The sequence below is a fragment of the Sporosarcina sp. P34 genome (assembly GCF_002743375.1).
Lineage (GTDB): Bacteria > Bacillota > Bacilli > Bacillales_A > Planococcaceae > Sporosarcina.
In genome coordinates this window covers 173,014-228,148 of sequence record NZ_PDZC01000002.1, presented here as the reverse complement: position 1 = coordinate 228,148, position 55,135 = coordinate 173,014, and the positions used below count along the sequence as shown (strand labels likewise).

70 protein-coding genes, 5 tRNA genes and 2 riboswitches (2 of these 77 running past the window's edge) are annotated in these 55,135 nt (G+C 41.3%); of the genes, 71 read left to right on the top strand and 4 right to left on the bottom strand.

Annotated elements, in window-relative coordinates:
• From rplP to CSV63_RS04760, 59 genes are all read left to right on the top strand, one after another.
• Positions 1-294: the 3' portion of a 50S ribosomal protein L16 gene (rplP, locus tag CSV63_RS05050; RefSeq protein ID WP_029053270.1), read on the top strand. 141 nt of this gene lie to the left of the window's left edge; the window shows 294 of its 435 coding nt (coding positions 142-435); its start codon lies beyond the left edge, outside the window; the stop codon is at positions 292-294.
• A complete protein-coding gene (rpmC, locus tag CSV63_RS05045; protein WP_025783856.1) occupies positions 284-484 on the top strand; it encodes a 50S ribosomal protein L29 in 201 nt (66 codons plus the stop codon). Before rplP ends, rpmC begins: the two co-directional genes overlap by 11 nt.
• 17 nt (positions 485-501) lie before the next feature.
• Positions 502-765 (top strand): 30S ribosomal protein S17, encoded by a 264-nt coding sequence (rpsQ, locus tag CSV63_RS05040; RefSeq protein WP_099630541.1) that lies wholly within the window; start codon positions 502-504, stop codon positions 763-765.
• Positions 766-803: 38 nt separating this feature from the next.
• Positions 804-1,172, top strand: coding sequence for a 50S ribosomal protein L14 (rplN, locus tag CSV63_RS05035; RefSeq protein WP_081243203.1), 369 nt, complete (start codon positions 804-806; stop codon positions 1,170-1,172).
• Positions 1,173-1,207: 35 nt separating this feature from the next.
• A complete protein-coding gene (gene rplX / locus CSV63_RS05030) occupies positions 1,208-1,519 on the top strand; it encodes a 50S ribosomal protein L24 (protein WP_029053267.1) in 312 nt (103 codons plus the stop codon).
• 26 nt (positions 1,520-1,545) lie between these two features.
• Positions 1,546-2,085 (top strand): 50S ribosomal protein L5, encoded by a 540-nt coding sequence (gene rplE / locus CSV63_RS05025; protein ID WP_085132008.1) that lies wholly within the window; start codon positions 1,546-1,548, stop codon positions 2,083-2,085.
• 20 nt (positions 2,086-2,105) lie between these two features.
• Positions 2,106-2,291 carry a type Z 30S ribosomal protein S14 gene (locus CSV63_RS05020; protein ID WP_008298870.1) on the top strand — a complete coding sequence of 62 codons (186 nt, stop codon included), beginning with the start codon at positions 2,106-2,108 and terminating at the stop codon, positions 2,289-2,291.
• Positions 2,292-2,321: 30 nt separating this feature from the next.
• Entirely contained in the window at positions 2,322-2,720 is a 399-nt protein-coding gene (gene rpsH / locus CSV63_RS05015) for a 30S ribosomal protein S8 (RefSeq protein WP_029053265.1), read from the top strand.
• A 30-nt stretch (positions 2,721-2,750) separates the two neighbouring features.
• Complete coding sequence (gene rplF, locus CSV63_RS05010) at positions 2,751-3,290, top strand: 50S ribosomal protein L6 (RefSeq protein ID WP_099630542.1); 540 nt, start codon at positions 2,751-2,753, stop codon at positions 3,288-3,290.
• Between the two features lie 33 nt (positions 3,291-3,323).
• Positions 3,324-3,686: a 50S ribosomal protein L18 gene (gene rplR, locus CSV63_RS05005; RefSeq protein ID WP_099694828.1), complete on the top strand. Its 363-nt coding sequence runs from the start codon at positions 3,324-3,326 to the stop codon at positions 3,684-3,686.
• 22 nt (positions 3,687-3,708) lie between these two features.
• Positions 3,709-4,209, top strand: a complete 501-nt coding sequence (gene rpsE / locus CSV63_RS05000) for a 30S ribosomal protein S5 (protein WP_099694827.1) — start codon at positions 3,709-3,711, stop codon at positions 4,207-4,209.
• A 13-nt stretch (positions 4,210-4,222) separates the two neighbouring features.
• Positions 4,223-4,405: a 50S ribosomal protein L30 gene (rpmD, locus tag CSV63_RS04995; RefSeq protein WP_099635777.1), complete on the top strand. Its 183-nt coding sequence runs from the start codon at positions 4,223-4,225 to the stop codon at positions 4,403-4,405.
• A gap of 32 nt (positions 4,406-4,437) precedes the next feature.
• A complete protein-coding gene (gene rplO, locus CSV63_RS04990; RefSeq protein WP_029053260.1) occupies positions 4,438-4,878 on the top strand; it encodes a 50S ribosomal protein L15 in 441 nt (146 codons plus the stop codon).
• On the top strand, positions 4,878-6,170 hold the full coding sequence (gene secY, locus CSV63_RS04985) for a preprotein translocase subunit SecY (RefSeq protein ID WP_099630544.1): 1,293 nt from the start codon (positions 4,878-4,880) through the stop codon (positions 6,168-6,170). The genes rplO and secY overlap by 1 nt, the downstream gene beginning before the upstream one ends.
• Positions 6,171-6,216: 46 nt before the next feature.
• On the top strand, positions 6,217-6,870 hold the full coding sequence (locus tag CSV63_RS04980) for an adenylate kinase (RefSeq protein ID WP_099694826.1): 654 nt from the start codon (positions 6,217-6,219) through the stop codon (positions 6,868-6,870).
• A gap of 345 nt (positions 6,871-7,215) precedes the next feature.
• The gene (gene infA, locus CSV63_RS04975) at positions 7,216-7,434 is read left to right on the top strand and encodes a translation initiation factor IF-1 (protein WP_029053257.1); all 219 of its coding nucleotides are present in this window, start codon (positions 7,216-7,218) and stop codon (positions 7,432-7,434) included.
• Positions 7,435-7,473: 39 nt separating this feature from the next.
• On the top strand, positions 7,474-7,587 hold the full coding sequence (gene rpmJ, locus CSV63_RS04970; protein WP_076758849.1) for a 50S ribosomal protein L36: 114 nt from the start codon (positions 7,474-7,476) through the stop codon (positions 7,585-7,587).
• Positions 7,588-7,611: 24 nt separating this feature from the next.
• A complete protein-coding gene (gene rpsM / locus CSV63_RS04965; RefSeq protein ID WP_085132003.1) occupies positions 7,612-7,977 on the top strand; it encodes a 30S ribosomal protein S13 in 366 nt (121 codons plus the stop codon).
• Positions 7,978-8,002: 25 nt separating this feature from the next.
• Positions 8,003-8,392 (top strand): 30S ribosomal protein S11, encoded by a 390-nt coding sequence (gene rpsK, locus CSV63_RS04960; RefSeq protein WP_009499031.1) that lies wholly within the window; start codon positions 8,003-8,005, stop codon positions 8,390-8,392.
• 123 nt (positions 8,393-8,515) lie between these two features.
• Positions 8,516-9,460 (top strand): DNA-directed RNA polymerase subunit alpha, encoded by a 945-nt coding sequence (locus CSV63_RS04955; protein ID WP_029053255.1) that lies wholly within the window; start codon positions 8,516-8,518, stop codon positions 9,458-9,460.
• A 30-nt stretch (positions 9,461-9,490) separates the two neighbouring features.
• Positions 9,491-9,871 carry a 50S ribosomal protein L17 gene (gene rplQ / locus CSV63_RS04950; protein ID WP_099630546.1) on the top strand — a complete coding sequence of 127 codons (381 nt, stop codon included), beginning with the start codon at positions 9,491-9,493 and terminating at the stop codon, positions 9,869-9,871.
• 276 nt (positions 9,872-10,147) lie between these two features.
• Positions 10,148-11,002: an energy-coupling factor ABC transporter ATP-binding protein gene (locus tag CSV63_RS04945; RefSeq protein WP_099694825.1), complete on the top strand. Its 855-nt coding sequence runs from the start codon at positions 10,148-10,150 to the stop codon at positions 11,000-11,002.
• Positions 10,978-11,853 carry an energy-coupling factor ABC transporter ATP-binding protein gene (locus tag CSV63_RS04940; protein ID WP_099694824.1) on the top strand — a complete coding sequence of 292 codons (876 nt, stop codon included), beginning with the start codon at positions 10,978-10,980 and terminating at the stop codon, positions 11,851-11,853. Before CSV63_RS04945 ends, CSV63_RS04940 begins: the two co-directional genes overlap by 25 nt.
• The gene (locus tag CSV63_RS04935) at positions 11,847-12,644 is read left to right on the top strand and encodes an energy-coupling factor transporter transmembrane component T family protein (RefSeq protein ID WP_099694823.1); all 798 of its coding nucleotides are present in this window, start codon (positions 11,847-11,849) and stop codon (positions 12,642-12,644) included. The genes CSV63_RS04940 and CSV63_RS04935 overlap by 7 nt, the downstream gene beginning before the upstream one ends.
• A gap of 5 nt (positions 12,645-12,649) precedes the next feature.
• Positions 12,650-13,387: a tRNA pseudouridine(38-40) synthase TruA gene (gene truA, locus CSV63_RS04930; RefSeq protein WP_099695007.1), complete on the top strand. Its 738-nt coding sequence runs from the start codon at positions 12,650-12,652 to the stop codon at positions 13,385-13,387.
• Positions 13,388-13,561: 174 nt separating this feature from the next.
• The gene (rplM, locus tag CSV63_RS04925) at positions 13,562-13,999 is read left to right on the top strand and encodes a 50S ribosomal protein L13 (RefSeq protein ID WP_099694822.1); all 438 of its coding nucleotides are present in this window, start codon (positions 13,562-13,564) and stop codon (positions 13,997-13,999) included.
• 19 nt (positions 14,000-14,018) lie between these two features.
• Entirely contained in the window at positions 14,019-14,411 is a 393-nt protein-coding gene (rpsI, locus tag CSV63_RS04920) for a 30S ribosomal protein S9 (protein WP_029053248.1), read from the top strand.
• 379 nt (positions 14,412-14,790) lie between these two features.
• Positions 14,791-14,967, top strand: a riboswitch (cobalamin riboswitch).
• Positions 14,968-15,099: 132 nt separating this feature from the next.
• Complete coding sequence (cobJ, locus tag CSV63_RS04915) at positions 15,100-16,752, top strand: precorrin-3B C(17)-methyltransferase (protein ID WP_099694821.1); 1,653 nt, start codon at positions 15,100-15,102, stop codon at positions 16,750-16,752.
• Between the two features lie 9 nt (positions 16,753-16,761).
• On the top strand, positions 16,762-17,544 hold the full coding sequence (gene cobK / locus CSV63_RS04910) for a precorrin-6A reductase (RefSeq protein WP_099694820.1): 783 nt from the start codon (positions 16,762-16,764) through the stop codon (positions 17,542-17,544).
• Complete coding sequence (locus CSV63_RS04905) at positions 17,534-18,199, top strand: precorrin-8X methylmutase (protein ID WP_099695006.1); 666 nt, start codon at positions 17,534-17,536, stop codon at positions 18,197-18,199. Before cobK ends, CSV63_RS04905 begins: the two co-directional genes overlap by 11 nt.
• 16 nt (positions 18,200-18,215) lie before the next feature.
• Positions 18,216-19,310 (top strand): cobalt-precorrin-5B (C(1))-methyltransferase, encoded by a 1,095-nt coding sequence (locus CSV63_RS04900; protein ID WP_369823799.1) that lies wholly within the window; start codon positions 18,216-18,218, stop codon positions 19,308-19,310.
• Positions 19,285-20,481 (top strand): precorrin-6y C5,15-methyltransferase (decarboxylating) subunit CbiE, encoded by a 1,197-nt coding sequence (gene cbiE / locus CSV63_RS04895; protein ID WP_099695005.1) that lies wholly within the window; start codon positions 19,285-19,287, stop codon positions 20,479-20,481. The genes CSV63_RS04900 and cbiE overlap by 26 nt, the downstream gene beginning before the upstream one ends.
• Positions 20,478-21,182, top strand: coding sequence for a precorrin-2 C(20)-methyltransferase (gene cobI / locus CSV63_RS04890; RefSeq protein ID WP_099694819.1), 705 nt, complete (start codon positions 20,478-20,480; stop codon positions 21,180-21,182). Before cbiE ends, cobI begins: the two co-directional genes overlap by 4 nt.
• Positions 21,179-21,961, top strand: a complete 783-nt coding sequence (gene cobM, locus CSV63_RS04885; protein WP_099694818.1) for a precorrin-4 C(11)-methyltransferase — start codon at positions 21,179-21,181, stop codon at positions 21,959-21,961. Before cobI ends, cobM begins: the two co-directional genes overlap by 4 nt.
• Entirely contained in the window at positions 21,954-23,090 is a 1,137-nt protein-coding gene (locus CSV63_RS04880) for a cobalt-precorrin 5A hydrolase (RefSeq protein WP_099694817.1), read from the top strand. The genes cobM and CSV63_RS04880 overlap by 8 nt, the downstream gene beginning before the upstream one ends.
• Positions 23,087-24,445 (top strand): cobyrinic acid a,c-diamide synthase CobB, encoded by a 1,359-nt coding sequence (locus CSV63_RS04875; RefSeq protein WP_099694816.1) that lies wholly within the window; start codon positions 23,087-23,089, stop codon positions 24,443-24,445. Before CSV63_RS04880 ends, CSV63_RS04875 begins: the two co-directional genes overlap by 4 nt.
• A complete protein-coding gene (locus tag CSV63_RS04870; protein WP_099694815.1) occupies positions 24,442-25,071 on the top strand; it encodes a precorrin-2 dehydrogenase/sirohydrochlorin ferrochelatase family protein in 630 nt (209 codons plus the stop codon). Before CSV63_RS04875 ends, CSV63_RS04870 begins: the two co-directional genes overlap by 4 nt.
• A complete protein-coding gene (gene cobA, locus CSV63_RS04865) occupies positions 25,068-25,829 on the top strand; it encodes a uroporphyrinogen-III C-methyltransferase (RefSeq protein WP_099694814.1) in 762 nt (253 codons plus the stop codon). The genes CSV63_RS04870 and cobA overlap by 4 nt, the downstream gene beginning before the upstream one ends.
• Positions 25,823-26,377, top strand: coding sequence for a nitroreductase family protein (locus CSV63_RS04860; RefSeq protein ID WP_099694813.1), 555 nt, complete (start codon positions 25,823-25,825; stop codon positions 26,375-26,377). Before cobA ends, CSV63_RS04860 begins: the two co-directional genes overlap by 7 nt.
• A gap of 13 nt (positions 26,378-26,390) precedes the next feature.
• Positions 26,391-26,930 (top strand): cob(I)yrinic acid a,c-diamide adenosyltransferase, encoded by a 540-nt coding sequence (locus CSV63_RS04855; RefSeq protein WP_099694812.1) that lies wholly within the window; start codon positions 26,391-26,393, stop codon positions 26,928-26,930.
• Complete coding sequence (locus tag CSV63_RS04850; RefSeq protein ID WP_099694811.1) at positions 26,930-28,411, top strand: cobyric acid synthase; 1,482 nt, start codon at positions 26,930-26,932, stop codon at positions 28,409-28,411. The genes CSV63_RS04855 and CSV63_RS04850 overlap by 1 nt, the downstream gene beginning before the upstream one ends.
• Positions 28,412-28,446: 35 nt before the next feature.
• Positions 28,447-29,313 carry a class I SAM-dependent methyltransferase gene (locus CSV63_RS04845; protein ID WP_099694810.1) on the top strand — a complete coding sequence of 289 codons (867 nt, stop codon included), beginning with the start codon at positions 28,447-28,449 and terminating at the stop codon, positions 29,311-29,313.
• A complete protein-coding gene (locus CSV63_RS04840) occupies positions 29,306-29,695 on the top strand; it encodes an iron chelate uptake ABC transporter family permease subunit (protein ID WP_233191951.1) in 390 nt (129 codons plus the stop codon). The genes CSV63_RS04845 and CSV63_RS04840 overlap by 8 nt, the downstream gene beginning before the upstream one ends.
• Positions 29,679-29,891: an iron chelate uptake ABC transporter family permease subunit gene (locus CSV63_RS16730; RefSeq protein ID WP_369823784.1), complete on the top strand. Its 213-nt coding sequence runs from the start codon at positions 29,679-29,681 to the stop codon at positions 29,889-29,891. The genes CSV63_RS04840 and CSV63_RS16730 overlap by 17 nt, the downstream gene beginning before the upstream one ends.
• A 154-nt stretch (positions 29,892-30,045) precedes the next feature.
• Positions 30,046-31,242 (top strand): CbiX/SirB N-terminal domain-containing protein, encoded by a 1,197-nt coding sequence (locus CSV63_RS04830; protein WP_099694809.1) that lies wholly within the window; start codon positions 30,046-30,048, stop codon positions 31,240-31,242.
• Between the two features lie 114 nt (positions 31,243-31,356).
• The gene (locus CSV63_RS04825) at positions 31,357-32,430 is read left to right on the top strand and encodes a FecCD family ABC transporter permease (protein ID WP_369823798.1); all 1,074 of its coding nucleotides are present in this window, start codon (positions 31,357-31,359) and stop codon (positions 32,428-32,430) included.
• Positions 32,431-32,432: 2 nt separating this feature from the next.
• Positions 32,433-33,236, top strand: a complete 804-nt coding sequence (locus CSV63_RS04820) for an ABC transporter ATP-binding protein (RefSeq protein WP_099694808.1) — start codon at positions 32,433-32,435, stop codon at positions 33,234-33,236.
• On the top strand, positions 33,236-34,240 hold the full coding sequence (locus CSV63_RS04815; protein ID WP_099694807.1) for an ABC transporter substrate-binding protein: 1,005 nt from the start codon (positions 33,236-33,238) through the stop codon (positions 34,238-34,240). Before CSV63_RS04820 ends, CSV63_RS04815 begins: the two co-directional genes overlap by 1 nt.
• Before the next feature lie 165 nt (positions 34,241-34,405).
• Complete coding sequence (locus CSV63_RS04810) at positions 34,406-35,431, top strand: ABC transporter substrate-binding protein (protein WP_158233914.1); 1,026 nt, start codon at positions 34,406-34,408, stop codon at positions 35,429-35,431.
• A gap of 1,052 nt (positions 35,432-36,483) precedes the next feature.
• Positions 36,484-36,786, top strand: coding sequence for an urease subunit gamma (locus CSV63_RS04805; RefSeq protein WP_099694805.1), 303 nt, complete (start codon positions 36,484-36,486; stop codon positions 36,784-36,786).
• A gap of 30 nt (positions 36,787-36,816) precedes the next feature.
• Entirely contained in the window at positions 36,817-37,140 is a 324-nt protein-coding gene (locus tag CSV63_RS04800; protein WP_099694804.1) for an urease subunit beta, read from the top strand.
• Positions 37,137-38,855, top strand: a complete 1,719-nt coding sequence (ureC, locus tag CSV63_RS04795) for an urease subunit alpha (RefSeq protein WP_099694803.1) — start codon at positions 37,137-37,139, stop codon at positions 38,853-38,855. The genes CSV63_RS04800 and ureC overlap by 4 nt, the downstream gene beginning before the upstream one ends.
• Before the next feature lie 10 nt (positions 38,856-38,865).
• The gene (gene ureE / locus CSV63_RS04790) at positions 38,866-39,321 is read left to right on the top strand and encodes an urease accessory protein UreE (RefSeq protein ID WP_099694802.1); all 456 of its coding nucleotides are present in this window, start codon (positions 38,866-38,868) and stop codon (positions 39,319-39,321) included.
• Positions 39,314-40,000 (top strand): urease accessory protein UreF, encoded by a 687-nt coding sequence (locus CSV63_RS04785; RefSeq protein ID WP_099694801.1) that lies wholly within the window; start codon positions 39,314-39,316, stop codon positions 39,998-40,000. The genes ureE and CSV63_RS04785 overlap by 8 nt, the downstream gene beginning before the upstream one ends.
• Before the next feature lie 37 nt (positions 40,001-40,037).
• Positions 40,038-40,658 (top strand): urease accessory protein UreG, encoded by a 621-nt coding sequence (gene ureG, locus CSV63_RS04780; RefSeq protein WP_099694800.1) that lies wholly within the window; start codon positions 40,038-40,040, stop codon positions 40,656-40,658.
• On the top strand, positions 40,651-41,475 hold the full coding sequence (locus CSV63_RS04775) for an urease accessory protein UreD (protein WP_099694799.1): 825 nt from the start codon (positions 40,651-40,653) through the stop codon (positions 41,473-41,475). Before ureG ends, CSV63_RS04775 begins: the two co-directional genes overlap by 8 nt.
• A gap of 608 nt (positions 41,476-42,083) precedes the next feature.
• Positions 42,084-42,521: a YheE family protein gene (locus CSV63_RS04770; RefSeq protein WP_233191949.1), complete on the top strand. Its 438-nt coding sequence runs from the start codon at positions 42,084-42,086 to the stop codon at positions 42,519-42,521.
• 164 nt (positions 42,522-42,685) lie between these two features.
• Positions 42,686-42,787: riboswitch (TPP riboswitch) on the top strand.
• Between the two features lie 90 nt (positions 42,788-42,877).
• Positions 42,878-43,573: a thiaminase II gene (gene tenA, locus CSV63_RS04765; protein ID WP_099694797.1), complete on the top strand. Its 696-nt coding sequence runs from the start codon at positions 42,878-42,880 to the stop codon at positions 43,571-43,573.
• A 47-nt stretch (positions 43,574-43,620) separates the two neighbouring features.
• Entirely contained in the window at positions 43,621-44,004 is a 384-nt protein-coding gene (locus CSV63_RS04760; protein ID WP_233191948.1) for a DUF3889 domain-containing protein, read from the top strand.
• Between the two features lie 43 nt (positions 44,005-44,047).
• Here CSV63_RS04760 and CSV63_RS04755 read toward each other — a convergent pair whose 3' ends face one another.
• A complete protein-coding gene (locus CSV63_RS04755; protein WP_199203603.1) occupies positions 44,048-45,145 on the bottom strand; it encodes a nitric oxide synthase oxygenase in 1,098 nt (365 codons plus the stop codon).
• 82 nt (positions 45,146-45,227) lie between these two features.
• On the bottom strand, positions 45,228-46,667 hold the full coding sequence (gene hpaB, locus CSV63_RS04750; RefSeq protein ID WP_099694795.1) for a 4-hydroxyphenylacetate 3-monooxygenase, oxygenase component: 1,440 nt from the start codon (positions 46,665-46,667) through the stop codon (positions 45,228-45,230).
• Between the two features lie 155 nt (positions 46,668-46,822).
• On the opposite strand from hpaB, the gene CSV63_RS04745 reads away from it, so the two are divergent.
• The 4 genes from CSV63_RS04745 to CSV63_RS04730 all read left to right on the top strand — a co-directional run bounded on the left by CSV63_RS04745 (position 46,823) and on the right by CSV63_RS04730 (position 49,894).
• A complete protein-coding gene (locus CSV63_RS04745; protein WP_099694794.1) occupies positions 46,823-47,413 on the top strand; it encodes a hypothetical protein in 591 nt (196 codons plus the stop codon).
• Between the two features lie 78 nt (positions 47,414-47,491).
• Positions 47,492-47,794: a rhodanese-like domain-containing protein gene (locus CSV63_RS04740; RefSeq protein ID WP_099694793.1), complete on the top strand. Its 303-nt coding sequence runs from the start codon at positions 47,492-47,494 to the stop codon at positions 47,792-47,794.
• Between the two features lie 251 nt (positions 47,795-48,045).
• Positions 48,046-48,759 carry an N-acetylmuramoyl-L-alanine amidase gene (locus CSV63_RS04735; RefSeq protein WP_099694792.1) on the top strand — a complete coding sequence of 238 codons (714 nt, stop codon included), beginning with the start codon at positions 48,046-48,048 and terminating at the stop codon, positions 48,757-48,759.
• Positions 48,760-48,835: 76 nt separating this feature from the next.
• Entirely contained in the window at positions 48,836-49,894 is a 1,059-nt protein-coding gene (locus CSV63_RS04730; protein WP_099694791.1) for an Mrp/NBP35 family ATP-binding protein, read from the top strand.
• Between the two features lie 22 nt (positions 49,895-49,916).
• On the opposite strand, the gene gerD is transcribed toward CSV63_RS04730, so the two are convergent.
• Positions 49,917-50,504 (bottom strand): spore germination lipoprotein GerD, encoded by a 588-nt coding sequence (gene gerD, locus CSV63_RS04725; RefSeq protein WP_099694790.1) that lies wholly within the window; start codon positions 50,502-50,504, stop codon positions 49,917-49,919.
• A gap of 138 nt (positions 50,505-50,642) precedes the next feature.
• Between gerD and CSV63_RS04720 the strand changes: the two genes are divergently transcribed.
• Positions 50,643-51,332, top strand: a complete 690-nt coding sequence (locus CSV63_RS04720; protein WP_099694789.1) for a KinB-signaling pathway activation protein — start codon at positions 50,643-50,645, stop codon at positions 51,330-51,332.
• A gap of 25 nt (positions 51,333-51,357) precedes the next feature.
• Here CSV63_RS04720 and CSV63_RS04715 read toward each other — a convergent pair whose 3' ends face one another.
• Positions 51,358-52,023 carry a polysaccharide deacetylase family protein gene (locus CSV63_RS04715; RefSeq protein WP_099694788.1) on the bottom strand — a complete coding sequence of 222 codons (666 nt, stop codon included), beginning with the start codon at positions 52,021-52,023 and terminating at the stop codon, positions 51,358-51,360.
• Positions 52,024-52,193: 170 nt separating this feature from the next.
• Between CSV63_RS04715 and CSV63_RS04710 the strand changes: the two genes are divergently transcribed.
• The 7 genes from CSV63_RS04710 to rocF all read left to right on the top strand — a co-directional run.
• Positions 52,194-52,268 (top strand) — tRNA-Asn (locus tag CSV63_RS04710).
• Positions 52,269-52,276: 8 nt separating this feature from the next.
• Positions 52,277-52,352, top strand: a tRNA-Thr gene (locus CSV63_RS04705).
• Between the two features lie 13 nt (positions 52,353-52,365).
• Positions 52,366-52,440, top strand: a tRNA-Glu gene (locus CSV63_RS04700).
• Between the two features lie 44 nt (positions 52,441-52,484).
• A tRNA-Tyr gene (locus CSV63_RS04695) sits at positions 52,485-52,569 on the top strand.
• Between the two features lie 38 nt (positions 52,570-52,607).
• Positions 52,608-52,682 (top strand) — tRNA-Gln (locus tag CSV63_RS04690).
• A 201-nt stretch (positions 52,683-52,883) separates the two neighbouring features.
• On the top strand, positions 52,884-54,971 hold the full coding sequence (locus tag CSV63_RS04685; RefSeq protein WP_099694787.1) for a sensor domain-containing protein: 2,088 nt from the start codon (positions 52,884-52,886) through the stop codon (positions 54,969-54,971).
• 48 nt (positions 54,972-55,019) lie between these two features.
• Positions 55,020-55,135: the 5' end (the start) of an arginase gene (rocF, locus tag CSV63_RS04680; RefSeq protein WP_099694786.1), read on the top strand. The gene runs 790 nt beyond the window's last position; only the first 116 of its 906 coding nucleotides appear in the window; it begins with the start codon at positions 55,020-55,022; the stop codon falls past the right edge of the window.

Below are 55,135 nucleotides of genomic sequence, written 5' to 3'. Positions count from 1 at the left end.
GAATCTGCTCGTATTGCTATGACTCGTTACATGAAACGTGGCGGTAAAGTATGGATCAATATTTTCCCGCACAAACCATATACTAAAAAGCCTCTTGAAGTCCGGATGGGTTCCGGTAAAGGTGCTGTAGAAGGCTGGGTTGCAGTTGTGAAACCTGGTAGAGTAATGTTCGAAATTGCAGGTGTTTCAGAAGAGGTTGCTCGTGAGGCACTTAGACTTGCATCGCACAAACTTCCTGTAACAAGCAAGTTTGTAAAACGACAAGAAATTGGTGGTGAGTCTAATGAAAGCTAATGAAATTCGTGACTTAACAACTGCAGAGATCGAGCAAAAAGTGAAATCACTTAAAGAAGAGCTTTTCAACCTTCGCTTCCAGTTAGCGACAGGTCAATTAGAAAACACTGCACGCATCCGTGAAGTACGCAAATCGATTGCGCGCATGAAAACTGTAATACGACAAAGAGAAATCAGTGCAAATAACTGATGAAGGAGGTTGCAGCCATGACTGAGCGTAATCAGCGCAAAGTATACACAGGCCGTGTGGTTTCCGATAAAATGGATAAAACCGTTACGGTAATGGTAGAAACACACAAAAAACATTCTTTATACGGCAAGCGTGTAAAGTATTCTAAGAAACTTAAAGTTCATGATGAGCTAAATGAAGCGAAAATCGGCGATGTTGTTCGTATTATGGAAACACGTCCATTATCAGCAACTAAGCGTTTCCGTCTTCTAGAAGTCGTTGAAAAAGCGATCATCATCTAATAGGTTTTTAACTCAGATTTCGGAAGGAGGTAACCTCGATGATTCAACAGGAAAGTAGAATGAAAGTTGCTGACAACTCTGGCGCGCGCGAAGTGCTTACGATTAAAGTACTAGGCGGATCAGGTCGTAAAGTAGCTAACATCGGTGACGTAGTTGTTGTTACGGTCAAGAAGGCAACACCAGGTGGCGTTGTTAAGAAGGGTGACGTTGTTAAAGCGGTCATCGTTCGTACGAAAAGTGGAGTTCGTCGTAAAGACGGTTCATACATTACATTCGATGAGAATGCTTGCGTTATTATCCGTGATGATAAAGGGCCACGTGGAACACGTATTTTCGGACCAGTTGCTCGCGAACTACGCGACAATAACTTCATGAAAATCATTTCACTTGCTCCAGAAGTTCTTTAATTCTAATGACAGAGCCAGTCAAGGAGGTGCGATAAATGCACGTTAAAAAAGGCGACAAAGTAATGGTGATCTCTGGGAAAGATAAAGGTAAAACAGGTGTGATCCTAACTGCTTATCCGAAAAAAGACCGTGTGCTTGTTGAAGGTATTAATATCGTCAAGAAACACACAAAGCCGAACCAAGAGAACCCACAAGGCGGAATTGTAAGCCAAGAGTCTACAATACACGTCTCCAACGTGATGGTAATCGATCCTAAAACAGGCGAGCCGACTCGTGTAGGTTACAAAATGGAAGACGGTAAAAAAGTACGTATTGCAAAAAAATCCGGTGAATCATTGGATAAGTAAGTATTGCATGAAGGGAGGTCCGACTGATGAGTCGTTTGAAAGAGAAGTTTTCTAAAGAAATCACACCTGCTCTAATGAGCAAGTTTGAATATACATCTGTTATGCAAGTTCCTAAAGTAGACAAAATCGTTATCAACATGGGTGTTGGTGATGCTGTCCAAAATACAAAAGCACTTGATGCAGCTGTTGAGGATCTTGCAACTATTTCAGGTCAAAAACCAGTCATTACTAAAGCGAAAAAATCTATCGCAGGATTCCGTTTACGTGAAGGAATGCCGATCGGAGCTAAAGTAACGCTTCGCGGTGAGCGCATGTATGAGTTCCTCGATAAATTAGTTACAATCTCATTACCACGTGTACGTGACTTCCGTGGCGTTTCTAAAAAAGCGTTTGACGGTCGCGGTAACTATACTCTTGGTGTGAAAGAGCAACTTATTTTCCCTGAAATTGACTTCGATAAAGTATCAAAAGTACGAGGGATGGATATCGTCATCGTGACGACAGCTAACACTGATGAAGAAGCACGTGAATTGCTTGCACAGTGTGGCATGCCATTCCAAAAGTAAAATAATAGGGAGGCGAAAACGTGGCTAAGAAATCTATGATCGCTAAACAGAAACGTACGCCAAAGTATAAAGTACAAGAATACACACGCTGCGAACGTTGTGGCCGTCCACATTCAGTATATCGCAAATTTAAACTTTGCCGTATTTGTTTCCGCGAACTTGCATACAAGGGACAACTTCCTGGCGTCAAAAAAGCCAGCTGGTAAACCCCTAATTAGGGAAGGAGGTTAATTCAAATGACAATGAGTGATCCGATTGCAGATATGCTTACACGCATCCGTAATGCGAACATGGTTCGCCACGAGAAGCTTGAGGTACCTGCTTCAAACGTAAAGAAAGAAATCGCTGAGATCTTAAAACGAGAAGGTTTCGTTCGTGACGTGGAATACGTGGAAGATAACAAACAAGGCATCATCCGCATTTTCCTAAAATACGGTCAGGATAACGAACGCGTTATCAATGGCTTGAAACGTATTTCTAAACCAGGACTTCGTGTATATGCTAAATCTAATGAAGTTCCTAAAGTACTTAACGGCTTAGGTGTTGCACTTGTTTCTACATCAAACGGTGTATTAACAGACAAAGAAGCCCGCGCTAAACAAGTCGGCGGAGAAGTCGTCGCTTACGTTTGGTAATTAGCTACAATTGAATGGAGGTGCAATAGAATGTCCCGTATTGGTAATCGTCAGATCGAAGTTCCTGAAAACGTTACTGTAACAATTTCAGAGGAAAACTTCGCTACTGTTAAAGGTCCGAAAGGTGAACTTTCGAGACAATTAGATAAAGAAATCACGATCAATCACGAAGGCAACGTAATTACATTTACTCGTCCTTCTGAATCAAAAGCCCACCGTTCAATTCACGGTACTACACGCTCTGTACTTAATAACATGGTAGTGGGAGTATCTACAGGATTTGAACGCACACTTGAATTGGTTGGGGTTGGATATCGTGCTTCTATGCAAGGGAAAAAACTTGTATTGAACGTAGGTTACTCACACCCAGTTGAATTCACGCCAGAAGAAGGTGTAGAAGTTGAAGTTCCAGCGAACACGAAAATAATTGTTCGTGGATACAACAAAGAACACGTAGGTGCTCTTGCTTCTAACATCCGTCAAGTACGTCCACCAGAGCCATATAAAGGTAAAGGTATCCGTTATGAAGGCGAAATCGTTCGTCGTAAAGAAGGTAAAACAGGTAAATAATACCGCCTGAGGTATTTGGAAGGAGTGACTCCGATGATCACGAAACAAGATAAAAACGCTGTCCGTAAAAAGCGTCACGCACGTGTGCGTACGAAAATCAGCGGAACTGCAGAGCGTCCACGTCTAAACGTTTACCGTTCAAACAAGCACATCTATGCACAATTAATTGATGACTTGAATGGTGTAACAATCGTTAGCGCTTCTACAAGAGATAACGGTGTTGAGGCTGGTTCTACTGGCAACACTGAAGCCGCAGCTAAAGTTGGCGAGCTTATTGCAAAGAAAGCTGTTGAAAAAGACGTTAAAGCGGTTGTTTTTGACCGCGGCGGATATCTTTTCCACGGCCGTGTAAAAGCATTAGCTGACGCTGCACGCGAAAATGGTCTGGAATTTTAATTAAGAGGGAGGGACATATTTCATGCGTCGTAATGATCAGAACAAAAGTGAGTTTGAAGAACGCGTAGTAACGATCAACCGCGTTGCGAAAGTTGTAAAAGGTGGACGTCGTTTCCGCTTCACTGCACTTGTCGTAGTTGGTGATAAAAACGGTCGTGTCGGTTTTGGTACTGGTAAAGCACAAGAAGTTCCAGATGCAATCCGTAAAGCAATTGAAGATGCGAAGAAAAACTTGATTGTAGTGCCAATGGTCAAAGGTACAACTCCACATGAAGTAATCGGACGCTTTGGTGCAGGACAAATCCTCATCAAACCAGCTGCTCCGGGTACTGGTGTTATCGCAGGTGGACCTGTCCGTGCGGTACTTGAACTTGCAGGCATCACGGATATTCTTTCTAAATCTCTTGGTTCAAGCACACCGATTAACATGGTACGTGCAACAATCGAAGGGTTGCAGAATTTGAAACGCGCAGAAGAAATCGCTAAATTGCGTGGTAAATCCGTAGAAGAACTGTTAGGTTAAGGGGGGAAATACAATGACGAACAAACTTGAAGTCACCCTTACGAAAAGTGTTATTGGTTCAAAGCCGACACAGCGTAAAACAATTGAAGCACTAGGCCTTCGAAAGTTAAATCAAACAGTTGAGCATCAAAACAACGATGCCATCCGTGGTATGCTTACAAAAGTTAGCCACTTGGTAACCGTTAAAGAAATTTAAGTACTATTTTACAATAAGGAGGTGCCGATAAGATGAAATTACATGAGCTAAAACCAGCTGAAGGATCTCGTAAAAACCGCAAACGTGTTGGTCGTGGGATTGGATCTGGAACAGGTAAGACTTCTGGTAGAGGTCATGACGGTCAAAACGCTCGTTCAGGCGGCGGTGTACGTCTTGGTTTCGAAGGTGGACAAATTCCTCTTTTCCAACGACTTCCTAAGCGCGGGTTCACGAACATCAATCGTAAAGATTATGCCATCGTCAACCTCGATACATTAAATCGTTTCGAAGAAGGCACGGAAGTAACGCCGGAATTGCTAATTGAAACTGGTGTTGTAAGCAACGCTAAATCTGGTATCAAGATTCTGGGCAACGGAACACTTGATAAAAAGATTACAGTACGTGCTAACAAATTCTCCGCTTCTGCAAAAGAAGCAATTGAAAAAGCAGGCGGGCAAACAGAGGTGGTATAATGTTTCAGACAATCTCTAATTTCATGCGTGTGAAGGAGATCCGGTCTAAAATAATTTTCACCCTCCTAGTGCTCATCGTTTTTAGACTAGGGACATTTGTTCCGGTTCCAAACGTTGATGCAACTGCTTTACAACAATCAGATAACCAGTTTATCGGATTCTTGAACACATTCGGTGGTGGAGCATTATCCAACTTCTCGATCTTTGCAATGGGGATTATGCCGTATATCACGGCGTCCATCATTGTACAACTCTTGCAGATGGATGTTGTTCCGAAGTTTACTGAGTGGTCAAAACAAGGGGACGTCGGAAGACGAAAGCTTGCGCAATTTACAAGATATTTCACGATTGTTCTTGCCTTTATTCAAGCACTTGCCATGTCATTTGGTTTTAACCAAACATTTGGCGGTACACTGATTCAAGACAACAGCATATCCACCTATATCACAATTGCAATTGTATTGACTGCCGGTACAGCTTTCCTACTATGGCTTGGTGAACAAATTACTGCGAAAGGTGTTGGGAATGGTATTTCCATCATTATCTTTGCAGGGATTGTCGCCGGCATTCCAAATGCTGTTAACCAGTTGTATGTAACGCAAATTCAAGACGCTGGAGATGCACTATTTATTCGAATTGCAACGATGGTATTGTTACTGATCGTGATCGTGGCTATTGTAGTCGGGGTTATTTACTTCCAAGAAGCATTGCGGAAAATTCCGATTCAATATGCGAAGCGTGTCTCAGGACGTAATCAGTCTGTTGCAAGTCAACAAACACATTTACCTTTGAAATTGAATGCTGCAGGAGTTATCCCGGTAATCTTTGCGGTGGCATTCTTCATTACGCCACAACAAATTGCTCCGTTTTTCGGTGAGAACAGTGTAACTAAAACTATTATTCGGATCTTCGATTATACGAATCCGATCGGTATGATTTTGTATGTAACACTTATTATTGCGTTTACATATTTCTATGCATTCATTCAAGTGAATCCAGAAAATATGGCAGACAATCTGAAAAAGCAAGGTGCATATATTCCGGGAATACGCCCAGGAGCAAACACTCAAAAGTACTTAACAAGTACTCTGTATAGGTTGACGTTCGTCGGCTCAATTTTCCTGGCCGTCGTAGCAGTTATGCCAATCTTCTTCATCAACTTGGCGAATTTGCCTCAATCCGCTCAAATCGGTGGAACGAGCTTGCTCATCGTAGTAGGGGTTGCCCTCGAATCAATGAAGCAATTAGAATCACAATTAGTGAAGAGACATTACAGAGGCTTTATGAAATAAAGAGCAATAGCCTGACCTATTGTAAACAAATGGAGGGCAAGGACGTATGAATATCGTATTAATGGGTCTGCCTGGTGCTGGCAAAGGTACACAAGCAGACAAAATTGTCGAGAAGTACGGAATCCCTCATATTTCTACAGGCGATATGTTCCGTGCTGCCATCAAAGATGGCACGGAACTTGGAGTTAAAGCAAAATCGTTCATGGATCAAGGCGCATTAGTTCCTGATGAAGTTACCATTGGTATCGTGCGTGAGCGGTTAAGCAAAACGGATTGTGACAATGGATTCTTACTAGATGGTTTCCCTAGAACAGTACCTCAAGCTGAAGCACTAGATGCTTTACTTAAGGACCTAGGAAAAAGCATTGAGTACGTATTGGATATCGAAGTCGATACGGAAGAATTAGTCGCAAGATTATCTGGTCGTCGTATTTGTAAAGTGTGTGGTACATCGTATCACTTGATCTTCAACCCGCCAAAGGTAGAAGATGTGTGTGATAAAGATGGCGGCGAACTTTACCAGCGTGCAGATGACAATCCGGATACTGTCATGAATCGTCTGGAAGTAAATATGAATCAGACAGCTCCTTTACTCGACTTTTATGGCGAAAAAGGTGTACTGACTAAAATTAATGGCCAACAGGACATTAATCTTGTATTCAAGGACTTGGATGAAATTTTGCAACAACGTAATAAGTAATCAATCCTTTTCGGGCACATTTTCATCATGGTTCGGAAAGTAATGGATGAAAACGATCTGCAAAAGCTTTAAGTTCCTGTTATAAGATAAATGAGAGTTTATCATTAATTCCTTGGTAGTTCCGACATGCATTCTATTGTCAATGGCAGTATAATATATAATTGGCACTGCAACGAGGGCAATAAAGGATCTCATTCGCAATTTATGCGAAACAGCGAAATGTGGCAGACGTCTTTCGAACATCACTCATGCTAACTGGACATATGTTGAAGGAAGCCTTTTGAAGGCAACTGATGCCGCTCGATGGTGAAAGCCTTTATTGGATATAGAAGGGAGACAGGATTGATGGCGAAGGACGACGTAATTGAGGTAGAAGGAACTGTTCTTGAAACGTTGCCGAATGCGATGTTTAAAGTGGAGTTAGAAAACGGACATACTGTGCTTGCACACGTGTCAGGTAAAATTCGTATGCACTTTATTCGTATTCTGCCAGGCGACAAGGTGACATTGGAACTTTCACCTTACGATTTAACACGTGGTCGTATCACATACCGTTTCAAATAAACTTTTGCACTCCCGAAATATTGAAGGAGGTTGGGTAGGATGAAAGTAAGACCATCTGTAAAACCGATCTGCGAAAAATGTAAAGTTATTCGTAGACGCGGCCGAGTAATGGTAATCTGTGAAAATCCAAAGCACAAACAAAGACAAGGCTAAAACACAAGGAGGTGCACAACTTATATGGCACGTATTGCTGGTGTAGACGTTCCGCGCGATAAGCGCGTTGTCATTTCATTGACATATATATTCGGTATTGGTAAAACAACTGCACAATCAATTTTGACTGCAGCTGACGTTTCACAAGAAACTCGCGTTCGTGATTTAACTGACGCTGAGCTGGATAAGATTCGTGAACAAATTGACGGCTTGAAAGTAGAAGGAGATCTTCGTCGCGAAACTTCTCTAAATATCAAGCGTTTGATGGAAATCGGTAGTAACCGTGGAATCCGTCACCGTCGTGGATTGCCTGTTCGTGGACAAAACACGAAAAACAATGCACGTACGCGTAAGGGTCCTAAACGCACAATGGCTAACAAGAAAAAATAATAGGTAAAGGAGGGTTCTTTCCAACATGGCACGTAAACAACAAACTCGTAAACGTCGTGTAAAAAAGAATATTGAGACTGGTATTGCACATATCCGTTCAACGTTCAATAACACTATCGTAACTATCACGGATAGCCACGGTAATGCACTTTCATGGTCTAGCGCTGGTGCACTTGGCTTTAGAGGTTCCCGTAAATCTACTCCTTTTGCTGCACAAATGGCTGCTGAAACTGCAGCAAAAACAGCAATGGAACATGGTTTGAAATCATTGGAAGTAACAGTTAAAGGACCAGGTGCTGGTCGTGAAGCGGCTATCCGTTCACTACAGGCTGCAGGTCTTGAAGTTACTGCAATCAGAGACGTAACTCCGGTTCCGCACAATGGTTGTCGCCCGCCAAAACGTCGTCGCGTATAATCGGTTTGAATCTATTGGATTAAGAAAGACATTTTTTGTTAATACTGTTGAAATAGACTATCTATTATCAGTGAATTCAATAAGGTTAAACCAATATAGAGACGTTTTTAGGAGGGTAAATAAATGATCGAGATTGAGAAACCAAAGATTGAAACAGTAACGATCGGTGAAGATTCACAGTTCGGTAAGTTTATTATCGAACCTTTAGAGCGTGGATATGGAAATACCCTAGGGAATTCCTTGCGCCGCATTCTCTTGTCTTCATTACCAGGAGCTGCTGTGACATCTATTCAAATCGATGGTGTACTTCATGAATTCGCTACAATTGAAGGTGTCGTCGAAGACGTATCTACAGTTATTTTGAATGTGAAGAAACTAGCACTCAAAATTTACTCAGATGATGAGAAAGTTATTGAGATCGATGTGAAAGGTGAAGGCGTCGTGACGGCTGCAGACATCACACATGATAGTGATGTCGAAGTATTAAATCCAGATCTCCCGATTGCTACTCTCGGTAAAAATGGACATTTACGTATGCGTATGTATGCTGTACGTGGACGCGGATATGTTCCTTCCGATCAAAACAAACGTGAGGATCTAGCGATTGGTGTGATTCCAATTGACTCGATTTACACTCCTGTATCACGCGTTAACTTCCAAGTTGAAAACACTCGCGTCGGACAAAGTACCAACTTTGATAAGTTGACACTCGATGTTTGGACAGATGGAAGCATAGGTCCTAAAGAGGCGGTATCACTTGGAGCTAAAATTCTAACAGAGCATTTAAATATATTCGTTGGTATGACTGACGAAGCACAAACTGCAGAAATCATGGTAGAAAAAGAAGAAGACCAAAAAGAAAAGGTTCTGGAAATGACGATTGAAGAACTTGATCTTTCTGTCCGATCTTATAACTGCTTGAAGCGTGCAGGCATCAATACAGTTTTAGAACTTGCTAACAAGTCCGAAGACGAAATGATGAAAGTGCGTAACTTAGGCCGCAAATCACTTGAAGAAGTGAAGGCTAAATTGGATGAGCTAAACCTTGAGTTACGCTCTGAAGAATAACTGACATATATTGAAGGAGGGTAACTTCAAATGGGATACAGAAAACTTGGACGCACAAGTTCACAACGTAAAGCAATGCTTCGCGACTTAACGACAGATCTTATCATTCATGAGCGCATCCAAACAACTGAAACACGTGCGAAAGAATTACGTAAAGTAGTTGAAAAGATGATCACTCTTGGAAAACGTGGAGATCTTCACGCACGTCGTCAAGCGGCTGAATATATTCGTCGTGAAAAGGTAGCTGTTGAAAACGCAGAAGGCGAAGAAGCAACAGTGTTTGCACTTCAAAAGCTTTTTGATACAGTAGCACCACGTTATGCAGATCGCCAAGGCGGTTATACACGTATAATGAAAATGGGACCTCGCCGTGGCGATGGCGCACCAGTAGTTATTATCGAACTGGTGTAATTCCAACACTTCGAGGGTGTGTCTGTCACGCACAGCACACCCTTTTATTACACGTACGAGATTTATACGACATAAAAGCTGAGTGTTATGATCCGCGAGTAATCGACTGGTCTAGCTCTACGTACCTCATCTGAGATGTCGGCATGAGCACCCGGCATTTTCGTTTACAAAGGCGCATTCCTTAGATGAGGTACGCGCTTTTTTTTTATACATAAGAATAAGTAATTACATAAAAACTATATTAATTCATAACAACACCTAAGAGGGGGAGTCCAGATGAAGGAAATAGCGTCGATGCACCATGTTGACTTTTCTTACGACATAGAAGAGGAATCTTCGCTTATGTCACCTAAAGCATTACAGGATGTATCTTTCACTTTATATGAAGGAGAATGGCTGGCAGTTGTAGGACATAATGGTTCTGGTAAATCGACGCTAGCCAAGCTATTGATTGGCTTGATGTTTCCTTCGTCAGGTGAAGTACATCTCTTTTCGGAACGACTATCTGAAGAGAATCTTTGGGAAACACGTTCCCGTATGGGTATTGTCTTTCAAAACCCTGATAATCAGTTTGTCGGTTCGACCGTGCAGGATGATGTAGCGTTTGCACTCGAAAACAATGGGGTACCACACGACATCATGGTAAAACGTGTCCATGAGGCCCTGGAGCAGGTGAAGATGAAAGATTACATCAATCATGAACCACATCATCTCTCGGGGGGACAGAAGCAGCGTGTGGCGATTGCTGGTGCATTAGCTTTGCATCCCGAACTTCTTATACTAGATGAAGCTACTTCCATGTTGGATCCCCAGGGACGCGAAGAAGTAATCGAGATCGTTAAGAAGTTACGCTCAGAAATCGGGTTGACTGTATTATCTATTACGCATGACTTAGAAGAGGTATTATTGGCAGATCGTATATTGGTAATGAATGAAGGACAAGTATTGATGGTAGGCTCACCGCAAGAAATCTTTCAACAAGGTACTGAACTTGAACAGGTTGGGCTCGATCTGCCGTTTGCTTTACGTGTTTCGGAGTTATTGAGAATAGCTGGCGTAGAGCTGCTAGGCAATCATATGACAGAAGAAGAGTTGGTGAATGAATTGTGGACATTTCACTTCAGCAAGTAGGCTACTTATACGCTAAAGATTCGCCGTTTGAGAAACGTGCCCTACAGGACGTGACTGCTACGATTCCTTCAGGTTCTTATACATCCATCATTGGGCATACAGGGTCAGGGAAATCGACCTTATTGCTTCATTTAAATGGATTGCTCAAGCCATCTGAAGGTATTGTCAAAATAGGCGACACGGTAATTACTGCCCAGACTAAAGGTAAGCAGATGAAGGAAGTTCAACATCACGTAGGGATTGTATTTCAGTTTCCTGAATATCAGTTATTTGAAGAAACAGTTGAAAAAGATATTATGTTCGGCCCTATCAATTTTGGGGTGCCAAAAGAGGTAGCGAGGGCTCGTGCACATGAACTAGTGAAGCTTTTAGGGCTTCCTGAAGAGGTGTTGCAGAAGTCACCTTTTGAGCTATCAGGAGGGCAAATGCGGCGTGTTGCGATTGCAGGCATCCTCGCATTCAAACCTTCTATCTTGGTCCTTGACGAGCCAACAGCGGGGTTAGATCCTAAGGGCCGTAAAGAGATCATGGAGTTGTTCCATCACTTGCATAAGACAGAAAGTCTAACGACTATCCTTGTCACCCATAGTATGGAAGACGCTGCACGCTACAGTGATCGGATTTTGGTGATGCATGAGGGAACAGCTGTGATGCAAGGAACGCCTGAAGAAATATATAGTCAAGAAGAGGAACTTCATTCATATCGACTCAGCGTCCCTCGTTCCGTGCGTTTTCAGCGTGAGATGGAAAAGATGAGTGGACGACGTTTTGATCGTATTGCACTTACCGAAGACGTATTAGCACAAGAATTAGCAAAAGCTATTGCAAGGAAAGAGGAGCGGCCATGTTAGAAAAAATGATTATCGGTCGTTTTATTCCTGGTACTTCTATTGTGCACCGTATGGATCCGCGTTCCAAATTACTTTTTGTCTTTCTGTTTGTAATAGCAGTGTTCTTGGCAAATAACGTAATGTCTTATGCCGTTTTGCTTGGTTTCACAGCGTTTGTCATTGCACTTGCCAGAATCAGACCTTATTTTCTGATCAACGGATTAAAACCGGTCATCTTTTTGATCATTTTTACTCTTCTCTTACATATTTTCTTTACACGTGAAGGACCCCTTCTATTTGAATGGAAGTTTATTAAAGTTTATGAAGAAGGATTGCGCATGGGTATATTCATATCCATCCGATTTTTGGTGCTTGTTCTGATTACGACAGTATTGACGTTAACCACTTCACCGATCTCGATTACGGATGGGTTGGAAACGCTACTTAATCCGTTTAAAAAGCTGAAATTACCCGTACACGAATTAGCACTCATGATGTCCATTTCTCTACGTTTCATTCCAACTTTAATGGACGAAACAGATAAAATATTAAAGGCTCAACTAGCAAGAGGATCTGATTTAAGTACCGGTTCCATCAAAGAACGGATACAGGCAGTCATTCCTTTGCTTGTCCCGCTATTTGTCAGTGCATTTAAGCGCGCGGAAGATTTGGCGATTGCAATGGAAGTACGTGGGTACCGTGGCGGAGAAGGTCGCACAAGGTTCCGACAGCTGTCTTGGCAATTAAGGGATACTGTTGTCTTGATCGCTTTTGTGCTATTGGTAGGTGTATTGCTATGGGTGAGGAAGTGAATAGATTGAAACGAATGAAAGCGACTGTTTCGTATGATGGCACAGATTTTGCTGGCTATCAATCTCAACCAGGCATGCGGACAGTTCAAGCAGAGATTGATAAAGCGCTTGTGAAGCTGCATAAAGATTCGACATCCCACGCGGTAGCAAGCGGACGAACTGATGCTGGCGTTCATGCGCTAGGTCAGGTGATCCATTTTGACACACCTCTGGATTTAGGTGATCGCTGGCTGATGGCATTGAATGTGCTGCTACCTAAGGACGTACGCATAACTGCGATTGAACAGGTGTCTAAAGAATTTCATGCGCGTTACGGTGCAAAAGGTAAAACGTATCGATATAAATGGTCTTATGGAGAATTGCAAAGTCCATTTGAGCGTAATTTCGCAGTTCATTTAGGTAGATGGAATCCGGATGTGGAACGAATGAATGCAGGTGCTGCCTATTTAATCGGTACACATGATTTCACAAGTTTCTGTTCAGCGAAGACCGCTACTTCGAATAAAGTCCGCACAATCCGAAAACTAACACTTGAGCGACATCAGGAGGAACTGATTCTTGAAGTGGAAGGTGATGGATTTCTTTACAATATGGTTCGTACGATTGCCGGTGCTTTGCTGGCGGTTGGTATTGGCTGGGACGAGCCGGAAGATATCCAGAAGATTCTCGAGGCGAAAGATCGTCAAAGGGCTGGAAAGACAGCGGCAGCACACGGTTTGTACTTAATTGAAGTGACCTATTGAGCTCATGGCAACTAATCCTGGCGTTTTCATAAAAACGCTTGACTTTATTGACAATAAAGTATAACATGATAAATGGTATTTCAATAACCCCACAAACAAGCCCCGGAAGTTTATTTGTGTTTAGGGATAGAGAAAATATGGGAACAGATTTGATATTTTAGGAGGAAATACAATATGCGCACAACATTCATGGCTAAAGGTCACGAAGTCGAACGTAAATGGCTAGTTGTCGACGCTGAAGGACAAACGCTTGGTCGTCTTGCTTCAGAAGTTGCAGCTCTTTTACGCGGTAAACACAAACCAACGTTTACACCACATGTTGATACAGGCGATCACGTCATCATCATCAACGCTGAAAAAATCCATTTGACAGGTAATAAATTGAAAGACAAATTATACCACCGTCACTCTGGTTATACAGGTAGTCTTAAGTCACGTACTGCACTTGAGATGCGTACTAACTACCCTGTAAAAATGCTTGAACTAGCGATTAAAGGAATGCTTCCAAACGGTCCTCTAGGTCGTCAAACAATCAAGAAATTACACGTATACGCTGGTCCAGAGCATCAGCATATCGCACAAAAACCAGAAGCTTACGAGCTTCGCGGTTAATTAAGAGGAGGAAACCCACTTGGCACAAGTACAATATATCGGCACTGGCCGTCGTAAAAGTTCAGTAGCTCGTGTACGTCTAATTCCTGGCGAAGGTAAAATTGTCGTCAATAATCGTGATGTAGAGGACTACGTACCATTCGAAACACTTCGTGAAATCATTAAACAACCACTAGTAACAACGGAAACACTTGGAAGCTATGATATCCATGTTAACGTTCACGGTGGTGGTTACACAGGTCAAGCAGGCGCAATCCGTCACGGCGTTGCTCGTGCATTGCTTACTGTAGATCCTGATTTCCGTGCAGCACTTAAATCAGCAGGATTCCTAACACGTGATCCACGTATGAAAGAGCGTAAAAAATACGGTCTTCGCGGCGCGCGTCGTGCTCCACAGTTCTCAAAACGATAATATTGGTTTTATATCAACCTTTACAGCCTCATTCCAAGTTTATTGGAATGAGGCTTTTTACTATTTACAACCTTTATCTGTGGATGTGTAGTACCTAAAATGTATTCTTATTGTAGTAGTTCATACCCCACTCATTTTAGTAACGTATAATGTACAAAATATATAGTGGCATTTTACTTTGATTAATATCTTCTAACATGTAAAAAGGATTTACTGAATGGATCTACCTTACTATCGTGGTTGCGCTGGAAATCTGCTTTGTATAAGTATAGAAATTACAATGTTCCTTAACGGAGTAAAAATGCACCGTAAAGATTCAAAAAAATATTTAATGTAAGTTTGTAGATTGGTAGATTGTGTGTTATATTTATGAAAATTAAATAAACTAATTTAAATAAGTGCTCACATCGTGAGTTAAAAGGGAAACTAGTGAAAATCTAGTACAGCCCCCGCTACTGTAAAAGCTGATGAAATTACAATACCACTGAGAAATCGGGAAGGTGTAAGAGTAAAGTGAAGCTTGAGTCAGGAAACCTGCTTATTTAAACGACACATACTTTTCGGAGGGAAGAGTATAGGCGAGACAATAAATATAATTGTCTTATGTTTCAGTATGTTTTTTATAATACTATCACATGCCTACATTCCCTTGAAAAGGAGTGTAGGCATTTTTATTTGGAGGGAAATCATGAAAAAGGGAAAAATATTCGTTGTTGGATTCGGTCCCGGAGCTACTGAACATATTACAGGACGAGCATTAGAGGCACTGCAAGAAAGTAATTATATTATTGGTTATAAAACGTATGTAGAACTGATTAAACATTTAGTAACTGCAAAGTCCATTGTTAGCACAGGCATGACTGAAGAAGTGTCACGTGCACAAGATGCCGTTAAGAAAGCGGAGGCAGGTGGAATTGTTTCAGTGATCTCTAGCGGTGATTCGGGTGCGTATGGCATGGCAGGATTAGTATATGAGGTACTGATAGAAAAAGGTTGGACAGAAGCCGAAGGAATTGAAGTAGAAATAGTTCCAGGTATTTCAGCAATCAACTCATGTGCGAGTTTACTGGGTGCACCTGTCATGCATGATTCTTGTACGATCAGCTTAAGCGATCATCTCACGCCTTGGACTGTTATAGAAAAGCGGATTGAAGCGGCGGGTATGGCGGATTTTGTAATTGCTTTATACAATCCGAAGAGTGGACGTCGGACGCGCCAAATTGTAGAAGCCCAAAATATCTTACTGAAATATCGCTCTCCAGATACACCTGTAGGTCTAGTGAAAAGTGCTTATCGTGAAAATCAACATATTGTCCTCACAACGTTATCGGAAATGCTCGATCATGATATCGGGATGTTGACAACTGTCATTATTGGTAACTCTTCTACTTTCTTTTATGATAATAAAATTATCACGCCACGGGGTTATCAACGTAAATATACATTAGGAGAAGGTAAACAAAGTTTAAAACCGCATCAACGTTTAAAAAAGGAAGCAGAACCATGGGCGCTTGATCAAGAAACTGGAGAGGCTAAGTCAGGATATGAGGAAATTTTAAGGAAGGCACCCGAACAAGCTCCAGTGCAACAGCAAGAACAAAAAGTTCAGTCAATGGATATGGCCTTAAAAGCTCTATCTATGGTGTCAAAAGAAGAAGTGGAAAATCCATTTTTAGTGAGACAGCCGATAGAAAATATATTTGAGTTTTCCGTTTCGCCAGGTGTCGCTAATAAAATGATCACAGCAGAACAAATGCTTGTTTTAGCTGAAGTCGTGGGTGAGAAAGGCACATTGGAATATACACCCGATCATCATTTCATAGTAAAAGTTACAACTGATAATCCTGAAGCAATGGTTGTAAAGCTTGAAAAAGAGCATCTGACAGTCATGCCAACGGGGGAAGTCTTAAAAGTCAAAGCGTGTGATTTTTGTTACGGGGAAAAGGCGGACTCTATCCCATATGCAGAAGAAATCGCAGCGAAGTTTGAAGGGATGAAGCTTCCGAAGCAGCTACATGTTGGATTCAATGGTTGTGGGATGGCATGTTATCGCCCTGTGTTTGATGACATTGGGATTGTTTATCGGAAGAAAAAATTTGATTTATTTATTGGTGCAAAGCCAGTTGGTCGCACTGCACATGCTGGTCAACCTATCGCAGAGGGAATTGAGCCAGAAGATTTAATCCCATTAGTAACTAGAATCATAGAAGAATATGAACAAAATGCACATCCTAACGAACGTTTCTTTAAGTATTTCAAACGTGTTAAAAAAGTTTTGAACTATGACTATTACGATATGAGCTGCAAGATTGAAGTAGAGCCTGCACCTTGTGGGGATTAGGAGGAAACGATGATTTTATATTTAGCAGGTACTAGCGATGCTAGAGCTTTAGCCGTCCATCTGCAGGGTCTTGGCTACTCCCTGATTGCCACAGTAGTCACCGAATCTGCAGCAGAAAGTTTAAAAGCAAACCATATCAAATATCACGTAGGCAGACTAACAAAAGATGACATGGTGGCGCTAATCCAGAAGCATGAAATGACTTGTGTAGTGGATGCTAGTCATCCTTACGCCGAAGAAGCTTCAAAAACTGCTATGGAAGCAGCTAAAGCATGCGGGATTCCATATATTCGGTATGAACGTCCGAAAGAAAAGTTTGTTTCACCGTTAATTACAGAAGTTGAGAGTTATGAAGACGCGGCTCGGCTCGCCCAAACGCATAAAGGTACGATTATGTTAACTACGGGAAGTAAGACATTAGAAGTGTTTGCGAACTATTTATTGCGTGATGAAATTCGGCTTATTTGCAGAATGCTACCAAACGTAGGGAATATGGAAAAATGCGATAAGTTAGGGATCAAACAAAAAAATATTATTGCAATGCAAGGTCCATTTTCTGAATCACTCAATAAATCCTTATGCGAGCAATATGATGTGACGTTAATGATCACCAAGGAAAGCGGCCAAGTTGGATCTGTGGATGAGAAAATAACAGCTGCTTTGGAATTAAAGATACCTGTAATTTTGATTAAACGACCAAAGCTTCAATACGAAAATCTTTGTACGTCATTTGAAAAAGTTACTCAACTATTAGGAGGTTTTATCCGTGAAAAATCCAAACATGAACTTTAATACAACATTTACACCACTTACTGTAGATCCAGATAAAATTTATGAACACAGCTTCTCCATTATTAAAGAAGAAATGGGAGAACACCCATTTACAGATGAGCAGTGGATGGTTGTTCGTCGCGTTATTCATGCTTCAGCAGATTTCGAGTTAGGACGTAGCATGGTTTTCACACCGGATGCACTTGAAGCAGGAATTCAATCGATTTTGGCAGGCCGTCATGTACTAGTAGATGTGCAAATGATTGAGAGTGGTTCAGGTCGCAAGCGCTTCCAAAAGCATGGTAGTGACTTGCATTGTTACATTGCGGATGAGGATGTTGCAAAAGAAGCAAAGCTGCAAGGCACAACACGTGCGATCATATCGATGCAAAAAGCAACCCGTTTACATAAAGGTGGAATTTATGCTATTGGTAATGCGCCAACTGCATTGTTAGAGTTAATTCGTTTAATCAAGGAAGGTATCGCTAAACCGGATTTAATTATTGGAATGCCGGTTGGCTTTGTGTCAGCAGCGGAATCAAAAGAAGAGCTTGCTGTCCTTGAGGGAATTCCGTTTATCACTAACATAGGGAGAAAGGGTGGCAGTACAGTGACAGTAGCTGCACTGAATGCCATTTCGATTATGGCTGATGAGCGCGCAAAGCAAACCAACTAAAAAAGACCCCTCAAAAATGCGCCATGGGTACACTACAGGGTCGTGTGCAACAGCGATGACAAAAGCGGCATTGCAAGGGTTAGTAACGGGAGAAGTTCCGGAAGAAGTTACTATTTATTTACCGGTTGGCAAATACGCTACATTTAAAGTATCGGCATTTGAAGAAGTAGATGGCGGGATAATGTGTGAGACCATCAAAGATGCTGGCGATGATCCAGACGCTACACATAAAGCTCGTATCCAAAGTACCGTCTATTTTTCTAAAGAGGAAGGTATACATTTAGATGGTGGAATTGGCGTAGGGCGAGTTACAAAACCAGGACTTCCCGTACCAGTCGGTCAGGCCGCGATTAATCCAGTGCCGCGTAAAATGATACTCGGGGTTGCAAAAGAAGGACTCGATTATTACCAACTAAAAAACGGAATTGATATTGTAATTTCCGTACCTGACGGAGAAGAAATTGCTAAGAAAACGCTGAATGGACGTCTTGGTATTATTGGAGGGATTTCAATCTTAGGAACTCGTGGGACAGTTGTACCGTTTTCGAGTTCTGCCTTCATGGCAAGTATTGCCCAAGCGATTAGCGTGGCAAAAGAAGCAGGTTGTGATCATGTGGTTATCACAACAGGCGGTCGCAGTGAGAAGTTTGCTTTAAAACAATACCCACATTTACCAGAAGAAGCTTTCATAGAAATGGGTGACTTTATTGGATTTACGCTTAAAAACATTGCACGTAAGAAAATCCCTAAGGTATCTCTGGTAGGAATGATGGGGAAGTTTTCAAAACTGGCACAAGGTGTAATGATGGTTCATTCGAAAAGTGCGCCAATCAACTTTGAATTTTTAGCGGAAATGGCAAATAGAGTAGGTGTTGACAAAGAAACACAGCAGGAAATTCTGCAGGCCAATACGGCGTCACAAGTTGGCGAAATACTTCAAGGAAACGATGCATTCTTTGAAGCGCTTAGTAAAAACTGTTGTTACTATGCACTGAATCACTCGAATGCGGAACTGGAAGTGTCGACATCATTGTATGCCATGAATGGAGACTGTTTAGGAAAGGCTGAGAATATTGACAAATTGGATGAAAATGATTGGTATAGGGGATAATGGCGCGGCAGGTTTACTTCCTCAATACATAGAATGGATTAATGAATGTGATGTTCTTATAGGTGGAGATCGCCATCTTCAATTTTTTCCTTCATTTGAAAAAGAGAAAAAAGTAATTAAAGGTGGTTTATCAGCGCTAACGGCGGAATTACAGGAAGAAACACGTAATGCCGTTATATTAGTATCCGGAGATCCATTATTTTATGGACTGGGGGGCGTACTTGCGAAAAAACTTCCCCTAGAGATCTATCCATATACTAGTTCGGTCCAGCTGGCCTTTTCAAAAATGCAGGATAGTTGGCAAGATGCTTACATCATCAGCTTACATGGGCGTTCTATAAAGGGTTTTGCGCAGAAAATAGACGGGCGAAAAAAAATTGCGGTATTAACAGATCAAACGAACACTCCGCAAACCATTGCGACGTACTTAAAACGCTTCAACATGATAGAATACGATGCCTTCGTAGCGGAAAATTTAGAAGGTGAAAATGAACGTTGTCGTTTTCTATCATTAGATGAGATGGAACAAACCTCATTTTCCTCTTTGAATGTCGTAATTTTAAAACAACGCAAAATTGTGGATCGTGCTGCTTTTGGTATTCCGGATGATGAATTTCTACAACGAAAACCAGATAAAGGTTTAATTACAAAGAGGGAAATTCGAACACTTTGTCTGCATGAGCTGAAAATTAAAGAGGATAGCATTGTTTGGGATATCGGGACTTGCACAGGGTCTGTTGCGATTGAGGCAGCAAAAATGGCACGAGAGGGTGCAGTGTATGCCATTGAAAAAAATGAGGGTGACCTCGAAAACTGCTTAGAAAATCAATTGATACATCGCACGGACTTTGTTGCAGTGTTAGGTAAAGCACCGGATCGCCTTGAAGAATTTCCAGATCCTGATGCGATTTTTATTGGCGGTAATGGAGGGAATATGGAGCAGTTATTGCAAACCTGTGTTTCACGCGTAAAGCCAAATGGTCGAGTTGTTATGAACATTGCTACGATAGAAAATCTAGCTGAAGCGATGAGCCATTTTAAAGCGTTAAACTGCGAGGTATCCATATTGCAGGCACAACTCTCAAAGAGTAAGCCGATTTTACATTTAACACGTTTTGAACCACTAAATCCCATCTATATAGTAACAGCACAGAAAGGACAAGAAAAATGACTATAGGAAAATTATACGGATTAGGCGTTGGACCAGGAGATCCTGAATTAATTACAGTAAAAGCATTTCGTAAATTACAAGAATGTCCTGTCATTGCCTATCCCAAAAAGTTAAGGGGCAGCAAATCATATGCCCATCGTATTGTAGATGTATATATTAACCCAGCTGAGAAGGAGATGCTCGGTTTAGTATTCCCAATGACCAAGGATGAAGAAGTTTTGCAAATTGCATGGGAAAAAGCAGCGGATGAGATTTATGGCTACTTAGCAGAAGGAAAAGATGTAGCTTTTGTGACCGAAGGGGATCCGATGTTATTTAGTACATTTATTCACCTTTTAGGTTTAATGAAGACAAAGTATCCAGAGGTACCTATTGAAACCGTGGCGGGTATTTCATCATTTAATGGATCTGCCAATCGTTTAGGGATTGCATTAGCTGAAGGTGATGATCACGTGGCTATGATTCCTGCTACAGAAAATATGGAACAAATGCGTCAAGTGATCGAAAGTCACGATGCCATAGTGTTTATTAAAGTAGCCAAGGTTATAGATGAAATGCTGGACTTGTTGGACGAAATGAAATTGCTGGATAAAACGCATGTAGTTACAAAAGTCACATCTGACGAAGAAGTAATTTGGAATACGGATGAACTTAGAGGTGCAGATTTAAATTACTTGTCATGTATGGTGGTGCGCAAATGAAGAAGATTTGGATTATCGGTGCAGGCCCAGGAGATCCCGACCTAATTACGGTAAAAGGTTTGAAGCTATTACAACAAGCGGATGTTGTTATGTATACCGATTCACTCGTAAGCGAAACGTTAGTGGAGGAAGCGAAAGAGTCGGCAGAAGTTATCCGTACGGCAGGAATGCATCTCGAGGAAATGGTGGATTGTATTGTCGAACGAGTCAATGCTGGAAAAACAGTTGTACGATTACATACAGGTGATCCAGCGATGTATGGGGCAACGATGGAGCAAGTGGCATTACTGAAGCAGCATGCTATTGGTTATGAAGTGGTACCAGGTGTGAGTTCCGTCTTTGCGGCGGCAGCAGCAGTTGGTGCAGAACTGACAGTCCCTGATTTAACACAAACACTTATTTTAACTAGAGCTGAGGGCCGTACTCCTGTACCAGAGCGCGAAAAGTTGAAAGTGTTGGCAGCTCATCATTGTACGATTGCTATGTTCTTAAGTGCGACATTGACAAAGAAAATTGTAAAAGAATTGCAAGCAGCGGGCTGGGCAGATGATACACCGGTAGCGGTCGTGCAGCGCGCTACATGGCCAGATGAAAAGGTTGTTCAAACCACATTGATTGAATTAGATGAAGCGATGCGTGTCAATGGAATTCGTAAGCATGCGATGATACTAGCTGGTTGGGCATTAGACCCGAATATTCATGAAAAAGAGTATCGTTCAAAGTTGTATGATAAAACATTTACCCATGGTTTCCGAAAAGGGGTGAAGGCGGATGATTAATTTACGCGAAGGTGAAATTCCCGTCATCGAAAAGCGTAAACCGTATGCTCTCGTCGCTATTACGAAACACGGTGTGATCAATGCAAGAAGCTATACGGAGAAATTCCCATATGCGGATCTTTACTATATGAAGAAATTTGCTAAAGGCGATGAAGAAGTACGTCAAATTCAATTGTTTGACGGCACGGTACGATTACTATTGCCCGCCTTGTTCCAACAATACAAAGGGGTTATTTGTATCATTTCGCTAGGCGCTGTCGTTCGTATGATCGCCCCGATTATGTTGGATAAAATGACAGACCCTGCTGTCTTAGTTGTCGATGATTTAGGTCAATACGTCATCAGTGTTTTATCAGGGCATATTGGTGGTGCTAACGCTTTGTCCTATGAATTTGCAAAAGCCATTGGCGCTGTACCTGTTGTAACGACTGCATCAGATGTGCAAAAAACTATTCCCGTCGATTTGTTCGGCGCCCAATTTGGCTGGACATGGGATAGCGAAGAAAAACTGCTTCCAGTCAGTGCATCGGTTGTAAATGAAGAGCATGTCGCAATCGTCCAGGAAACAGGAGAAAAAAATTGGTGGATGCACGATAGATCCATGCCAACCAATTTGAAAATCTATTCATCCACGACGGAAGCAATTAAGAAAAAGCCACAAGCAACCTTGCTTATAACAGATAGATTAATCGACGGACATGAGAAAAGATTACTGGAAAACGGAGTGATCTACCGGCCCAAGTCAATTGTACTCGGTATTGGCTGTAATCGTGGAACAGCACTAGAAGAAATCGAACAAGTGGTAGATGAAACATTAGCAGAACTACGCTTAAGTAAAAAAAGTGTCAAAGCGGTAGCGACTATAGATTTAAAGAAAGATGAGGTAGGCCTACTTGAATTAACCGCCAAGCATAATTGGCCATTTGTTACATATACGCCTGAACAGCTTAACGAAATGCCGCTTCTTAACCCATCTGAAACAGTATTCAAATATACAGGCGCTTACGGTGTAAGTGAGCCAGCAGCATTGCGTTATGCGAATACAAATGAATTTGTACTAGAGAAAAAGAAAAGCGGCAATGTGACAATATCCATTGCACGCGTCAATTTCGAGGAGAGAGGACAATGAATCGATTTGTGCTAGCCGGTACAGGAAGTGGCGTTGGAAAAACAACGTTCACGATTGGGATTATGCGTGCGCTTATGAATCGTGATTTAACAGTGCAAGGCTTTAAATGTGGTCCAGACTATATCGATCCAACATTTCATACAGCTGTCACAAAACGTCCATCTCGAAACATTGACAGTTTCATGATGACTCATGATATTATTCGTGCCATTGTCGCAAGAGCTAGCCGAGATACAGACGTATCTATTATTGAAGGTGTGATGGGTTTTTACGATGGCAAATCCCCTTTATCAAATGAAGGATCAACTGCTCATATCAGCGAGATTACAAATAGTCCTGTCATTCTAATCGTCAATGCAGCAAGTATGGCGCGAAGTGTAGCAGCAATCGTTAAAGGATTCCAAACGTTGGATGAGAAAACCCGTATTGTGGGTGTAATTGCAAATCAATTGGGTAGCAAGAATCATTTCAGTATTGTTAAAACAGCAATTGAAAAAGAATGTGGAATTCCTGTTATTGGTTATTTACTAAAGGATGCTGTACCTGCCATGCCTAGTCGTCATTTAGGCTTAGTACCGGCCATCGAACGTGGTGATCTGGATTCATATTTTGATAGTCTGGCAACAGCTATTGAAGAAACTGTGAATATTGATCAGCTACTTGACATCACAAGAGCGCAACAATTAGAAGTATCTTCATCAATTTTTGACGCTCAGCCAGAAAGGCATGAAGTTCATATTGCAGTAGCTAGAGATGCGGCATTTAACTTCTATTACGAGGAAAACCTAGAATTATTGCGTGCACATGGTGCCACACTGCATTTTTTCTCACCCTTACAAAATGAAGAAGTTCCGAATGAAGCGCAGGGATTGTATATCGGTGGTGGTTTCCCAGAAGAGTTTGCAGAACAATTAGCGATAAACGAGAAAACGAAGAATTCGATAAGAAACGCAGTCAGTCGTGGATTGCCGACATTGGCTGAATGTGGTGGGTTTATGTACTTGACAGAAGAAATAATCAATCGTCAGGAACGGTTGTTTCCCATGCTTGGAATAATCCCGGGACGTGTGCTTATGCAAGATAAGCGAGCGGCACTTGGTTATAGGGAAATTACAGGTATTGAAGGAAACTTCCTAATTAATGGAGAGACGCAGGCGAAGGGGCATGAATTTCATTATTCTAAATACGAGGGAGAACATAATAGCCCTGCTTATTTTAGCAAAAGTCGTTTTCGCGTACAGCAAGAAGGTTATTTACATAAAAATCTAGTAGCGGGCTTTACACAATTTCATTTTGCTTCAAATCCACAGCTTGTGGAAAATTGGTTGAAAGCATGTATGGAGGGAGAACGATGAACTATTTTCCGCTGTTAATGAATGTGGATTATAAAAAGGTTGTCATTGTTGGAGGCGGACATGTAGCACGTCAAAAAATAGAAGCCTTACTTCCAACAAATGCAAAAATCACCGTAGTTAGTCCATCAGTTATAGAGACTGTACAACAGTATGTTAATGAAGGATCTGTGACATGGAAAGAAAAAGCATTTGAATCAGGCGATTTAGATGACGCTGCATTGATTTTTGCCGTAACAAATGACGAAGAAGTAAACAATTCAGTGGAAGAAGCAACCCAGCATTGGCAATTACTCAGTCGTTCGGATGTAAAAGGACGTCTTGACTTTATCAATCCGGCAGTCGTTCGCCGCGGAGAATTTGTTGTGACGGTATCAACGTCTGGAGCTAGTCCAGGTCTAACGCGTAAAGTAAAGACGGATCTAGCAGAACAATTTGGAGACCATTATGCGTCGTATGTTTCTTTTTTGAGAGAAGCACGTCAGCAAATCTTAAAGTTGTTTAATGGAGATGCAAAAAAACAAATTCTGGCTGAACTTCTGGACCCTAAAATTTTGCAATGGATGGAGCAAGGTGAAGGCGAAAAATGTGAAGAATGGCTACAACAACGGATAGGAGAACAACAGTGAGCGGATTTGTATATATTGTAGGGGCTGGTCCTGGCGACCCGAAACTATTAACCATTAGAGGGTTAGAATGTATTCAGCAAGCAGATGTGATTTTATATGATCGTCTAGTGAATGTTGAATTATTAGAACATGCGAAAGCGAGTGCTGAACTGATTTATTGCGGTAAAGAACCAGGTAAGCATGGAATGATTCAAGATGAAATCCATCGTGTGTTGGTTGAACAAGCAAACCTGGGCAAGGAAGTGCTACGCCTAAAAGGTGGAGATCCGTTTGTCTTTGGACGTGGTGCTGAAGAAGCTGCGGTTTTACGACAAGCTCGTATACCCTTTGAAATTGTTCCAGGCATAACAGCAGGAATAGCAGCGCCTGCCTATGCAGGGATTCCAGTTACACATCGTGATCATGCCGCGAGCTTCGCAATTGTCCCAGGCCAAGGTCGTGCAGAAAAAGGACAAGACTTTTTAAACTGGGCAGCAATTTCTCAGATTGACACGGTAGCGTTTTATATGAGCGTAGGTAACATCGAACATATTACGAAAAGCTTAATAGAACATGGTAAAAGTGAAACAACTCCCGTTGCAGTTATTGAATGGGGAACGACTAAAAACCAACGTACAATTACAGGTGAACTAGCAACGATTTCACAAGAAATTCAAACATATCACATTCAGAATCCATCCATGATTTTAGTAGGGGATGTAGTGGGCGTACGTGAAGAAATTTCTTGGTTTGAAGAAAAGGAGCAAAAATTATGTTAGAAGCATTAAAAAAACGTCGTGCGATTCGACAATTTGAAGTGCGTGAAGTGGAGCGAGAAAAAATTGAAGCGCTATTGGAAGCAGCAACATATGCCCCAAACGACCGTATGCGAGAGCCTTGGCATTTCTATGTTTTACAAGGTGACAGCTTGACACAGTATGAACAAGTGGCACTTGATTATTTACAAAAACGCTTCCCGACAAAGCCACATTTAGTGGAGAGTTCAATGGAAGCGATCACACGAACACCACTCATTATTGTGGTTACCTCGGCTATCGTGGATGGTGACGAAGGTGCGACGAAGGATAATACCTTTGCGGTCAGTGGTGCTATTATGTCTATGTGGTTAATGGCAGAACAGCTTGGCTTAGGTATGGTATGGCGTACACGTGGTGTAGGTTTAGTGCATGAAACAGCATTACATACATTTATCGGCGCATCGGATCAAGAACAATTGGTAGGTACGCTATGTATCGGGTACCCAGCAGAAGAAATAACAACTACAAAAAAACGAACGCCATTCGCAGAAAAAACAACTTGGCTATAAGGGGGAAGTGAAAATGGCTCGACAGGGAATGTTGCTAGTGTATACAGGTGAAGGTAAAGGAAAAACTACTGCCTCCCTTGGTGTTACATTGCGTGCAATTGGTCGCGGAATGAAGGTGAAATATTTTCAATTTATTAAATCACCTGAACGTACATACGGTGAACAAATTGCCTTGCGGAAACTTGGCGTTGAAACAGTGCAATTAGGTATCGGATTCACATGGACAAAAACACCAGAAGAGCATCGAGATGCGCTTGCAAAGGCATGGCAAACGGTAAAAGAGGAGCTTCAAGATGAAACGACAGATGTACTGGTGCTAGACGAGTTGAATAATGCATTGGCCATCACGCGTTTTCCAGTGGCTGATGTATTGCCGCTAGATGAAGTGCTAGAAGCGATAAAGAATCGTCCGAAAAGTATGCACTTAGTCATCACAGGTCGTTCTGCACACCCGTCCCTCCTTGAAATAGCCGATTTAGTATCAACAATTGATGCAACCAAACATTATTATACGGAACAAGACGTCCAAGCGATGAAGGGTCTTGAATTTTAATGAAGGCAATTATGATTCAAGGGACTGCCTCTGATGTAGGAAAGAGTGTTTTATGTACTGCACTCTGTCGTATCTTTGTGAACGATGGATATCGCATTGCGCCATTTAAATCACAAAATATGGCACTCAATTCCTACATTACAAAAGATGGTGGAGAAATTGGCCGAGCACAAGGCGTCCAAGCAGAGGCATCAAAAATTGACGCAACAACGGATATGAATCCTATTTTACTAAAACCAACCGGGAATATGGTGTCGGAAGTGATTTTGCACGGCAAACCATTTGCCGAGATGGATGCAGTTTCGTATCGCGAAAATTTCGTTGAGCAAGTCATGCCTGAAGTTCGCAAGTCTTTGCGGCGTTTAGAGGCACAATATGACCTACTAGTTTTGGAAGGTGCGGGAAGCCCGGCTGAAATTAATTTAAAAAGCCGGGACATCGCCAATATGCGTATGGCTCATGAAACAAATGCAAGTGTTATTTTAGTAGCAGATATAGAACGTGGAGGAGTTTTTGCTTCAATTGTTGGAACTTTGATGTTACTCGATGAAGAAGAGCGTGCGCGTGTGAAAGGTATTATTATTAATAAATTTCGCGGCATGGAGGAGTTGCTCGTCAGTGGCATCGAATGGCTAGAAGAATATACAGGTATTCAAGTACTTGGCGTCATACCGTACTTTGATGTGCAAATTGAGGCGGAAGATTCGATGGCTCTATCAAGTTTGCGTTTGAAAAATCCTCAACTTCATGAGTTTGAAATAGACGTGGCGGTGATTAGACTTCCCCTAATCTCTAACTTCACGGATCTCGATCCATTATTCGAAGAACCCGATGTACGCGTACGCTTTGTTTCTTCTTTAAAAGATTTAAAAAATCCTGATGTCATCATATTACCTGGAACTAAAAATACGATTAATGACTATGTATGGTTGCAAGAAACGGGTTTGGCGCAAGCGATCTTACAGCAGTCCCGAAAAGGAAAAAATATTGTCGGTATTTGCGGTGGTTATCAAATGCTTGGTGAAACGATTTTAGATCACCAGACAATTGAAGGCGAGAACAGGAAGTATACTACGCTAGGCTTGTTACCAATTGAAACTGTGTTAGTTAATGAAAAGCAAACCGCACAAGTCAAAGGTACAAATTATGCAGGTCAGGAAATGATAGGCTTTGAACTTCATCTGGGACGCAGTACGCCAACTCAACCGATTCAAAGCTTTATCTGTTTGGATGATGGAAGACAAGATGGCGTCTACACAGAGCAAGTGATGGGTACATACTTACACGGAGTTTTTCAAAACCGTCTGTTTACACGTGATTTTTTCAATAAAATACGCGTGAAAAAGAACTTGGAAGAAGTCTCCATTGAGATACCTTCTGATTATGAGCGGCGTGAGCAAGCGTATGAAATGCTAGATTATCATGTGCGTAAGCATTTGAATATGGAAAAAGTCTATGAATTACTAGACGATTCAATGTAGCAACACGATTACAGAAGCATTGAGGAGAAATTTCAATGAAGAATAGGTTGGGACCGAAACGAGGGTTGGGGACCTCCCCCTTATACATAGATTTTGAAAAGTTCTGGAAAGAAGGCATGCTGGATTGGCATGGCAAGATGCCGGAACGCATGGTGGATGATGAACTGGAAGAAGCTTTTTGGGCACAGTCAATGAAAAAGAAAACATACAGACAAACAGATGACTACGCGAAAAAAATCTATGAAAAAATAAAACTGTATATTCCACAAGACGCCAGTTGTATTGAAATCGGACCAGGTTCGGGCAACTATACATTCCAACTAAGTGAAGATATTAAGAATTTAACGCTTGTTGATGGTTCTGAAAGTGTGCTTGCTTATTTAAAACAATACTATGAAAGCGATGCACCTGTTCAGTTTGTTTATAGTAAATGGGAAGAAGCACAAATCGAGCCGCATGACGTCGTTGTCGGAGTGAATTGCTTTTACCGCATGTATGAAATGAAAGCAGCATTGAAAAAGATGGATGCACTAGCGCGAAAGCGTGCCATCATCGGCTTAACGACGGGTCCAATCCAGCCACACTATGTCATCTTAGATGAGCAGTATGGCTATGAGATTAAATACCCGCGTCGTGATTATATTATGATTTTAAACATCCTGTATCAGTTAGGAATTTATGCGGATTGTGAAATGATCAAGCTAGAGCGTACATACCGTTACGATACATTAGAACAACTATATGCAACACAAAGTAAAAAGATTTTATCATCAACATTTGAACAGGCTCATGTAGAAGCCTCACTTGAGCCTTTTATTACACTAGAGGAACGCCAATATGTGTACCGTCATCCATTCTACGCTGCAATAATTAGTTGGGAGCCTTCAAATTCGCATGACTAAGTTACGATTCATATTATTAGTAGGTGTACTGCTAATTGGCTTGCTTACTTCTATGACTTTTGCAGTTATGGTGGGATCGGTTGGTATAACTCCGAGTATTATTTTGGAAGTACTCCTTTCGAAAATTGGTTTGCCGGCTGGAACAACGGCTTCAAAAGCGCAGAGCATCATCATTTGGGAAATCCGCTTACCTCGAATTATACTTGCGGCAATTGTTGGCGCAGCTCTAGCGATAAGTGGCGCAGCAATTCAAGCTCTGGTAAGGAACCCAATTGCAGACCCTTATATTTTGGGCGTGTCGTCTGGGGCATCTGTAGGTGCAACTTTAGTTATTTTACTGGGTGCATTTAGTTTTTTGGGGACTAATGCATTGGACGCTTAGCAGTTTAGCAGGCGCGAAATGGACTACTATCGGAATGCCATTTTTTACATTTCTCTTAGTTTATATATTATTGTTAGTGAATTACCGTCAACTCAATGCATTGCTCCTAGGAGAAGAACTAGCTACCACTCTTGGCATTAATCTAGATCGTTTTCGTATTTTTATTATCCTGACGATAAATCAAATCCGGCATTAAGTCAAACACCTGCCGTGCAAAATGAGAAATTTGTTACTTTGTCATTGTCAGCTGCTTCTGAAGGCATTCGTGTAGCGGAAGCAGTTAAAACTTTAGCAAAAGGTTTCTACCCAGAGGCTTTTTAAAACCCTAAGAGAGTGGGAGGTCATATTTTATGACAACATGGAATTTAACGCAGATGCAACGTCACTTACTCATTTGCAATGGCGATACTTGTATGGGTGCTGGAGCCGAAGATGTTACACAACAAATTCGTGATGAAATCCGTAGCAATCGTTTAGACGAGCATATCCACACATCACGTACACGCTGCAATGGACGTTGCAGGGACAAATGCGTAGTCATCGATTACCCAAAAGGAACATGGTATTCCGTGCAACAAGAAGAAACGGCACGGGCAATTGTTCATGAAACAGTTGAGGAAAAGTCGATCATTTATTCAATGGAGCGCAGCGAACGAAAACGTGGTGAAACACGCTTTAAAGGGATTAATAAATATAGAAAAACCAGAGGACCGGTGAAGAAGGCTGTATTGTTTGTCGGACATGGTAGTAGGTTGGAGACAGGAAATGAAGAGGTCCGCCAATTTATCAAACAGATGAGAGAGCATATCGATTCGTCCCTACTTGTAGAAACATGTTTTTTGGAATTTGCATCGCCAAATATTGAAGATGGAATTCAACTATGTATCGAGAAGGGTGCAGGTGAGGTCCATGTGATTCCGATCATTTTATTGCACGCAGGACACTCAAAGCTGCATATTCCAGCCGAAATTGAACATGCAAGGGAGCAGTTTCCGGATATTCGATTCACTTATGGTCAAACGATAGGTGTCCATGATGAGGTTATTGAAATCTTAACAACAAGACTTACTGAAATTAAATTTGATATGAATCAGAAAAACGAGGATACAGCCATCCTCTTTATTGGACGAGGCAGCAGTGATCCGGACGCGAAAGATGACTTTTATAAAATTAGTAGATTGTTACAGGATAAAGTAAATGTGCCAATCATTGAAAATGCTTTTATGGGGGTCGCGACGCCCACGATACAGGACGGTATGGAGCGCTGTATAGAATTAGGCGCGAAAAAAGTAATTATGCTGCCTTACTTTTTATTCACGGGGATCTTAATGGAAAGAATGAATAAAATGGCGGAACAATTTAGACAGGATTATCCACAAACAAAAATAGAAATTGCCAAGTATTTTGGCTACCACCCCAAGTTGCGAACGATATTGCTAGAACGAATGAATCAAGCCTTGGATGGCACTTCGACGGGAATGCAAGATTTAGAGAATTTCCGTATTTATGTCGAGGAGCATGGGTATGTGCACGAACATCAACATTAATTAGACATCTGAAAATTTTAATACATCTATTAGCAGAAAGGGGAAATGGGAGTGAAAAATCTTGCTTTCGCAAGAGAGACTGACGAACTTGTAGAATCAACACAAGTAAGAAAGATGAAGAGCAGTGAAAAGAAACAAAACATGCATCAAAAACGTTTCAAAGTTTTGCTGTTGATTCTGCCACTTGGTCTTTTCCTGTCGCTGACATTTTCTGTAATGCTCGGTCCAGTGCCAATTGATATGGTAACTGTTTGGAAGATTGTGTTGTCTAATATCCCTTTTCTTGGAGATGAGATGACTACATATTGGACGACTGCCCAGCAAAACATTATATGGGAATTACGACTTCCCCGTGCCTTATTAGGAGGAATTGTAGGCGCTGGATTGGCTATTGCTGGGGTAGGAATTCAAGCGCTTGTCAGAAATTCCTTGGCAGATCCTTATATTCTAGGGGTATCGTCCGGGGCTTCTGTTGGTGCTACACTCGTCATTCTGTTTGGTGCATTGCAATTTTTCGGACAGTATGCGTTATCGATTGCCGCTTTTCTGGGGGCGTTTTTATCCGTCGTTTTTGTTTATACATTTGCGCGGGTGAGTGGACAGATTTCAACAATACGCTTGTTGCTTGCAGGAATTGCGATCTCGATGATCTTGGGCGCTGTCACGAATGTCATTGTGCTTTCAGCGCCTGAAGAAGAAGGTATTAGAAGCGCGATGTATTGGATGATGGGAAGCTTAACGGGAGCAAACTGGACGGTTCTGCCAATACCGGCCACTGCCGTTGTAGTAGTTTTCACATTTTTGCTGTACCAATCACGGACATTAAATCTTATATTGATGGGAGAAGATACAGCTGCAACGTTAGGTATTAACGTTGACGCATTCCGAAAAATATTAATTGTCGTCACTTCTCTATTAACTGGAGTGCTCGTTGCAGTGAGTGGAGCAATCGGTTTCATTGGATTGATGATACCGCATATGATACGCCTACTTGTAGGATCGGACCATAAAAGGGTCATGCCGATTAGCGCATTATTTGGTGCGGTCTTTATGGTGTGGGCAGATATTGTAGCAAGACTCGTAGTAGCTCCTGAAGAATTGCCGATAGGTGTGGTAACCGCCTTGTGTGGAGGACCATTTTTCATTTGGTTATTACGAAGAAGTTCCTATTCATTCGGAGGTCGTTGAGGGTGAGCATAGCAGTTGAAGGTATATCAACCAGCATACAGGAAAAGAAAATTATTTCGGATATACATCTTAAGGTGAAGCCGGGTCAATTTGTTGGAGTGATTGGTCCGAATGGAAGTGGAAAATCTACATTGTTAAAAAGTATTTATCGAATAAACAAGCCGGATTGCGGGAGAATTTTGTTGGATAGTGAGAACTTATATGAAATGTCAGCAAAGAAAACAGCTCAAAAAATGGCGGTAGTCAGCCAGGAATCGCAACATACGTTTGAGTTTTCTGTAATCGAAATCGTGCTGATGGGACGAGCACCACATAAGAAGGTCATGGAAACTGACTCGGTTGAAGATATGCAAATAGCACAAGAGGCACTTGAAAAAGTAGGACTCGAAAGCTACGGAGACCGTCTAATCTCCACATTGTCGGGCGGAGAGAAACAAAGAGTCATGGTTGCGAGGGCCCTTGCGCAGCAAGCGAAATATCTGGTACTCGATGAGCCAACGAACCATCTGGACATTCACCATCAGCTTCAACTGATGGATTTGGTTAAGAAGTTAAATATCACGGTCATTGCGGCTCTTCATGATTTAAATATCGCCTCGGTCTATTGCGATTACATATATGTATTAAATCAAGGACAGATGGCTATTGCTGGGCGCCCCGAAGAAGTATTGACAGAGAAGATCCTACAAGAAATATTCCGAGTACATACACATATTATCAAACATCCAATAACCGGAAAGACGCATATTACCTTTCTGCCGGAATCTATGCCTTCTATTACAAAGTATGAAGGAGAGTTAGTCTAATGAATAAAAAGTATTGGATATGGTTAAGCATAATCTTAATTTTGGCAATTCTCTCCGCTTGCGGTCAATCGGACAATAAAATAGAGAATGGTTCTTCTAATGATCAGATAAATGAAGCAGATAACGCTGAAACTTACGAGCCTGTAACGCTAGATAATTTCGGTCGCGAGGTTACGTTTACTGAACCGCCAAAACGAACGGTTGGGTTGATGCAAGATAACGCTGAATTAATGCTGGCACTTGGGTTAGACGAGTATCTTGTAGGCTACTCGTTTCCACGGGATAAAGCAGCACCTGGGTTAGAAGAGAAAGTGAAGAACGTTCCACTTTTATCCAAAATGTATCCTTCTAAAGAGGTGCTACTAAGTGTAGAACCTGATTTTGTCATGGGGTCCGACGACTTTTTTGTTGACGGTATAGTAGGAACGACTGCCGAACTTGAAAAACGCGGTGTAAAATCCTATATACCGGAGGCGGCTGGAAAACCAGCAACTTTGGAAAATATGGTGTACAAAGAGATTCATGAAGTGTCCCGTATTTTCGGCGTTAAAAGTCGTGGAGATGAATTGATCCAGTCAATAAATGAGACTGTACAGAGCGTACAAGAAAAAATAAGTGACGAAGAGCCCGTGAGAGTTTTTTATATGGGCGGTGGCGATAGCGGGTCTGCGATTACCACTGGGGGAGATATGATACGATCTCATGTTGTCGGTTTAGCAGGCGGAGAAAATATCTTCAGTGAGTTAACAGGATGGATGCCTGAAGTTAGTTGGGAAGAGGTAATTGAGCGCGATCCCGAGGTGATAGTATTAGCTTACTGTTGCGGAACAACTCCTGAGCAATTGATGGGTACGATTTCTAATACTCCATCTCTTCAGGACGTTACAGCAGTCAAAAATAAGCGTTATGTCACTATCGAGCACGCAGATGCAGAGCAGTCTGTTCGAATTCCAAGCGGACTGGAAACGCTGGCAAAAGGATTTTATCCAGATCTATTTGAATGAGCTTTTTAAAGGTGATGAAGCAAATAGGCTAAGCCTAGATATAAGAGACTTTTATATCTGGACTTTCTTGGAGTAAAAGGATCATTGCATCGTAGAACAACGTACCCATTAAAATAAAGGATGGAATGTCTTATTACAAAAATGATGTGAATGGGAGTCCGGACAATGATTAAAAAATATATGTTGTTGTGTGTAATCATGGTTATGTTAGTTCTGACTGCTTGCGGTGAATTAGACAATACGACAGAGACTTCTACCGCGGAGACAGATGGGGATAAAATAAAGAATGAAGGTATCTATGAGCCAGTTTCTATTGAAACAAAGAATGGGACGATTCTTTATGAAGAAATGCCACGTCGGGTAGTTACTCAAGACTTACACCCGATGGAGCTCATGATGGAACTTGGATTAGAAGACCATATTGCAGGAACTGTCGGTGCAAATCCAAATCAAGTGCTACCAAAGTTTGAAGAGGAATTTGCCAGAACCCCCGTTATTTCACGCGGTATGCAGCCTTCAAAAGAAGTTCTGCTGGAAGTGAATCCTGACTTCGTCTATGCAGGATGGGATACAATATTTCAAGAAGAACGTCTAGGTTCGGTGAAAAAACTGAACGAAATTGGCATTAAGACGTATACCCATCAATCCTCTAATACCATAGGTCCGACGCTGGAAGATGTTTATCAAGATATTCAAAACATCGGTCGTATTTTCAAAGTAGAGGACAGGGCAGATGAATTGATAAAGTCGCTTCAACATTCAATTAAAGACGTGTCTAAAAAGATTGATACGCAGATTGGAGCAGTCGAAGAGCCGATTCGTGTATTTATTTATGATAGTGGAACAGAAACACCCTTTACAGCGACTCAGACAATTTTGACTGAAATGATAAGAGTAGCAGGTGGAGAAAACATATTTGGAGATATACCTAAAAACTGGACAACCGTTAATTGGGAAGATGTCGTCGAACGAGATCCTGAAGTGATTGTCATCATGGATTACGGGGAAATGACAGTCGGGCAAAAGAAAGAAGTCCTGTTTAGTAACCCTGCCTTGGCGGGTATTGACGCGATCAAAAATAATAGGGTTGCAGTGATGCCACTTGATTATACTTTCGAGGGTGTGCGAATCCCTATTACAATTGAAATGCTTGCGAAATCATTTTATCCCGAAGCATTTGATAATGAATGATTTTCCCACCGCTAAAAATCGGAAGGTTAAAAAGTATCAAGTCCCAGCCAATTGTTTGTAGACCTGGTACCTTCCTCAATTGTCGAATGTTCCTTCATAGCGGGAAACCGAACTTTAGATACTTGATGAAAAGGAATACCCGATTATACATTTTTATAAACTAAATACACTGAACATGAACGTTAACGATGTAATTGAACGTAGCAATACCATTGTTCTATCCTGAACCCAATATTGCTTATAGGAGTTTAGAATAAATTCTATTCTTTGCCTTTTTCTATAACACAATCGGTATTCCAGCTGCTACACTTGGCTTGTTGACGCATTGGGTAGCCGGAGCAGTACGGCATTCAGTTCAATGTCTGTCGTTTTAAACGCATTAAGGCATCAATGAGTAAGACTTGGATGAGTTTTTTAAAAAAATATAAAATGGTCATGAATTTGAGCGGTCGATAGAATGAATAATTAAACTGTTTTATCGGCCTTACTCGTCACTTCTACAAGTAGTTAATTGTGCCCGCACCTTCATGAGTAGGAACACTTGATTCTTCGCCACAAAACTGTACAATAAATTAGTAGCAGTATCTCCCAGCCGTTTACCACTGTTTTAATTTGAGGAAAATGGACACCATCCCCCCACTCCAGTTGTTTCGAATACCCAAGAGATTCACCGATCCTCCCCGGATGTATGAATCACAATCGGATCAACTTGCGATCAAACCATTATATAACACATTTTGTTACATTATATGTATAGTTCAAACTTGCGTCGATGACTGCCTATTAGTCATTTAATAGCAAAAAATAAGGCGTGGCAACGTTTATGCTAACTAACTTAAGGGGATGCTGTCGGTATACCGACTTTTTCTTTGACGTGTTGCTTTGTACAGGGCCTAATTTAAAAGAGATGGCGTTAGTTTACCCGGAAATTGATGTAAGCTATTAAGATTTTGTTAAATACTCGAAATATTTAAATTCTTCTATTAAAGTGGATTATGAGAGAAGCGCACTATTGGAATATAATACATATTATTATTTTAGGAGGTTGAACAATGCGATTACTACCGCGTGAAATGGATAAACTAATGATCGTTGTTGCTGCAGATGTTGCTAGAAGACGAAGAGAACGAGGACTTAAATTGAACCACCCAGAGGCCATGGCTCTAATTACGTATGAGGTGATGGAAGGTGCCAGAGACGGTAAAACTGTGGCAGAACTCATGTCTTATGGTGCAACGATTTTATCTCGTGAAGATGTAATGGATGGCATTCCAGAAATGATCGATGATATTCAAGTAGAGGCGACATTCCCAGATGGAACAAAGTTGGTCACAGTGCATAATCCAATAAGATAAATTGTTTATGAAAAGAAAGGGGACGTAACGATGATACCAGGCGAATATATTTTAAAAGATGAACCAATTATTTGTAACGAAGGCACGGAAAGTATACATGTACAAGTAATTAATCATGGCGACAGACCTATCCAAATCGGCTCTCATTACCACTTTTATGAAGTGAATCTTGCATTAAAGTTTGATCGGGAAGTGACGTACGGTAAACGTCTCAATATACCTGCAGGTGCTGCTGTTCGTTTTGAACCGGGCGACGAAAAAGAAGTACAACTAATTGACTATGCTGGAGAAAGAGAAGTTTACGGATTTCACAATAAAGTAGACGGACCATTGGAAGGCGGGAATACGAAATGAGTTTTAAAATGGATAGAGAGCAATATGCTCAAATGTTCGGACCGACAACGGGAGATTCTGTTCGATTAGCAGATACAGATTTATTCATCCAAATTGAAAAAGATTTTACGAAGTATGGAGAAGAAGTTGTATTTGGTGGTGGGAAAGTCATTCGTGATGGAATGGGGCAACATCCGCTCATTACGCGTGAAGAAGATGAACGAGTACCTGATACAGTCATTACGAATGTGGTCGTTCTTGACTATACGGGGATATATAAAGCCGACCTAGCGATTCGCGACGGTAAAATTTCGGGTATCGGAAAAGCAGGTAATCCGCTTGTGCAAGACAAAGTAGACATTATTATTGGAGCTTCCACTGAAGTGATTTCGGGGGAAGGTAAAATCATTACGGCTGGCGCAATTGATACGCATGTGCATTTCATTAATCCGGCACAAGTAGATGTTGCACTTACGGCGGGGACAACCACACTAATCGGTGGTGGAGCTGGACCAGGAGATGGTTCTAGGGCTACGACTGCCACACCGGGTGCTTGGCATCTTCACTCCATGTTGAAGGCTTTAGATGGACAGCCAATCAATATTGGTTTAACAGGTAAAGGGCATGCGGCAGCAGGAGCTCCCTTAGCAGAACAAATAATTGCCGGGGCGATTGGGTTGAAAGTCCATGAAGATTGGGGCGCGACACCGTCAGTTCTTGATCATGCTTTACGAATTGCTGATGAATATGATGTACAAGTCGCACTTCACGCGGATACATTAAACGAATCGGGATTCTTTGAAGATACGATCAAGGCGATTAATGGTCGCGGTATTCATATGTATCATACGGAAGGTGCAGGAGGCGGACACGCTCCGGATTTGATTAAATCGGCTGGCATGATGAATGTGTTGCCGGCTTCTACCAACCCAACATTGCCGTATACCATTAATACGATTGATGAGCATTTGGATATGGTAATGGTCGCGCATAACTTAAATCCTTCTGTGCCAGAAGATATCGCATTCGCAGATTCACGCATTCGCAACGAAACGATTGCAGCGGAAGATATATTACAAGACTTGGGTGTCTTTAGTATGACAAGCTCCGATTCTCAGGCGATGGGCCGTATCGGTGAAGTTGCTCTTCGTACGTGGCAAGTAGCTCATAAAATGAAAAAGCAACTTGGCGTGATGGAAGGTGACAGTGAGCACTCGGATAATAATCGGGTAAAACGCTATGTCGCTAAGTATACGATTAATCCTGCTATTGCTCATGGGGTATCCGAGTATATTGGTTCAATTGAAGTTGGTAAGATGGCTGATCTGGTCCTTTGGGATCCGAAGTTCTTTGGAGTCAAACCGGAGATGATTTTGAAAAGTGGGATGGCGGTATTTAGCTTAATGGGCGATGCAAATGCAACGATTCCTACACCGCAACCAATGATCTACCGTCCGATGTACGCAACACTCGGGAAGGCATTGCCGCAAAGTTCTATTACATTTGTTTCACAGATCGCATATGATCAAGGAATTAAAGAGAAGCTTGGACTTGAAAAAGTAGTACTGCCTGTCCGTAACATACGGAGTCTAACAAAAAAAGATATGAAGTTAAATACTGCTACGCCACATATTGATGTAGATCCACAAACGTACGAAGTGAAAATCGATGGAAAGCTTATAACATGTGACCCAGTTGACGAGGTGCCAATGGGGCAACGCTATTTCCTATTCTGAGGTGAAGAAAATGATTGTAGAAGAAATCGTGATGAATATCAGGGATTTAGACCCAAGCGAGTATGAAAGCCGTCATAAAGAGAAAGTGTACTTAGAAAGTGCACATTTAATGAAGAGAATTCAACGCGTAGAAACCGATCATGGACGTGAAATTGGAATTCGATTAAAAAAACCACGTGATCTGGAAGCGGGAGACATTCTGTTTATGGATGATAAGAATATTATTTTGATTGATGTCCTTTCTGACGATTTACTTATTATTAGCCCGCGGACAATGCTTGAAATGGGAACGATTGCTCATCAACTTGGAAATCGTCATTTGCCTGCGCAATTTGAAGACGAGGACATGCTTGTGCAATACGATTATTTAGTTGAAGATTTGCTACAGGAAATGGATATTCCATTCAAAAGAGAAGAACGAAAAGTTGCAAAGGCTTTTCGTCATATTGGGCATAGCCATGACTAATCATGCATTATCCTTGTTACAGCTATGCGATTCTAGTTTTCCCATTGGCTCTTTTAGTCAATCATTCGGATTAGAAACCTATATTCAAAAAAACAAGGTCACCGATGCTGACACATTTTCTGAATGGTTACATGTCTATGTGCATGAACAGCTTGCTTATGCAGACGGCTTAGCTGTAAGACTCTCTTATGATGCGCTGGATATCGATGACCTTGACAGGATTTGGGAATTGGATCGCATATTGACTGTACAGAATCTTGCTCGTGAATCACGTGATGGTACACAACGTATGGGTGATAGGATGTTAAACATTGCAGAAGCCATTTACAAAATACCTGTGTTAACTACCTATGCCCAAAAAATTCGTGATAAACAAGCTTTTGGTCATCCAGCCATTGTTTTTACGATGATTGGACATCATCTTCAAGTAGAAAAGAATACAACGGTTTTATATTACCTATACTCGACGGTTGTTAGTCTCGTGCAAAATGCTGTACGGGCAATCCCGCTTGGACAAACTGCTGGACAGAAAATCATTTACACTTTTCAACAACAACTTCAACAAACGACAGACAAAATAATGAAATTAGACGAAGAAGAGTTTGGCGTTGTATCGCCAGGCCTTGAGCTTTCACAAATGCAACATGAACGTGTTGGAATACGTATTTTTAGTTCGTAATGAATGGAATGAAATTGATAAAAAGGATGTGCTTAGAATGGGACCAATTAAAATAGGTGTCGGTGGACCAGTTGGTGCGGGAAAAACCATGCTTGTTGAAAAAATTACACGCGCATTAGATGGCGAAGTGAGTATGGCGGTTATTACCAATGATATATATACGAAAGAAGATGCCAAATTTTTAGTTGCGAACGGTATTCTTCCGGAAGACCGTATTGTTGGCGTGGAAACAGGAGGCTGTCCACATACGGCAATTCGTGAAGATGCCTCGATGAATTTCGCGGCGATTAATGAATTGGAAGAAAAACATCCCGACCTCGAGTTGATTTTTGTAGAGAGTGGTGGTGATAACCTAGCGGCTACGTTCAGTCCAGAACTCGTGGACTTTTCCATTTATATAATTGACGTAGCGCAAGGTGAAAAAATCCCACGTAAAGGTGGACAAGGAATGATTAAATCTGATTTGTTTATTATTAACAAAACGGATTTGGCGCCATATGTCGGTGCCAGACTTGAGGTAATGGAGTCCGACACAAAAGTCTTTAGAGGAAATAAACCTTTCTTTTTCACCAATTTAAAAGATGATCAAGGACTAGATGAAGTGGTTGAATGGGTCAGAAAACACACTTTGTTAAAAGGGCTAGGACAAGATGTCTGAATGGACAGGTGTTCTTGACCTCGTCATGGAAAATCGACAAGGACGCTCCGTGGCGAAAAGCGTTTACTTTCAAGGTGCATTTAAAGTGATGCGTCCCGTCTATTTCAATAAGAATAGTTATCCATGCTATTATTTATTGAATCCTGGCGGTGGCTATTTAGATGGGGATCGGTATCAAATGAAAGTCACGCTTGGTGAACGAGCGATGCTGACGTTGACGACCCAGTCAGCGACGAAAGTATATAGAACACCGACCGAGCAAGTATATCAAGAGACAGTCATTCGTATGAAAAAAGATAGTTATCTAGAGTACTTACCGGATGCGATTATTGCATACAAAGATGCCAGTTGCTATCAGAAAAATAGTGTATACATGGAAAAAGGAGCAACTTTGCTATATGCCGAAATATTGACTCCGGGCTGGTCGCCGGAAGGAGAAAAATTCAGCTACGAAATGCTCCGTTTAAAAACCGAGATTTATATGGAGGGTCAACTTGTTGTCTTTGACCATATTAAACTTCATCCAGCGTCACAAGATATGAATGAGTTAGGCTTTATGGAAGGATACACACATTTGGGTTCGTTAATTGTCGTTGGTGAAAAAACGAATGATGCTTTATTGGACCGATTATATGAAGTTCTTCAACAAGAGGCTGGAGAATTTGCATTCGGATTGTCTAAGCTTGCCGTTCCTGGCTTCACTATACGCATTTTGGCAAACTATACACAAGTCATAGAGCGGATTATTTCAGTCTGCCACCACGTAATTAGCGAAGAATGGAATCAAATGAAACCGAGTTTCTTAAGGAAGTACTAGAAAATGTCCGACAATTCAATGAGTTGTTGGGCATTTTCTGTACATTATGCTAGTGCTGCAAAAATAAATATGTATGGAAAGTACTAAAGAAGGCTAAGTTATTCCGTGTATGTTTTGTAGTTTTTTCAAGGAACTTTGTCACTGTTCAAATGATTGAAACACAAGAATTTGGGTATTATTATACATACGGGTTGTGTCATTTAGAGGATTAATCTTGTCCGTCAAGTCAATAGAATTTAAAGCAGTCCTTGCGTGTATTGGTTTGACACTCGTGGCAATTATTAAAGGCTACAAGAAGGTTGTTACGCATATGTGAAGATTGGTTTTCGTGAAGATGTACTAGTGTGTACGGAGTGTAAGTTTGCTACGACTTGCGGTCCTTGGACTGTATATTCGAATCATATAAAGCATAGTAGGACATTAATGGGTTTGACATCGACCTATTGCTAAGATATATTGGAGTTTAAATTTTTAAAAGGATTTATACGTGAACAGGAATGATGGGTATTTAAACTTTGGACTAGAAGGTTTGAATTAGTAATAATGAATAATGTAAATTGAGCCATTTTATAAAAAGAGGCTTAATACTATTTATGGAGGTGTTCCCTGTGGTAGATGACTTTGAAGCAGAAAAAGTTTTTGAGGACAGGCAGTACGAGCGAATTCAGTTTAAGCTCATCTTAGAAGGTCGTAATTATAAAGGTGACTATCATGACGGTAAAATCCACTGGCTGAATCCACATCCCATGCATGATGTTGGTGAAGAAGAAGTAATTGCTATAGAGGATGAGGTCTTGGAACTATTATCCGAGCAAGGGATTCGAAGTGAAGCGGATAATATTGAGATCGAACAATCGAATAGCGGAAGGCAAACTCGACCACTTCAGTCGTTTAAATTGAAGATTCAAGGCGAGGAATTTAAAGGTACATTCATTAATGGAAAAATTGAATGGTATCATCCCAAACCACGACGTAAACTAGAAGAAGAGCGCGTAAAAAAAATAGAAGAAGATGTTGAGAAAAAGCTAAAAGAACATCTAGAATAACAAATTGACACAGCGTGAAGAGTGTCGAATAAACGTATTCGATTGAGTAAGACCAATTTAAGGCCTTCTGCCAATTGCTGTGTTGTATGTAGGCTACGTGTAATCTCATTCCGTTTGACCTTTCTGATACTGTAAGCCTACAATGAATATACAAATGAAATAGTTGATACCGCTAGGGGTGCTCTGTGGAGCTGAGAGAAGCATATGCTTTAACCCTTTAACTTGATCCGATTCATACCGGCGTAAGGAAGTGGTGTAGATGTTACTTAGCTTATTTCTGTGCTCTGTGATGTCTCTCCGCCACTTCTTATCAAGAAGTGGTTTTTTCATTTATCAAAAAAAAGGGGAGAGTATACATGAAGTTTACAGAACGTTTATTAGAGAAGACATTACCGATTTGGAGACAGAATCATAGTCACCCGTTTGTCCAAGAGATCGGAAATGGTCTGTTGGATCAGGAGAAGTTTCGATTTTATATGGTACAAGATTATTTGTATTTAATTGACTATGCGAAAGTGTTTGCCGTGGGCACGATGAAGGCTACTGATGTAGAGACGATGGGTAAATTTGCTGCATTGCTTAACGGTACACTACACACAGAAATGGAACTTCACCGTCAATATGCCGCACGCTTTGGCATTACCGAGGAAGAGCTAGAGAATGCTCAGCCGTCTCCAATTGTCTTAGCGTACACTCACTATATGCTACATGTAAGTCAAAATGGTTCTCTAGCGGAAGTTGTCGCTGCATTATTACCGTGTGCGTGGAGCTACTGGGAGATCGGCAAAGAGCTTTCGGAATTACCTGGTGCGTTGGAACATCCATTGTACGGTGACTGGATTCGCATGTATTCATCGGAAGACTTTGGCGAGTTGGCTACTTGGTGCTTGGAATTAATGGATGAAACTGCAGAAGGCAAGCCTGAATCAGAATTAGTGAGGTTAGAAGAGATCTTCCTTAATACGACTCGATATGAGTATATGTTCTGGGACATGGCCTACACGAAGCAAATGTGGCCCGGTATGCTAGAAGGACAGATGATTACAAATTAATCTATAAGAAACGTGCAACTAGTTAAGTTGGATGTTATTCATTAGAATTGAATGGATATAAACAGCGCATGCTATTCCAAAAGGAGGTGCGTGCTATTTTTGCGAAAATCATCTTGGCACTTGGGGTGATAGTAACAAGCGTGACGGGCACTAGCGAGGCGCCGGTTGCCACCCTTAGTAAGGTAGAAGTGCCGGCATACGCTAAGTGGTCGAGGCTTGCGATCAAGCAAACGATGCTCAAATATCCTCACGCAGAAATCAAGGATTATTTGCATATTGCAACCGACTCAAAGAACGTGCCGAGTGTGGAAAAATTTCAGCTTTGGTTAAAAGATGAAGAACGAGAATTCGGTGTGATAGTGACTATCACTTATTCAGCTGAAACGGGTCAATTTATTCGCATTGACTTTCAAGAAATACCTGTTCAATAAGCCAATGCCCCTAGACCATATAATATGGCGTAGGGGCTTTGGTTTATTCGGGATTTTTTTGATAAAAGAAATTGGGTGTTATAATGTCATTGGCAAACCGTTTGTGATAAACATGGGTAGCGGCGGGTGATAGTGGTGGAATGAGCCATACCCAGTTACCTGTCACTTTTCTTCCTGCACTTTGCTCTTTCTTTTCGAACGATTTGAATTGTTTAGCTGCGGTATGATGATCAACAAGTGTGACACCTTCTTGCTGATAGGAATGTAGAACGGCTATATTCAACTCTACAAGTGCTTTGTCTATCCAAAGAGATCGATTGGATTTCGTGTTTAGCCCCATCAGTTGGGCGACAGACGGCAAAAGATTATAACGATCCGCATCTGCAAGATTACGCGCTCCAATTTCCGTACCCATATACCAGCCGTTAAATGGTGCCATGGGATATTCAATCCCGCCGATATCAAGACGCATATTGGAAATGATCGGAACGGCATACCATTTTGTGTGCAACTCGGAAAATCCTTTGATTTCGGGATGACTGATAGGTACCTCTTTAACTAACGACTTTGGCAATTCAAAAAGCCGCGGAGATTTCCCATCCTCTTGGATGACAAGCGGTAATACATCAAAAGGTGTTTTGGCTCCTTGCCAGCCAAGGCTTTCACATAATTTAGTCATTTCAATAGATGTAGAGTCACCAATGATTGTGGAACCTTCCTTGTATCCAGCATAACGAACTAATTGATGATTCCAGATCCTTAGGGGGTCTTTATCTTGCACACGGGGAGCGAAGACTGTAATGGTTGAGCGTATATCTCCATCATTCGTTGCAAAATCTACGTGATGCTTCAATTTTTCAAATACTGCTTCAGCAGTAGTGACTTGTCGTTCATCAAATACTTCCAGTGTTTCCCACAACAATCGGCCGATACAGTGATTACTGTTTCGCCAAGCCATTTTCGCACCGTGTATCAGTTCGGATTCAGTATGGGTATACGTTCCCGTTTGGATAATCTCTTCTTCAATCTCCTTCACGCGCCTGATTTGTTCTTCTTGAGAAAGTCCTAGTTCATCATAACAACTGTGAATAAACTGGATTGCTTCTTGAAATAGCTCTATTCTATTTACAGATAGCACCATAATCATCAACTCCATATACAAAGTGTAGCATCTGGCAAATAAGATGAGCTGACATAATTTCGGCAAATTACTGACTTTTCATTTAATCTGAGAGTAAACGGCGTATCATTTCTTGTCCTGCATCTTTTGGATAGGATCGGTATAGATGACCTGATAAGCGAACTGGATCACCGAAGAAATACCGTTCATATTGTGTTTGTCTTGTGCCGAACGAACTCATGGTCAAATCCCAAGCCAACCGAAATAGTTGGACACGTTCTAATGCGGTTGTCGTAGCCCCTTGTAGGTACTTTGCGAGGTCAGGTTGAATAGCTGAATGGAAGTCCTTATCGGTAGGTAGTGCAACCATCCCACTCGCTCCGATTAGCTGAATGATTTCACTAAAACGCGGATAGACTTTGGGGAAAATATTGCTAGCAATTTGAAGTGGTATTGCACTTGGACACATATATCCCCATTGATCGAGTAATGCATCGGCTTCGGATTTATCTCGCAAGGCTTTCATCGTTTCGAGCCCTATAATTATTTCAGATAATTTCTCTTGAATGTGGAGATATTCCGCTATATTAATCGTTTGGACGAGTTGCTCTGCTAAATTTAACATGAACTCCGTCTTGACGATCTGTCTCGTAATGACTTGATGGGTAGCAAATGGATGAAATGAACTCATTGAGAAAAATTCCGAAGCTACTTCCTTATTGTGATGAAAGAATACACGCTTCCAGGGAACGAGAACATTATCGAAAACAACTATAGCATCCATCTCTTCAAACCGTGAACTCAGTGGGTAATTAAACGTAGAATTCCCACCTACAAATGATTCCCTGCAAAGAAAACGTAAACCTTCTGTACTGGAAGGAATGGAAAAGGCGAAAGCTTCATCAGAATCCCCAAGAAAGGAAGGCGTGCTGAACACCAATACTTCATCCGTCACGCCGCCCTGTGTGGCTAATAGCTTTGCTCCCTTAATGATGAGCCCTGCAGATGTCTTGCCTACAATCTTCGCGGAAATCGGTTCATCTGACGTATTCAAGGCATTCTGTGATCGGTTGACCTGCGGTGTAATGAAGGTGTGAGTAAAAGATAGATCTTCTTCTCGTGCCCGTTCATAAAGCGCTTGAATATGTTCTGGAAAGCAGTTTTCCTTGCCGAGCAAGTGTGGAGAAGAAGAGGCAAAGCTCATAATCACCGTATTGAGGTAATCTGGACTTCTACCAAGTAAGCCACAGGAAAGTCTTGCCCATTCTTCTGTCATAACTCTTCGTTTCTGTAAATCCGCTTTGGTTTTCGGTTGTAAGTAAGAAAGTCCAATTTGGTCGTTCGTGACTGGGGAGGCGTATGTCATGAGAGACTTATGTGAAGGTGATGATTGTAAATCATATAGAGAGGCCTTTGTTTCAATAAGCCCTTTAAAAGCTGGATGTTTAGAAATAGGTCCTTTTAATTGCTGTCCATCCAGCCAAATCTCCGCATCCTGCTCATTTATTCTACGCACAAACTCGTTGCCATTTATAGCGCCCATACCATTCCTCCTGAATTTTCTAGTTGGTATAGTATATTATGAAACCTTCAAGGATGATCAAAATGTTCTCAGGCAGAACAATAGGTAATAGTTTTGATACAATACAGAAAGAGTACATAGGGAATGTATAAAAATCAGCGAAAGGCGTGTGTATATTGAATAAAGAAATGCTACTGAAGTATATTGTGGCGTGCACTAATCTATATGGGATTGTGCCTATTGAAAAAGTAGTGGAGATTTACAATGATCAAAATGAGGAGAAGATTCCATTGGATGAAATAGAAAGGTTATTGCAATCTACGCAAGTGAAAGAGAAACTAGAGGAGTGCTTCGTCTATATTCAATCAAACGAATTTGTAGCAGAAGCGACAAGCGAAGAAGCGGAGAAGGATAACCTGAGACGAACTGCAACAAGAAAGCCGTATTATATACCTGAAAGAGAAGAATTATTGTGTTACATTGACGAGGAGTATGTACAAGTAACGCCTGAGCAATTACTAGTGAAAAATATGTTAAAAGAGGATTTCGGTGATCAATTGGATGTAGACGCAGAAGTCTCAGAACTAGTATATAATTTGCAAGTAAGTGGCGGTGACTTCATGATGGAACTGTCCTCATTTATATCCCGTCTGGGGCTGCCTATTAAAGAATCCGAGCGCTATATCCCAGCGATTGTCGCAGTAGCGGACACGACTAGATTATGGGAAAATCGTGGACATACTACGAAAGAATTACAACAATACTAATTAGTTCATTTCAATAGACAATGCTCAACCAAGCAAGATAGAATAAAAATACATTAAACACTTTGGAGGATATTACTCATGACTTTAAAAGAATTAACTGCAAAAGAAGTACAAGAGCAACTAGAAAGCGGTAAGGAATTGAATATCATTGATGTGCGCGAGGATGACGAGGTAGCAGAAGGTATGATTCCAGGCGCAGAACACATCGCTCTCGGTAATCTGCCAGTCGAAATGCATGCCTTGAATGCTGAAATACCTTACATTCTCGTATGTCGTTCAGGCGGCAGAAGCGGCCGTGCGCAAGAGCTTATGGCTGACGAAGGCTTTGATGTAACAAACATGGTAGGCGGCATGCTAGCGTGGGAAGGCCAAACAAAATAATACACGAAGCTAAAGCTGTCGTAAGAAGTGAAAAACTTCTTGCGACGGCTTTTTTGTACGCTCTTTCATCCGTACGGAGTAGCGCTTCCTAACTCCATAGTATACACACGCTTACCGCCTTGCCCTCGCAGATACCAATTCGTAGCCTACGGTAATCCAATCTATTATCAACTCTAAACTTCCTGTCACCTACTAGAAAGACATAACCTGAAAAGACCAAGCGTATAGTGAAAGAAAAAGGCGGTGTCTGTATGAAAAAGTGGATTGTGGCAGTAATGCTAATCATTTTCTCATTAGGTGGAGTGTTATACGGCGTCAAAGCATCCGATCGTGGCTTTTTTCTGCCCTCAGAACTCGGTGGGGTAAGTATCCTCATTGATCCTGGACATGGTGGGGAAGACGGGGGGGCTTCGGCAGGTGAACTCATTGAAAAAGATATTACGTTAAACATTTCGCAGGAAGTAAGTAAACTATTGAAGAAAAAAGGAGCAACTGTTGAAATGACTAGGGAGAAAAGTGGCGATGCAGTTGCGGAACATGCACCATCCGAAAAGTTCACTTCATTGAGAAGCAGAAAGTTTGCAGACTTGAAACTACGTGAAAGCATGGCGGTAGAATCGAAGCCAGACATGTTTATCAGCGTACACGTTAACGCGATTCCAGAAGAACGTTGGAGAGGGGCGCAAGTATTTTATCATCCAGGCGGCCATCCAGATGGTAAGCAACTAGCGACGTCCATCCAATACGAACTGCGTGATCAGTTGAAAAATACCGAACGGGAAGCGATGAAAATCACAGGAGTCTACTTGTTGAAAAAAGTGCCGGTTCCGGCTGTGTTAGTAGAAACAGGTTTCTTATCCAATCCGGAAGAAAGAAAGTTGTTGGCAAATAAATCGTATCAGAAAAAAGTAGCCGCAGCGATCGTAGATGGAATTGTAAAATATCAACTTGCTGAAGAGCAATAATGCATATGACGGTTGGGTGAATAGGGAATATGATATACTAAAAAGGAGTGAATGAATTCAGTAAGGAGTGTTACATGTGATTAATGAACAACAAGTCCGTGAATTGATTGGCGCATTGGAAGATCCGTTTTTACATAAAACATTGGCAGAAACGAATGGTGTTGTGGGTATCACCATTAAACCTGAGAAAGAACACGTCAGTGTTAAAATCGCGATTGCGAAAGTGAATACCGGAGAGCAATTGACGCTACAATCAAAAATAGTAGAAGTGTTGAAAGGTGCAGGAGCAGACTCTGTAGGCATACGATTTGAAGAGTTACCTAAAGAGGTATTAGAGCAATTCCGCGGTACAGTCACCGAAGCGGAAACACAAGATATCTTATCCCCTGTATCCAATATTGAATTTATTTCAATTGCATCTGGTAAAGGCGGCGTAGGGAAATCTACTGTCTCCGTCAATTTAGCAGTAGCCTTAGCAAGACGTGGCAAAAAAGTTGGTTTGATCGATGCAGATATTTATGGATTCAGTGTTCCCGATATGATGGGGATTACAGCAATGCCTGAAGTCAGAGAAGATCGCATCATGCCAGTGGAGCGTTTTGGCGTAAAAGTAATTTCAATGGGCTTCTTTGTTGAAGATAACGCACCTGTTGTATGGCGTGGGCCTATGCTTGGAAAAGTGTTGGATCAATTTTTCCGTGACGTAGACTGGGGCGAATTGGATTACTTGTTGCTCGACTTACCACCAGGAACAGGTGACGTAGCGCTTGATATTCACCAAATGATTCCGGCATCCAAAGAAATTGTTGTGACTACTCCACACCCAACTGCGGCATTCGTTGCAGCGCGTGCGGGAGCGATGGCATTGCAGACTGAACATGAACTACTCGGTGTGATTGAAAATATGTCTTGGTTCGCATCGGAAGCAACGGGCGAGAGAGAATATGTCTTTGGTCAAGGTGGCGGTGTTCGTCTATCCGAAGAACTTCGTACAGAATTATTAGGCCAAATTCCTCTCGGTCAACCTGACTGGAATGAAACGGACTTTGCACCTTCCGTTTATGCGGAAGATCATCCGATAGGGAAAATCTATTTAGACGTTGCTGATACAGTAATCAAAAAAACGAAAAAATAATGAGTAACAGACGAAGAAAGAATTATTTTCCTTCTTCGTCTGTTTTTTGTTCTTTACCACCATCCTTGGAAGATTCCCCCGTAGCACCTTTGCCGGCCTTCATGATGAGTTCTTGCCACTTCGCCTGCATTAAAGGGCTGTTAATTGTATCTTCTATGGCCTTCTCCATCTCTTTTTTCAACGTTGCGGAATTCACGATGTTCTCCATTTGTTTCATCATGTCAGGTTGACCAAAAAACTTCTCCAATTCCTTTTGAAAAGAAGCATCTGCCATCAACTCTTTCATGATATCCGCTTGTTGTTTTTTCATGCTCTTTGCAATGGATTCAGTAAATTTAGGATCTTCAAAAGCCGTTTTCCAAAAACGTTCTCCTTCTTTAGAAAGCAATACATTCTCAATGCTCTGCTTGACTTCTGGTTGTTCAAGGACTAATAATTCCCTGAACTCGGGATCAGTCATCAATTTACGGAGTGCCTTTTTTCCGTCTTCCGTCTGGATTGCATCTGTCATCATCTTCTTCATCTCATCATAGCTTGGTGTTGCTTGATGACTTCCGCTGCAACCCGTAAGGAATAGAAGGAATAGAAAAAGAACTGCTAATTTTTTCATTCCACTCAACCTTCCACTTGTATTTTCATTTATTGTTCACAATATAAGGGGGAATATGCATGAATCGTTCAATGAAATAGATTTTTTTGTCGATCGTTGATACACTAGGATAGACATGATAAAAAGGGGAACAGTGCTGTGACAATACGAAATTGGGTAAAATTTTTCTTACGCGCAATGGCAATTGGTGGAGCGATTACAGCCGTTGTCGGTCTAATTGTACGGTGGGACTTTTTCTATGGATACATACAGGCGGGCGAGATATGGCAATTTCTCGGTGCTTTTTTATGGATGATTTTCTTAGGGTTTACGATGAGTGTAGTTGCGCAAATGGGCTTCTTCGCCTATTTGACCGTTCATCAGTTTGGTGTGAATATGTTCCGTACACTTACGTTGTGGAACTGGGTTCAAATGTTGATCATAGTAGTCGTGCTGTTTGACTTAGTCTTTTTCCGTTTTCAATTAACGAAAGCAGATATGAGTCGTACGTTTCTGTATATTTTCTTACTGATTACTTTAATTGCAGTATCCGTAGTGACAGCGTACTTCAAAGCACAGTGGACGAAAAAACATGCATTGATTTCTGCATTATTTTTCATGATTGTTATCACGACGCTTGAATGGTTGCCGGCACTTATGGTTACTTCAGGTAACAAAGATGAATGGGTAACAATTCTTTTATTCCCGCTACTCGCGGTAAATGCGTATCAACTATTAGTATTGCCTAAATACAATAAACAATCCGATATTGATAAAGAAAAGCTTGATAAACGCAGAAATGAAAGAAAAAAGACGAAGAAACAAGCAAAGAAATCCACAAAAAACTGACAGGAGATTCTCCCCTGTCAGTTTTTTATTGTGGAATTTTTTTTGTTTTTACAGTTGTCCTAAATAATAGATCCTCTACGGATTGAAAAGTACGACTGGCAAGTAGTCGTTTTATATCTGTTGTGGCCACGTGTTCATTACGAGCATATGGAACGGCAATAATATCTCCCTTAGAAGCCTTCGGTAGTGCGCCGCCAGACCACTGGATAGTAGATCCCAAGGCGTTTATTTCAGCTTCACTCAATTCTTGCAGCAGTACCAAGGGGAATACTTCATCTGTCGTACGGAACCATAGAGGACGCGTGCTAAACAACTCTTCAAACATTTGAAGTTGTTCGCTTAAAAGCTTGGGATTGCTTTCATACTGTTGACCTTCGGTACCAAGTAACGCAACAGGCAAAGATCGCTGTTTAATTTGTTCTGTAATGTGAGGGAAGCGTGAAGCCCAGTCACTATCAATAAACAATAATGGATAGGGCTGTGACAAATTTTCAAGAAGTTCCTCCACTTCTTTTTCACCAAATGAAATATTAATGGTTAATGCTGAACCTTGTGTACCTTTCACTATTACTGCAGGTTGTTCAGTCAATCGGAAAACTGCCTTCAACGTTGAAGAAGGCTTGGTCAATTGGGGAATAAAAGCTAGGAATATTGCAGTTAATACAAAAAGGAAGAGAAATTTTTTTATCATGCCAATCTCCTTCATTATGTGAAATCTAAACTATTATATGAAAAGCCCTTGACGTCTATGACTAAGACCACTATAATTAAAAAAGCTTGAGTGATTCAAAAGTATTTGTTGCACAGAATCAGCAATCGTGCTATAATGGTTTTTGTCGTCAGGCGTACTAAACATATTATTCCGCAGTAGCTCAGTGGTAGAGCAATCGGCTGTTAACCGATCGGTCGTAAGTTCGAGTCTTACCTGCGGAGCCATTTTTTATGCTTCCATAGCTCAGCAGGTAGAGTGCTTCCATGGTAAGGAAGAAGTCGCCGGTTCGAGTCCGGCTGGAAGCTCCATGAACAGTATTATGGCCCCTTGGTCAAGCGGTTAAGACACCGCCCTTTCACGGCGGTATCACGGGTTCGAATCCCGTAGGGGTCACCATTTATTTATTTAATTTAAGGCAAGGCTTAGCAATAATTTAACACGGTGGGGTAGCGAAGTGGCTAAACGCGGCGGACTGTAAATCCGCTCCCTCCGGGTTCGGCGGTTCGAATCCGTCCCCCACCACCATGTTTTTTACCTTACGACAAATATAGTCAGCTATACATTGGGGTATAGCCAAGCGGTAAGGCAACGGACTTTGACTCCGTCACTCGTTGGTTCGAATCCAGCTACCCCAGCCATTGTACCAATGCACTTACAAATGAATATTAAATATATCGAATCCTTATTATTTTACAATGATAAAGGGTTTTTTTGTCGTTTAATTACGTAATCATATAGAATAATTGGAATTATCATGTATAATAATTTGTAACATGTATAGGTAGTTTATCTTGTATGAGTAATGAAAAATAACCAGATATAGGGATTGTGATATAGCAATGCAAGAATTTTTAAATGGTATGGATACATTTGTAGAGTCTAGTAGTGAAAAGGAATTACAAAAGGTTCTTAGTGATATTGCCTATACATTAGAACAGGCTGCCATTGTCGCAATTACTGACTCAAAAGGAACGATCCAATATGCAAATGAACACTTTGAAAAAATTTCAAAATACTCGAGAAAAGAATTAATTGGTGCGAATCAACGGATTGTAAACTCAGGTCACCATGATGCAGCATTTTTTAAAGACATGTGGTCAACGATCGGGGCAGGAAATACTTGGCGTGGCGATATATGTAATCGTGCGAAAGACGGATCAACCTATTGGGTAGACACAACGATCGTCGCATTTTTAAATGATAAGGGAAAACCTTATCAATATATTGCGATTCGTTATGATATTACCGAGAGAAAGAAAATGGAGCTAGAAATACGAAAAAATGCAGATCTTTACGAAATTATTACAGACAACGCATCTGACTATATTGCGATTATTGATCGACAAGGGATGTTTTATTATGTGTCGCCTTCTTTTCAGAAACTTCTAGGTCATTCGGTGGATGAACTATATTCCAATTCCTTCTTTTCTTATATCTGTAAGAAAAATCGTCAACTGGTAAAAAAGAAAATTACGCAATTTGGAGGATATCAGCGCCAAGCATTTAATTTAGAGTACTCTTTTTTAGATAGTAAAAAGGGTTTGCATATTATGGAAGCGAAAATTGATGAAGTGAAAGAAACAGTTGAATATGAAGATAAACTGTTAGTCGTCATGCGGGATGTCACGGAACGTGTGAGGTCAGACGAAAAAATCAAATACCTTGTCTACAATGACCAACTAACTTCCTTAATGAATCGAAATTCGTTTAGAGAACAGATGGCACTAGCATTTGAGAGAGCGCGTACACGCAAGCAAGTATTTGCTCTCGTACATATGAATATTGATCGTCTACGCTATGCAAACGATTTACTAGGACATGAAGCGGGAGACTATTTATTGGCAATGGTTGGAGAACGATTGAAAAAGAGAACAGGCCCTGAAAGCCTGCTAGCTCGTATAGCAGGTGATGAATTTGCATTCATCATATCCGGATTGAAAGACGAAGAAGAGTTTTATAATCATGCAGAAGATATTCGTATCTTTTTAGAACAACCTATTCAAGTTGGAAAACAATTCTACACCTTGTCAATAAGTTGCGGTGTTTCTATCTATCCTGAACACGCCAATCAGCCTTCTGAGTTGGTCACTAAAGCTACATTGGCATTAGGGAAGGTCAAGTTACACGGTGGCGGGGATACGGAAATGTACAAGCCTGGTACTTCAAAGATGTCATTAGAGCGAATTTTGTTGGAAAATGAATTACGTAAAAGTGTGCAACAACAACATTTTTATCTTGAGTACCAGCCAAAAGTATTACTGGATACCGGTGAGTTGACTGGCGTAGAGGCACTTGTTCGTTGGAAACATCCTGATTTAGGTGTGATTCCGCCTGATAAATTCATCCCGCTCGCTGAGGAAACGAAAATCATCGTCCCACTTGGAGAATGGATTTTACGAGAAGTGTGTAAACGTGCACAGATGGAACTGGCAGCGGGTGTTAGATGCCGGTTTGCTGTGAATGTCTCAACAGTTCAAATGAGAGAAGAAGACTTTATTGACACCGTATTGAATATCATGAAAGAATATCGCGTACCGCCTGAGCTGCTAGAGCTGGAACTGACGGAAAGTTCATTTATAGATACGGAAGGCATGAAAGAATCCATTCAAAGACTTCGAAGTGAAGGGATTACTGTTGCCATAGATGACTTTGGTACAGGTTATAGTACGTTCAGTTATATTAAAGAGCTACCGGCTGACACGTTGAAAATTGACAGATCATTTGTGCGGGATATTTTGGAAAATGAAAACAGTCAGGCTATAGTTAAAGCCATTGTTACTCTTGCTGATACAGCAGGGTTAAATGTAGTGGCGGAAGGAATAGAATTGCAAGAGCAGGCCAAAATGCTCTACAACTTAGGATGCCGCGAAGGACAAGGCTATTATTTCGGCCGACCGATGTCACTTGAAGATGCGAAAAAAATATGATAATACCGTTCTAGTCGAAAATATGAAGATTAGGTGGGAGGATTAGCCATGCGCAAATTAAACATTTCTTTAATCGGGGTACCCGTGGATTTAGGTCAGAGTCGACGTGGAGTGGATATGGGACCGAGCGCGATTCGATATGCAGGAGCAGTAGATCGCCTGCA

Excerpts from the sequence above, each read along its gene's own strand:
- cobK (WP_099694820.1), top strand. The coding sequence starts at position 16,762 with ATGATTTTATATTTAGCAGGTACTAGCGATGCTAGAGCTTTAGCCGTC.
- rplE (WP_085132008.1), top strand. The coding sequence starts at position 1,546 with ATGAGTCGTTTGAAAGAGAAGTTTTCTAAAGAAATCACACCTGCTCTA.
- CSV63_RS04800 (WP_099694804.1), top strand. The coding sequence starts at position 36,817 with ATGATACCAGGCGAATATATTTTAAAAGATGAACCAATTATTTGTAAC.
- rpsQ (WP_099630541.1), top strand. The coding sequence starts at position 502 with ATGACTGAGCGTAATCAGCGCAAAGTATACACAGGCCGTGTGGTTTCC.
- CSV63_RS04855 (WP_099694812.1), top strand. The coding sequence starts at position 26,391 with ATGGCTCGACAGGGAATGTTGCTAGTGTATACAGGTGAAGGTAAAGGA.
- rplX (WP_029053267.1), top strand. The coding sequence starts at position 1,208 with ATGCACGTTAAAAAAGGCGACAAAGTAATGGTGATCTCTGGGAAAGAT.
- CSV63_RS04715 (WP_099694788.1), bottom strand. The coding sequence starts at position 52,023 with ATGATAAAAAAATTTCTCTTCCTTTTTGTATTAACTGCAATATTCCTA.
- rplO (WP_029053260.1), top strand. The coding sequence starts at position 4,438 with ATGAAATTACATGAGCTAAAACCAGCTGAAGGATCTCGTAAAAACCGC.
- infA (WP_029053257.1), top strand. The coding sequence starts at position 7,216 with ATGGCGAAGGACGACGTAATTGAGGTAGAAGGAACTGTTCTTGAAACG.
- rpmJ (WP_076758849.1), top strand. The coding sequence starts at position 7,474 with ATGAAAGTAAGACCATCTGTAAAACCGATCTGCGAAAAATGTAAAGTT.
- CSV63_RS04870 (WP_099694815.1), top strand. The coding sequence starts at position 24,442 with ATGAACTATTTTCCGCTGTTAATGAATGTGGATTATAAAAAGGTTGTC.
- cobJ (WP_099694821.1), top strand. The coding sequence starts at position 15,100 with ATGAAAAAGGGAAAAATATTCGTTGTTGGATTCGGTCCCGGAGCTACT.
- ureC (WP_099694803.1), top strand. The coding sequence starts at position 37,137 with ATGAGTTTTAAAATGGATAGAGAGCAATATGCTCAAATGTTCGGACCG.
- CSV63_RS04830 (WP_099694809.1), top strand. The coding sequence starts at position 30,046 with ATGACAACATGGAATTTAACGCAGATGCAACGTCACTTACTCATTTGC.
- rpsK (WP_009499031.1), top strand. The coding sequence starts at position 8,003 with ATGGCACGTAAACAACAAACTCGTAAACGTCGTGTAAAAAAGAATATT.
- cobI (WP_099694819.1), top strand. The coding sequence starts at position 20,478 with ATGACTATAGGAAAATTATACGGATTAGGCGTTGGACCAGGAGATCCT.
- ureE (WP_099694802.1), top strand. The coding sequence starts at position 38,866 with ATGATTGTAGAAGAAATCGTGATGAATATCAGGGATTTAGACCCAAGC.
- ureG (WP_099694800.1), top strand. The coding sequence starts at position 40,038 with ATGGGACCAATTAAAATAGGTGTCGGTGGACCAGTTGGTGCGGGAAAA.
- rpsM (WP_085132003.1), top strand. The coding sequence starts at position 7,612 with ATGGCACGTATTGCTGGTGTAGACGTTCCGCGCGATAAGCGCGTTGTC.
- rplR (WP_099694828.1), top strand. The coding sequence starts at position 3,324 with ATGATCACGAAACAAGATAAAAACGCTGTCCGTAAAAAGCGTCACGCA.
- secY (WP_099630544.1), top strand. The coding sequence starts at position 4,878 with ATGTTTCAGACAATCTCTAATTTCATGCGTGTGAAGGAGATCCGGTCT.
- CSV63_RS04735 (WP_099694792.1), top strand. The coding sequence starts at position 48,046 with ATGAAAAAGTGGATTGTGGCAGTAATGCTAATCATTTTCTCATTAGGT.
- CSV63_RS04840 (WP_233191951.1), top strand. The coding sequence starts at position 29,306 with ATGACTAAGTTACGATTCATATTATTAGTAGGTGTACTGCTAATTGGC.
- CSV63_RS04980 (WP_099694826.1), top strand. The coding sequence starts at position 6,217 with ATGAATATCGTATTAATGGGTCTGCCTGGTGCTGGCAAAGGTACACAA.
- CSV63_RS04905 (WP_099695006.1), top strand. The coding sequence starts at position 17,534 with ATGAACTTTAATACAACATTTACACCACTTACTGTAGATCCAGATAAA.
- rplM (WP_099694822.1), top strand. The coding sequence starts at position 13,562 with ATGCGCACAACATTCATGGCTAAAGGTCACGAAGTCGAACGTAAATGG.
- hpaB (WP_099694795.1), bottom strand. The coding sequence starts at position 46,667 with ATGGGCGCTATAAATGGCAACGAGTTTGTGCGTAGAATAAATGAGCAG.
- tenA (WP_099694797.1), top strand. The coding sequence starts at position 42,878 with ATGAAGTTTACAGAACGTTTATTAGAGAAGACATTACCGATTTGGAGA.
- CSV63_RS04880 (WP_099694817.1), top strand. The coding sequence starts at position 21,954 with ATGATTAATTTACGCGAAGGTGAAATTCCCGTCATCGAAAAGCGTAAA.
- CSV63_RS04935 (WP_099694823.1), top strand. The coding sequence starts at position 11,847 with ATGTTAGAAAAAATGATTATCGGTCGTTTTATTCCTGGTACTTCTATT.
- CSV63_RS04860 (WP_099694813.1), top strand. The coding sequence starts at position 25,823 with ATGTTAGAAGCATTAAAAAAACGTCGTGCGATTCGACAATTTGAAGTG.
- rplN (WP_081243203.1), top strand. The coding sequence starts at position 804 with ATGATTCAACAGGAAAGTAGAATGAAAGTTGCTGACAACTCTGGCGCG.
- CSV63_RS04825 (WP_369823798.1), top strand. The coding sequence starts at position 31,357 with ATGAAGAGCAGTGAAAAGAAACAAAACATGCATCAAAAACGTTTCAAA.
- CSV63_RS16730 (WP_369823784.1), top strand. The coding sequence starts at position 29,679 with ATGCATTGGACGCTTAGCAGTTTAGCAGGCGCGAAATGGACTACTATC.
- CSV63_RS04900 (WP_369823799.1), top strand. The coding sequence starts at position 18,216 with ATGCGCCATGGGTACACTACAGGGTCGTGTGCAACAGCGATGACAAAA.
- rpsH (WP_029053265.1), top strand. The coding sequence starts at position 2,322 with ATGACAATGAGTGATCCGATTGCAGATATGCTTACACGCATCCGTAAT.
- rplF (WP_099630542.1), top strand. The coding sequence starts at position 2,751 with ATGTCCCGTATTGGTAATCGTCAGATCGAAGTTCCTGAAAACGTTACT.
- CSV63_RS04845 (WP_099694810.1), top strand. The coding sequence starts at position 28,447 with ATGAAGAATAGGTTGGGACCGAAACGAGGGTTGGGGACCTCCCCCTTA.
- CSV63_RS04875 (WP_099694816.1), top strand. The coding sequence starts at position 23,087 with ATGAATCGATTTGTGCTAGCCGGTACAGGAAGTGGCGTTGGAAAAACA.
- rpmD (WP_099635777.1), top strand. The coding sequence starts at position 4,223 with ATGACGAACAAACTTGAAGTCACCCTTACGAAAAGTGTTATTGGTTCA.
- cbiE (WP_099695005.1), top strand. The coding sequence starts at position 19,285 with ATGAAAATGATTGGTATAGGGGATAATGGCGCGGCAGGTTTACTTCCT.
- CSV63_RS04850 (WP_099694811.1), top strand. The coding sequence starts at position 26,930 with ATGAAGGCAATTATGATTCAAGGGACTGCCTCTGATGTAGGAAAGAGT.
- CSV63_RS04740 (WP_099694793.1), top strand. The coding sequence starts at position 47,492 with ATGACTTTAAAAGAATTAACTGCAAAAGAAGTACAAGAGCAACTAGAA.
- CSV63_RS04815 (WP_099694807.1), top strand. The coding sequence starts at position 33,236 with ATGAATAAAAAGTATTGGATATGGTTAAGCATAATCTTAATTTTGGCA.
- CSV63_RS04810 (WP_158233914.1), top strand. The coding sequence starts at position 34,406 with ATGATTAAAAAATATATGTTGTTGTGTGTAATCATGGTTATGTTAGTT.
- CSV63_RS04785 (WP_099694801.1), top strand. The coding sequence starts at position 39,314 with ATGACTAATCATGCATTATCCTTGTTACAGCTATGCGATTCTAGTTTT.
- CSV63_RS04945 (WP_099694825.1), top strand. The coding sequence starts at position 10,148 with ATGAAGGAAATAGCGTCGATGCACCATGTTGACTTTTCTTACGACATA.
- cobM (WP_099694818.1), top strand. The coding sequence starts at position 21,179 with ATGAAGAAGATTTGGATTATCGGTGCAGGCCCAGGAGATCCCGACCTA.
- CSV63_RS04805 (WP_099694805.1), top strand. The coding sequence starts at position 36,484 with ATGCGATTACTACCGCGTGAAATGGATAAACTAATGATCGTTGTTGCT.
- gerD (WP_099694790.1), bottom strand. The coding sequence starts at position 50,504 with ATGAAAAAATTAGCAGTTCTTTTTCTATTCCTTCTATTCCTTACGGGT.
- CSV63_RS04685 (WP_099694787.1), top strand. The coding sequence starts at position 52,884 with ATGCAAGAATTTTTAAATGGTATGGATACATTTGTAGAGTCTAGTAGT.
- CSV63_RS04755 (WP_199203603.1), bottom strand. The coding sequence starts at position 45,145 with ATGGTGCTATCTGTAAATAGAATAGAGCTATTTCAAGAAGCAATCCAG.
- rpmC (WP_025783856.1), top strand. The coding sequence starts at position 284 with ATGAAAGCTAATGAAATTCGTGACTTAACAACTGCAGAGATCGAGCAA.
- rplQ (WP_099630546.1), top strand. The coding sequence starts at position 9,491 with ATGGGATACAGAAAACTTGGACGCACAAGTTCACAACGTAAAGCAATG.
- rpsE (WP_099694827.1), top strand. The coding sequence starts at position 3,709 with ATGCGTCGTAATGATCAGAACAAAAGTGAGTTTGAAGAACGCGTAGTA.
- CSV63_RS04775 (WP_099694799.1), top strand. The coding sequence starts at position 40,651 with ATGTCTGAATGGACAGGTGTTCTTGACCTCGTCATGGAAAATCGACAA.
- CSV63_RS04955 (WP_029053255.1), top strand. The coding sequence starts at position 8,516 with ATGATCGAGATTGAGAAACCAAAGATTGAAACAGTAACGATCGGTGAA.